General features: G+C 61.1%; 53 protein-coding genes (1 of these 53 running past the window's edge). 36 read left to right on the forward strand and 17 right to left on the reverse strand.

What is annotated here, in order from left to right:
• Positions 1-36 precede the first annotated feature (36 nt).
• Together aroE and hemF are read right to left on the reverse strand one after the other, a co-directional pair.
• On the reverse strand, positions 37-858 hold the full coding sequence (gene aroE, locus B3397_RS14685; protein WP_296251329.1) for a shikimate dehydrogenase: 822 nt from the start codon (positions 856-858) through the stop codon (positions 37-39).
• Positions 859-883: 25 nt separating this feature from the next.
• Positions 884-1,798: an oxygen-dependent coproporphyrinogen oxidase gene (gene hemF, locus B3397_RS14690; RefSeq protein ID WP_296251330.1), complete on the reverse strand. Its 915-nt coding sequence runs from the start codon at positions 1,796-1,798 to the stop codon at positions 884-886.
• A 166-nt stretch (positions 1,799-1,964) separates the two neighbouring features.
• Between hemF and B3397_RS14695 the strand changes: the two genes are divergently transcribed.
• Positions 1,965-2,936: an NADPH:quinone reductase gene (locus B3397_RS14695; protein ID WP_296251332.1), complete on the forward strand. Its 972-nt coding sequence runs from the start codon at positions 1,965-1,967 to the stop codon at positions 2,934-2,936.
• Positions 2,937-3,290: 354 nt separating this feature from the next.
• Here the strand turns inward: B3397_RS14695 and B3397_RS14700 are convergent, their stop codons facing one another.
• From B3397_RS14700 to B3397_RS14710, 3 genes are all read right to left on the reverse strand, one after another.
• Positions 3,291-3,845, reverse strand: coding sequence for an L-threonylcarbamoyladenylate synthase (locus B3397_RS14700; RefSeq protein WP_296251333.1), 555 nt, complete (start codon positions 3,843-3,845; stop codon positions 3,291-3,293).
• Positions 3,846-3,882: 37 nt separating this feature from the next.
• Positions 3,883-4,989, reverse strand: a complete 1,107-nt coding sequence (gene dprA, locus B3397_RS14705; protein WP_296251335.1) for a DNA-processing protein DprA — start codon at positions 4,987-4,989, stop codon at positions 3,883-3,885.
• Positions 4,990-5,176: 187 nt separating this feature from the next.
• Positions 5,177-6,202: a LysM peptidoglycan-binding domain-containing protein gene (locus B3397_RS14710; RefSeq protein WP_296251338.1), complete on the reverse strand. Its 1,026-nt coding sequence runs from the start codon at positions 6,200-6,202 to the stop codon at positions 5,177-5,179.
• Positions 6,203-6,273: 71 nt separating this feature from the next.
• On the opposite strand from B3397_RS14710, the gene def reads away from it, so the two are divergent.
• The 5 genes from def (at position 6,274) to B3397_RS14735 (ending at position 10,862) form a co-directional block, all read left to right on the forward strand.
• Entirely contained in the window at positions 6,274-6,780 is a 507-nt protein-coding gene (gene def / locus B3397_RS14715) for a peptide deformylase (protein ID WP_296251340.1), read from the forward strand.
• Positions 6,781-6,917: 137 nt separating this feature from the next.
• Complete coding sequence (gene fmt, locus B3397_RS14720; protein ID WP_296251343.1) at positions 6,918-7,850, forward strand: methionyl-tRNA formyltransferase; 933 nt, start codon at positions 6,918-6,920, stop codon at positions 7,848-7,850.
• The gene (gene rsmB / locus B3397_RS14725) at positions 7,847-9,160 is read left to right on the forward strand and encodes a 16S rRNA (cytosine(967)-C(5))-methyltransferase RsmB (protein ID WP_296251345.1); all 1,314 of its coding nucleotides are present in this window, start codon (positions 7,847-7,849) and stop codon (positions 9,158-9,160) included. Before fmt ends, rsmB begins: the two co-directional genes overlap by 4 nt.
• Before the next feature lie 10 nt (positions 9,161-9,170).
• The gene (trkA, locus tag B3397_RS14730; protein ID WP_296251347.1) at positions 9,171-10,544 is read left to right on the forward strand and encodes a Trk system potassium transporter TrkA; all 1,374 of its coding nucleotides are present in this window, start codon (positions 9,171-9,173) and stop codon (positions 10,542-10,544) included.
• A 12-nt stretch (positions 10,545-10,556) separates the two neighbouring features.
• Positions 10,557-10,862 carry a tetratricopeptide repeat protein gene (locus B3397_RS14735; protein WP_296251348.1) on the forward strand — a complete coding sequence of 102 codons (306 nt, stop codon included), beginning with the start codon at positions 10,557-10,559 and terminating at the stop codon, positions 10,860-10,862.
• Between the two features lie 75 nt (positions 10,863-10,937).
• Here B3397_RS14735 and B3397_RS14740 read toward each other — a convergent pair whose 3' ends face one another.
• Both B3397_RS14740 and B3397_RS14745 read right to left on the reverse strand, forming a co-directional pair.
• Positions 10,938-11,825, reverse strand: a complete 888-nt coding sequence (locus tag B3397_RS14740; protein WP_296251350.1) for a lysophospholipid acyltransferase — start codon at positions 11,823-11,825, stop codon at positions 10,938-10,940.
• Positions 11,826-11,873: 48 nt separating this feature from the next.
• Complete coding sequence (locus tag B3397_RS14745) at positions 11,874-12,425, reverse strand: DNA-3-methyladenine glycosylase I (RefSeq protein WP_296251352.1); 552 nt, start codon at positions 12,423-12,425, stop codon at positions 11,874-11,876.
• A gap of 83 nt (positions 12,426-12,508) precedes the next feature.
• Between B3397_RS14745 and glyQ the strand changes: the two genes are divergently transcribed.
• The 4 genes from glyQ to B3397_RS14765 are packed head-to-tail and all read left to right on the forward strand — an operon-like array spanning position 12,509 to position 16,835.
• Positions 12,509-13,462 (forward strand): glycine--tRNA ligase subunit alpha, encoded by a 954-nt coding sequence (glyQ, locus tag B3397_RS14750; RefSeq protein WP_296251354.1) that lies wholly within the window; start codon positions 12,509-12,511, stop codon positions 13,460-13,462.
• Positions 13,459-15,513, forward strand: coding sequence for a glycine--tRNA ligase subunit beta (gene glyS / locus B3397_RS14755; RefSeq protein WP_296251356.1), 2,055 nt, complete (start codon positions 13,459-13,461; stop codon positions 15,511-15,513). Before glyQ ends, glyS begins: the two co-directional genes overlap by 4 nt.
• A 3-nt stretch (positions 15,514-15,516) precedes the next feature.
• Positions 15,517-16,050, forward strand: coding sequence for a D-glycero-beta-D-manno-heptose 1,7-bisphosphate 7-phosphatase (gene gmhB, locus B3397_RS14760; protein ID WP_296251358.1), 534 nt, complete (start codon positions 15,517-15,519; stop codon positions 16,048-16,050).
• Between the two features lie 14 nt (positions 16,051-16,064).
• Positions 16,065-16,835, forward strand: a complete 771-nt coding sequence (locus B3397_RS14765; RefSeq protein ID WP_296251360.1) for a lysophospholipid acyltransferase family protein — start codon at positions 16,065-16,067, stop codon at positions 16,833-16,835.
• A gap of 221 nt (positions 16,836-17,056) precedes the next feature.
• Here B3397_RS14765 and B3397_RS14770 read toward each other — a convergent pair whose 3' ends face one another.
• Complete coding sequence (locus B3397_RS14770; RefSeq protein ID WP_296251361.1) at positions 17,057-18,679, reverse strand: MFS transporter; 1,623 nt, start codon at positions 18,677-18,679, stop codon at positions 17,057-17,059.
• 59 nt (positions 18,680-18,738) lie between these two features.
• On the opposite strand from B3397_RS14770, the gene B3397_RS14775 reads away from it, so the two are divergent.
• Complete coding sequence (locus tag B3397_RS14775) at positions 18,739-18,879, forward strand: hypothetical protein (protein ID WP_296251362.1); 141 nt, start codon at positions 18,739-18,741, stop codon at positions 18,877-18,879.
• A gap of 6 nt (positions 18,880-18,885) precedes the next feature.
• Here B3397_RS14775 and B3397_RS14780 read toward each other — a convergent pair whose 3' ends face one another.
• On the reverse strand, positions 18,886-20,535 hold the full coding sequence (locus B3397_RS14780; RefSeq protein WP_296251364.1) for a GMC family oxidoreductase: 1,650 nt from the start codon (positions 20,533-20,535) through the stop codon (positions 18,886-18,888).
• Positions 20,536-20,673: 138 nt separating this feature from the next.
• Here B3397_RS14780 and B3397_RS14785 point away from each other — a divergent pair, with 138 nt between their 5' ends.
• Positions 20,674-21,561, forward strand: a complete 888-nt coding sequence (locus tag B3397_RS14785; protein WP_296251366.1) for a LysR family transcriptional regulator — start codon at positions 20,674-20,676, stop codon at positions 21,559-21,561.
• 19 nt (positions 21,562-21,580) lie between these two features.
• On the opposite strand, the gene B3397_RS14790 is transcribed toward B3397_RS14785, so the two are convergent.
• The 5 genes from B3397_RS14790 to dnaA form a co-directional block, all read right to left on the reverse strand.
• Positions 21,581-22,921 carry an MFS transporter gene (locus B3397_RS14790; protein WP_296251368.1) on the reverse strand — a complete coding sequence of 447 codons (1,341 nt, stop codon included), beginning with the start codon at positions 22,919-22,921 and terminating at the stop codon, positions 21,581-21,583.
• Positions 22,922-23,132: 211 nt separating this feature from the next.
• Entirely contained in the window at positions 23,133-25,550 is a 2,418-nt protein-coding gene (gene gyrB / locus B3397_RS14795) for a DNA topoisomerase (ATP-hydrolyzing) subunit B (RefSeq protein WP_296251370.1), read from the reverse strand.
• A 4-nt stretch (positions 25,551-25,554) separates the two neighbouring features.
• The gene (gene recF / locus B3397_RS14800; protein WP_296251371.1) at positions 25,555-26,658 is read right to left on the reverse strand and encodes a DNA replication/repair protein RecF; all 1,104 of its coding nucleotides are present in this window, start codon (positions 26,656-26,658) and stop codon (positions 25,555-25,557) included.
• A 12-nt stretch (positions 26,659-26,670) separates the two neighbouring features.
• Positions 26,671-27,774 carry a DNA polymerase III subunit beta gene (gene dnaN, locus B3397_RS14805; protein ID WP_296251373.1) on the reverse strand — a complete coding sequence of 368 codons (1,104 nt, stop codon included), beginning with the start codon at positions 27,772-27,774 and terminating at the stop codon, positions 26,671-26,673.
• Between the two features lie 38 nt (positions 27,775-27,812).
• The gene (gene dnaA / locus B3397_RS14810) at positions 27,813-29,336 is read right to left on the reverse strand and encodes a chromosomal replication initiator protein DnaA (protein ID WP_296251375.1); all 1,524 of its coding nucleotides are present in this window, start codon (positions 29,334-29,336) and stop codon (positions 27,813-27,815) included.
• 630 nt (positions 29,337-29,966) lie between these two features.
• Here dnaA and rpmH point away from each other — a divergent pair.
• The 24 genes from rpmH to B3397_RS14930 all read left to right on the forward strand — a co-directional run bounded on the left by rpmH (position 29,967) and on the right by B3397_RS14930 (position 53,035).
• Positions 29,967-30,101, forward strand: coding sequence for a 50S ribosomal protein L34 (rpmH, locus tag B3397_RS14815; RefSeq protein WP_043192020.1), 135 nt, complete (start codon positions 29,967-29,969; stop codon positions 30,099-30,101).
• 13 nt (positions 30,102-30,114) lie between these two features.
• On the forward strand, positions 30,115-30,519 hold the full coding sequence (rnpA, locus tag B3397_RS14820; RefSeq protein ID WP_296251379.1) for a ribonuclease P protein component: 405 nt from the start codon (positions 30,115-30,117) through the stop codon (positions 30,517-30,519).
• Complete coding sequence (gene yidD, locus B3397_RS14825) at positions 30,512-30,757, forward strand: membrane protein insertion efficiency factor YidD (RefSeq protein WP_296251381.1); 246 nt, start codon at positions 30,512-30,514, stop codon at positions 30,755-30,757. Before rnpA ends, yidD begins: the two co-directional genes overlap by 8 nt.
• 2 nt (positions 30,758-30,759) lie before the next feature.
• Positions 30,760-32,442 carry a membrane protein insertase YidC gene (yidC, locus tag B3397_RS14830; protein ID WP_296251384.1) on the forward strand — a complete coding sequence of 561 codons (1,683 nt, stop codon included), beginning with the start codon at positions 30,760-30,762 and terminating at the stop codon, positions 32,440-32,442.
• Between the two features lie 170 nt (positions 32,443-32,612).
• A complete protein-coding gene (gene mnmE, locus B3397_RS14835; protein ID WP_296251387.1) occupies positions 32,613-33,983 on the forward strand; it encodes a tRNA uridine-5-carboxymethylaminomethyl(34) synthesis GTPase MnmE in 1,371 nt (456 codons plus the stop codon).
• A gap of 463 nt (positions 33,984-34,446) precedes the next feature.
• Complete coding sequence (gene mnmG, locus B3397_RS14840) at positions 34,447-36,345, forward strand: tRNA uridine-5-carboxymethylaminomethyl(34) synthesis enzyme MnmG (protein WP_296251390.1); 1,899 nt, start codon at positions 34,447-34,449, stop codon at positions 36,343-36,345.
• A 5-nt stretch (positions 36,346-36,350) separates the two neighbouring features.
• A complete protein-coding gene (gene rsmG / locus B3397_RS14845; RefSeq protein WP_296251506.1) occupies positions 36,351-36,989 on the forward strand; it encodes a 16S rRNA (guanine(527)-N(7))-methyltransferase RsmG in 639 nt (212 codons plus the stop codon).
• A gap of 18 nt (positions 36,990-37,007) precedes the next feature.
• The gene (locus tag B3397_RS14850; protein WP_296251393.1) at positions 37,008-37,805 is read left to right on the forward strand and encodes a ParA family protein; all 798 of its coding nucleotides are present in this window, start codon (positions 37,008-37,010) and stop codon (positions 37,803-37,805) included.
• Positions 37,806-37,814: 9 nt separating this feature from the next.
• A complete protein-coding gene (locus B3397_RS14855; RefSeq protein WP_296251396.1) occupies positions 37,815-38,687 on the forward strand; it encodes a ParB/RepB/Spo0J family partition protein in 873 nt (290 codons plus the stop codon).
• Positions 38,688-38,835: 148 nt separating this feature from the next.
• Positions 38,836-39,243 carry a F0F1 ATP synthase subunit I gene (locus tag B3397_RS14860; RefSeq protein ID WP_296251397.1) on the forward strand — a complete coding sequence of 136 codons (408 nt, stop codon included), beginning with the start codon at positions 38,836-38,838 and terminating at the stop codon, positions 39,241-39,243.
• A gap of 16 nt (positions 39,244-39,259) precedes the next feature.
• Positions 39,260-40,129 carry a F0F1 ATP synthase subunit A gene (atpB, locus tag B3397_RS14865; protein WP_296251398.1) on the forward strand — a complete coding sequence of 290 codons (870 nt, stop codon included), beginning with the start codon at positions 39,260-39,262 and terminating at the stop codon, positions 40,127-40,129.
• 133 nt (positions 40,130-40,262) lie between these two features.
• The gene (gene atpE / locus B3397_RS14870; RefSeq protein ID WP_002555987.1) at positions 40,263-40,520 is read left to right on the forward strand and encodes a F0F1 ATP synthase subunit C; all 258 of its coding nucleotides are present in this window, start codon (positions 40,263-40,265) and stop codon (positions 40,518-40,520) included.
• A 57-nt stretch (positions 40,521-40,577) separates the two neighbouring features.
• A complete protein-coding gene (locus B3397_RS14875) occupies positions 40,578-41,048 on the forward strand; it encodes a F0F1 ATP synthase subunit B (protein WP_296251400.1) in 471 nt (156 codons plus the stop codon).
• Positions 41,049-41,060: 12 nt separating this feature from the next.
• The gene (locus tag B3397_RS14880; protein ID WP_296251402.1) at positions 41,061-41,597 is read left to right on the forward strand and encodes a F0F1 ATP synthase subunit delta; all 537 of its coding nucleotides are present in this window, start codon (positions 41,061-41,063) and stop codon (positions 41,595-41,597) included.
• Positions 41,598-41,618: 21 nt separating this feature from the next.
• On the forward strand, positions 41,619-43,163 hold the full coding sequence (gene atpA, locus B3397_RS14885; RefSeq protein ID WP_296251405.1) for a F0F1 ATP synthase subunit alpha: 1,545 nt from the start codon (positions 41,619-41,621) through the stop codon (positions 43,161-43,163).
• Positions 43,164-43,213: 50 nt separating this feature from the next.
• A complete protein-coding gene (atpG, locus tag B3397_RS14890; protein WP_296251407.1) occupies positions 43,214-44,074 on the forward strand; it encodes a F0F1 ATP synthase subunit gamma in 861 nt (286 codons plus the stop codon).
• A 27-nt stretch (positions 44,075-44,101) separates the two neighbouring features.
• On the forward strand, positions 44,102-45,478 hold the full coding sequence (atpD, locus tag B3397_RS14895) for a F0F1 ATP synthase subunit beta (protein ID WP_296251408.1): 1,377 nt from the start codon (positions 44,102-44,104) through the stop codon (positions 45,476-45,478).
• A 44-nt stretch (positions 45,479-45,522) separates the two neighbouring features.
• Positions 45,523-45,948 carry a F0F1 ATP synthase subunit epsilon gene (locus tag B3397_RS14900; RefSeq protein WP_043192055.1) on the forward strand — a complete coding sequence of 142 codons (426 nt, stop codon included), beginning with the start codon at positions 45,523-45,525 and terminating at the stop codon, positions 45,946-45,948.
• A 113-nt stretch (positions 45,949-46,061) separates the two neighbouring features.
• Positions 46,062-47,429, forward strand: coding sequence for a bifunctional UDP-N-acetylglucosamine diphosphorylase/glucosamine-1-phosphate N-acetyltransferase GlmU (gene glmU / locus B3397_RS14905; protein ID WP_296251411.1), 1,368 nt, complete (start codon positions 46,062-46,064; stop codon positions 47,427-47,429).
• Between the two features lie 195 nt (positions 47,430-47,624).
• Positions 47,625-48,392: a DeoR/GlpR family DNA-binding transcription regulator gene (locus tag B3397_RS14910; RefSeq protein ID WP_296251413.1), complete on the forward strand. Its 768-nt coding sequence runs from the start codon at positions 47,625-47,627 to the stop codon at positions 48,390-48,392.
• An 11-nt stretch (positions 48,393-48,403) separates the two neighbouring features.
• Positions 48,404-50,239 carry a glutamine--fructose-6-phosphate transaminase (isomerizing) gene (glmS, locus tag B3397_RS14915; RefSeq protein ID WP_296251417.1) on the forward strand — a complete coding sequence of 612 codons (1,836 nt, stop codon included), beginning with the start codon at positions 48,404-48,406 and terminating at the stop codon, positions 50,237-50,239.
• 94 nt (positions 50,240-50,333) lie between these two features.
• On the forward strand, positions 50,334-50,936 hold the full coding sequence (locus B3397_RS14920; RefSeq protein WP_296251420.1) for a TetR/AcrR family transcriptional regulator: 603 nt from the start codon (positions 50,334-50,336) through the stop codon (positions 50,934-50,936).
• Between the two features lie 230 nt (positions 50,937-51,166).
• Positions 51,167-51,850 (forward strand): type 1 glutamine amidotransferase domain-containing protein, encoded by a 684-nt coding sequence (locus B3397_RS14925; protein WP_296251422.1) that lies wholly within the window; start codon positions 51,167-51,169, stop codon positions 51,848-51,850.
• Positions 51,851-51,907: 57 nt separating this feature from the next.
• Positions 51,908-53,035, forward strand: a complete 1,128-nt coding sequence (locus B3397_RS14930) for an alkene reductase (protein WP_296251424.1) — start codon at positions 51,908-51,910, stop codon at positions 53,033-53,035.
• Positions 53,036-53,071: 36 nt separating this feature from the next.
• Here B3397_RS14930 and B3397_RS14935 read toward each other — a convergent pair whose 3' ends face one another.
• The 3 genes from B3397_RS14935 to B3397_RS14945 form a co-directional block, all read right to left on the reverse strand.
• Positions 53,072-55,309 (reverse strand): TonB-dependent receptor, encoded by a 2,238-nt coding sequence (locus B3397_RS14935; RefSeq protein ID WP_296251426.1) that lies wholly within the window; start codon positions 55,307-55,309, stop codon positions 53,072-53,074.
• Between the two features lie 152 nt (positions 55,310-55,461).
• Positions 55,462-56,463, reverse strand: coding sequence for a siderophore ABC transporter substrate-binding protein (locus B3397_RS14940; RefSeq protein ID WP_296251427.1), 1,002 nt, complete (start codon positions 56,461-56,463; stop codon positions 55,462-55,464).
• Positions 56,460-56,645, reverse strand: the 3' end of a protein-coding gene (locus tag B3397_RS14945; protein ID WP_296251429.1) for an ABC transporter ATP-binding protein. The gene runs 597 nt beyond the window's last position; 186 of the gene's 783 nt are visible here — the last part of the coding sequence; its start codon lies off the right edge, out of view; its stop codon occupies positions 56,460-56,462. Before B3397_RS14945 ends, B3397_RS14940 begins: the two co-directional genes overlap by 4 nt.

Raw genomic sequence — 56,645 nt, forward strand, 5'->3', positions numbered from 1 at the left:
GGACCATTCACCACCGATCTCGAACCAGACCCTCACCTACCGCGCCATCTCCTCGCGCAACCTGCGCAACACCGGCCCGGTGTCCACCGCGACGCCGCGCCAGTAGGTGAACGCCTCCGCGGCCTGTTCCACCAGCATGCCGAACCCATCCAGCGACAACCTCGCCCCATGCTGGCTGGCCCAGCGGCAGAACGGCGTTGGCTCCTTGCCGTACATCATGTCGTAACACACCGTCACACCCGGCTCGATCAAGCTGCCGGCAATCGGCGGCAGATCACCCGCCAGGCTCGCCGAGGTGGCGTTGATGATGATATCCACAGGCTCTTCCAGCCAGTCGAAACCACTGGCCGCCACCGGCCCCAGGTCAGCGAAGATCTGCGCCAGATGCTCGGCCTTCTCCACCGTGCGATTGGCAATCACCAACGACACCGGCTGTTCCTGCAGCAACGATTCGATCACCCCGCGCACCGCGCCGCCGGCACCCAGCAGCAGCACACGCTTGCCGGTGAGACTGACCCCGGCATTGACCGTAAGGTCGCGCACCAGGCCCACACCGTCGGTGTTGTCGCCGCGCAGGCTGCCATCGGGCAGCAGGGTCAGCATGTTCACGGCGCCGGCACGCTCGGCGCGAGGGGTCAACACGCTGCACAGGCGGAAGGCCTCTTCCTTGAACGGCACAGTGACATTGGCGCCCAGACCTTCCTTGAAGAAGCCCAGCGCGCAGCTGGCGAAATCGTCGATCGGTGCCAGCAGAGTGCTGTAGTCCAACACCTGGTCGGTTTGCTCGGCGAACAGGCGGTGGATCGCCGGCGATTTGCTGTGGCCGACCGGGTTGCCGAACACGACGTAGCTGTCCATGGGGAAATTCCTGAATCCAGAGAAGTTAGTGAGCGCCGAGCCAGTCGCGGTCCTGCAGGAAGTACTCGGTCAGCCGAGCCTCTTCGGTGCCGGGCAGGGCTTTCCAATCGTAGCCCCAGCGTACTTGCGGCGGCAGCGACATGAGGATCGACTCGGTGCGACCGCCCGATTGCAGCCCGAACAGAGTGCCGCGGTCGTAGACCAGGTTGAACTCGACGTAGCGGCCGCGGCGAAACGCCTGAAACTCACGCTGCTGCTCCGTGTAGGGCTGCGCCTTGCGCCGTTGCACGATGGGCAGGTAGGCGTCGATGAAGGCGTCGCCGATGACCCGCATGAAAGCGAAGCTGGTATCGAAGTCCCATTCATTCAGATCGTCGAAGAACAAGCCGCCCACGCCACGGGGTTCGTTGCGGTGCTTGATGTGGAAGTAGCGATCGCACCAGGCCTTGTAACGTGGGTAGACGTCCGCCCCGAACGGGCGGCAGGCCTGTTCGGCGATGCGGTGCCAGTGCACGCAGTCTTCTTCGTTGCCGTAGTACGGGGTCAGGTCGAAACCGCCGCCGAACCACCATACCGGCTCCTCGCCTTCTTTTTCAGCGATGAAGAAGCGCACATTGGCGTGGGAAGTCGGTACGTGCGGATTACGCGGGTGGATCACCAGAGAGACGCCGAGCGCCTCGAATCCGCGCCCGGCCAATTCCGGCCGATGGGCGCTGGCCGATGGCGGCAGGCCGGTACCGTGCACGTGAGAGAAATTCACCCCGCCTTTCTCGATCAGCTCGCCGTTCTCGATCACCCGGGTGCGGCCACCCCCTCCGGCCGCACGGGTCCAGGCATCTTCGACGAAGCGAGCGCTGCCGTCCTCAGCCTGCATCGCACTGCAAATGCGGTCTTGCAGGTCCAGTAGATAGGCTTTGACGGCCTCGGTGCGGGTATTCATGGCATCACCTTGGATAGGGGCGAGCGCCGGCCAGCCTGTGGATAACGGCGGTCGGCGGCGAAGTCGGCGCGTAGCATAGCATTGCCATCCACGCGAGACAGTTGACGGCGATCACGCAAAAGCGTCCGATGGTGGCTTTCAGCCGAACGACAGCAGGAGAAAGCAGATGGCAAAGCGTATCCAGTTCAGCTCCAACGGCGGGCCCGAGGTCCTCGAGTTCGTCGACTACGAACCCAAGGACCCAGGTCCACAGGAAATTCGCGTGCGTAACCATGCGATCGGCCTGAACTACATCGACACCTATTTTCGCAGTGGCCTGTACCCCGCGCCTCTGCCGTCGGGGCTCGGCACCGAGGCCGCTGGCGTGGTCGATGCAGTAGGCAGCGAGGTGACCCAGTTCAAGGTGGGTGACCGCGTGGCTCACGCTGGAGGGCCGCTGGGGGCCTACAGCGAACTGCACGTGTTGCCCGCCGCCGCGGTCGTCAAGCTGCCCGACAGCATTACCTTCGAACAGGCCGCGGCCGTGATGCTCAAGGGCCTGACCGTGCAGTACCTGTTGCGCCAGACGTACCGAGTGGAAGCCGGCGAGACCATTCTGTTCCATGCCGCTGCCGGAGGCGTGGGCTCACTGGCCTGTCAGTGGGCCGCCGCTTTGGGCGTCAAGCTCATCGGCACCGTGAGTTCGGCGGCTAAGGCGCAACGTGCCAAGGCGCTGGGTGCCTGGGAAACCATCGACTACAGCCATGAAGACGTGGCCGCCAGGGTGCTGGAGCTGACCGGGGGCAAGAAATGCCCGGTGGTGTATGACGGCGTTGGCAAGGACACCTGGGAAACCTCGCTCGATTGTGTCGAACCACGAGGTTTGCTGGTGAGCTTCGGCAATGCGTCCGGGGCGGTGAGCGGAGTGAATCTGGGCGTGCTGTCGCAGAAGGGCTCGCTGTACGTGACCCGTCCGACGCTAGCGACCTACGCAGTGCCGGGCGCGCTGCAGGGCATGGCCGATGAGCTGTTCGAGATGATCGCCAGTGGCAAGCTGAAAGTGGAAATCAGCCAGCAGTATGCGTTGAAGGATGCGGCGCAGGCGCAGACGGCGTTGGCGGCGCGGGAAACGGTCGGGTCCACTATTCTGGTGCCTTGAGGGCATCGGGGGTTGACTGGGGGGCGGGGGTGAATGGTCCCCTCACCCCAGCCCTCTCCCTGAGGGAGAGGGAGCCGATCACCGCCAGCCGATCCGCCGCAGTCTGCCTTTAGCTCCCTCTCCGTGAGGCAGGGGGCCGATCACCGCCAGCCGATCCGCCGCAGTCTGCCTTTAGCTCCCTCTCCCTGAGGGAGGGGGCCGATCACCGCCAGCCGATCCACCGCAGTCTGCCTTTAGCTCTCTCTCCCCCAGGGAGAGGGGGCCTATCACCGTCAGCCGATCCACCGCAGTTTGCCTTTAGCTCCCCCTCCCCCAGGGAGAGGGCTGGGGTGAGGGGACCATTCACCACAACACTCAAGGCCGAATCACTTCGCCCGTCACCAGATCCCTGATCACACTCGGGCTCTTCCTGCCGCCCAAGGCACCCCCCAGCACCCAATCCACCTCCCCGCGAAAATACTGCTCCACCCGCAGCCGTGAGCGCGCCGCAGGGCGGCCGCTGCGGTTGGCCGAGGTCGACACCAGAGGCCCCACCAGGGCGCACAATTCCCGCACCTGGGGGTGATCACTTACCCGCAGCGCCACACTGTCATGCTGACCGGTGATCCACTCGGGCAGCAAATCCTGATGCGGCACCAGCCAGGTGTTCGGTCCGGGCCAGGTGGCCGCCATGCGGTCGATCCAATCTTCGGGGAAGTCTTCGAAGAGGAAGTCGAACTGACGGATATTATCGGCAATCAGGATCAAACCCTTGTCCACCGAGCGTTCCTTGATCGCCAGCAAGCGATAGACCGCTTCTTCGTCCCACGGATCGCAACCCAAGCCCCAGACAGCCTCGGTGGGATAGGCAATCACTGCGCCCGCTCGAATCTCGCGCGCTGCTTGCTGCACACGCCAACTGCTCACCATCTGCTGTCACTCCGCTAGGAAACTTGCGCCAGTGTACTTAGCTGACACGCGCAAACCAACGACCTGCCTGATTGATCACACGGCCTTCGAGCTCAAGTTCAGTCAGTTGCGTCATGACCTGGGGCAGCGACCAGCCAGAGGCCTGCACCAGCGCCTCTGTCGTGTGCGCCGCAGCGATCAACAGCTTCAACAACGGGTCGTCGTTGTACAACGGTGCCACCGGGACCTCCACCGGCACGTGTTTCCAGCCCTGCAGGCCTTCGAGGATGTGCTCGATGGTTTCCACCAGCTGGGCGCCATCGCGAATCAACTGATGACAGCCACGTGCGCCGGGATGATGAATGGAGCCGGGCAGGGCCCACACTTCCCGACCATGCTCGGCCGCCAGGCGTGCGGTAATCAGCGAGCCGCTGGCCGGGCTGGCCTCGATAACCAACACACCCAGGGACAGGCCGCTGATGATTCGGTTGCGCCGAGGAAAGTTGCCGGGTTGGGCTGAAGCGGTCAGGGGAAACTCGGAAACCAGCGCGCTGCCGTGGTCGAGCATGGCTTGCGCGAGTGCGCGGTGCTTCTGTGGATAAAATTTTTCAAGCCCTGTGCCAAGCACACCGATGGTTCGCCCATCCACGTCCAGAGCCGCCTGATGAGCCGCGCCGTCGATCCCCAACGCCAGCCCGCTGGTGATGACGAATCCGGCCTTGGCCAGGCTCCTGGCAAAGCTTCGGGCGTTGTCCAGGCCCGGCGGCGACGCCCGCCGGCTGCCGACGATGGCCAACTGAGGTTTGTCCAACAGGGCAGGCTCGCCGGCGACCCAGAGCAGCGGTGGAGGGTCGGCAATTTCCGCCAACAGTGCCGGGTACTCAGGCTGGTCCCACATCAGCAAATGCTGGCCGGAACGCTCTAGCCAGGCCATGGCAGCGGTGGCAGCACGGATGATTTCGGGATCGCTACGGGCGTTGGTCGCGCTGTTCGGCAGGCCAAGCGCGCGCCAGCCCGAAGCCGGCGCCTGGAGGGCATCGACCGCAGTGCCGAAGGCGGCGATCAGTTTATGAAAGCGCTGCGAGCCGATGTCCGGCACATGGTGCAGGCGCAGGCGGGCTTCAATTTCCGTGCAGCGGGTGAGGGCGGTATCGAAAAGCGGCATCCGATCATCCTTGAGTCGGCAGGCTCGCAAGCAGCAGGACAAGCTGTGGATAACTCTGTGCAAAAGTAGCAGCGGCGTGAGCCGCGTCGGCGTTTTCCCGTGGTTGAGATCGGGACCCGTTGGGATCAAGATCAAGATCAAGATCAAGATCAAGATCAAGGGCGACGCGGCTTACGCCGCTGCTACGTTAGGGGTTGCGTACTTTGTCCATTACTGCCAACGAGCGGTTGGCGTTGAGGATCAAACCATAGCTGAGCTTTTCATAAGTGCGGAACACCATGAGCAACCCGGAGCGCTCATCGGGGACTTTGATCTGCTCGCCAGTGATGCGATCACGCACCGTTTCGCCGGTCTTGTACACCGCCAGAACGTTGCCCTCGTTGAGTCCGTCGCGTTTTCCTCGGTTCAGGGTGACCACGTCGTACTTGCCGATCTGTGTAACACCCCGTGGCACATCTATGATCACGCCGTTGATGTCGGTGCTCGGTGGACTGGGGAAAAACGTCGAGTTCACCGCGCGCTGCTCGTCGCTGAACAGTCGGTCGCCCAACCGCACTTCTTCGCTGGAGCGCTGCAGCACCAGGGTGGAGATGTCGCCTTCGCTGGCAACGATCTCGCCCCCGCCGATATTGTCCGCGTTGATGCCCAGAAACTCCTGGGTGACCGGGTCGGTGTAGGTCTTGGCCTGACGGAAGATGCCGTACACCGACTGGCTCGGGTCGAAGGTGCCGCGTGCATAGATGCGATCGCCCATGCCACTGAGCACGCGCTCGGCATTGCCGGCGACGATGTACGGCGCCTGCTCGAAGTCTTCGGGTTTGTCCATGATGCGATTGCTGAGCAGGAAACTGTTGATCGACTCCAGCGGAATGCTCGGAATCGCATCGGCCACCGGCGTGCTGCGTACCCGTGGCGAGAGTTTGATGGTGCCGCGCGAGGCCCCGCGTTCGAGCATGAGCTGAGGCTGACCATCGACGAAGCTGAGCACCAGCGAGTCGCCCGGGTAGATCAGGTCGGGGTCGGCGATCTGCGGATTGGCGTGCCACAGATGCGGCCACTGCCAGGGCTGGCTGAGAAATTTTCCGGAAATGTCCCAGAGTGTGTCACCGCGAACCACCGTGTAACGCTGCGGGTAGCCATCCTTGAGCTGCACCTGCGCCTGCACCACGCTGGCGAACGCCACCAGTAGCAGGGCGAGTAGTGATTTCCTCATGCCGTGAATCCCTTTATCATGTGTGCTCACGCGAAATACCGACTTTACCTCACAGTGCAGCAAATACGCATATGGCTATTTTAAACATCCTCGAATTTCCAGACCCGCGTCTGCGCACCCTCGCCAAACCGGTGACGGTGGTGGACGACGAAGTTCGCCGGTTGATCGATGACATGTTTGAAACCATGTACGAAGCCCCTGGCATCGGTCTGGCCGCCACCCAGATCAACGTGCACAAGCGCATCGTGGTCATGGACCTGTCCGAAGATCGCAGCGAACCGCGGGTGTTCATCAACCCCGAATTCGAATCGCTGACCGACGAGATGGACCAGTACCAGGAAGGCTGCCTGTCGGTGCCCGGCTTCTACGAGAACGTCGATCGCCCGCAGAAGGTCAAGGTCAAGGCCCTGGACCGTGACGGCAAGCCCTACGAGCTGATCGCCGAAGGCCTGCTGGCGGTGTGCATCCAGCACGAGTGCGACCACCTCAACGGCAAGCTGTTCGTCGACTACCTGTCCACGCTCAAGCGCGACCGAATCAAGAAGAAGCTGGAAAAACTGCACAAGCAGCAGGCGTGATCCGCGCCTGCGGCACTCCATGCGCAAGCAGGCGGTAGCGGTGAAGGGGCTCGACCTGTAACACCGAGTCGCCTCTTTCACGGCTGTACGCCGCCCTTGCAGGTTTTGCGTTCGTCCCCTCTATCAGCGAGAACTCCATGCGCATCGTCTTCGCGGGCACTCCCGAGTTTGCCGCCGAACACCTCAAGGCCCTGCTGGCCAGCCCCCACGACATCGTTGCCGTGTACACCCAACCTGACCGTCCGGCAGGCCGTGGCCAGAAGCTCATGCCCAGCCCGGTGAAACAACTGGCCCTGGAGCACGGCATCCCGGTACTGCAACCCCCGAGCCTGCGTGCCCCAGAGGCCCAGGCTGAACTCGCGGCGCTGGCGCCTGAGTTGATGGTGGTGGTGGCTTATGGCTTGATCCTGCCTCAGGGGGTGCTGGACATACCCCGCCTGGGCTGCATCAACAGCCACGCTTCGCTGCTGCCACGCTGGCGCGGTGCCGCGCCGATCCAGCGCGCCGTGCAGGCTGGCGACGCCGAGAGCGGCGTGACCGTGATGCGCATGGAGGCAGGCCTGGACACGGGCCCCATGCTGCTCAAGGTCAGCACGCCGATCAGTGCCCAGGACACCGGCGGCAGCCTGCACGATCGCCTGGCGCAGATGGGCCCGGCCGCGGTGCTCGAAGCTATCGATGGGTTGGCCCAAGGTACGTTGGTAGGTGAGGTGCAGGATGACAGCCTGGCCAACTACGCTCACAAGCTGAACAAAGACGAAGCCCGCATCGACTGGACCCGCCCGGCCATCGAGCTGGAGCGCCTGGTGCGTGCGTTCTTCCCCTGGCCGATCTGCCACAGCACCTTGCACGGTGAAGCCGTCAAGGTGCTGGCCGCGCAGTTGGACGAGGGCACCGGCCAGCCGGGTGAAATCATTGCAGCCAGCAAGGAGGGCTTGACGGTGGCGTGCGGCGCCCAGGCCCTGCGCCTGACCCGCCTGCAATTGCCCGGTGGCAAGGCGCTCAACTTCAGCGACCTGTTCAACAGCCGTCGCGAGAAATTCCTGGTCGGCACGGTGCTGGGTCAATGAACCCGCGTCTAGCGGCGGCCCGCGCCCTGGCCGCAGTGTTGAATGGCAAGGCCTCGCTCAACAGCTCTCTGCCCAAAGAACTGGACAAGGTCGAGGCGCGTGATCGCGGCCTGACCCAGGACCTTGCCTTCGGCACCGCGCGCTGGCAACCGCGCCTCGACGCTTTGGCCGAGCGCTTGCTGCAAAAGCCTTTCAAAGCCGCCGATGCCGATGTGCATGCCCTGTTGCTGGTGGGCTTGTATCAACTGCTGTACAGCCGCATCCCGGCTCACGCCGCCATTGGCGAAACGGTCGGCTGCGCTGACAAGCTGAAAAAGCCGTGGGCCAAGGCATTGCTCAACGCGGTCCTGCGTCGCGCCCAGCGCGAAAGCGCCGAGATCCTGGCTGAGCTGGAGCGGGACCCGGTGGTGCGCACCGCTCATCCGCGCTGGTTACAGAAGGCACTCAAGGCATTCTGGCCCGAGCAGTGGGAAGCCATCTGTGCCGCCAACAATGCCCATCCGCCGATGATTCTGCGGGTCAATCGTCGCCACCATAGCCGTGATGCCTATCTGGGGCTGCTCGCCGAACAGAACATCGCCGCCCAGGCCAGCCACTACAGCCGCGATGGCATCGTTCTGGAGCAAGCCTGCGATGTGCACGGCCTGCCAGGGTTCATCGAGGGCTGGGTGAGCGTGCAGGACGAGGCAGCCCAACTGGCGGCCGACCTGCTCGACCTTGCGCCCGGCCAGCGCGTATTGGACGCCTGCTGCGCGCCCGGCGGCAAGACCTGCCACATCCTCGAAGCCGAGCCGCAGCTGGCGGGCGTGGTGGCGGTGGACCTGGAGGAGAAACGCCTGGTACGCGTGCGCGAAAACCTCCAGCGCCTGGGCCTGGACGCGCAGCTGATCGCCGCCGATGGTCGCGATACTCCCGCCTGGTGGGACGGCAAGCCGTTCCAGCGCATTCTGCTCGACGCCCCCTGCTCTGCCACGGGAGTGATCCGCCGCCATCCGGACATCAAGCTGACGCGTCAGCCGGACGATATTGCGGCCCTGGCCACCCTGCAGGGCGAATTGCTCGACGCGCTCTGGCCCACCCTCGACGTGGGCGGCGTACTGCTCTACGCCACCTGCTCGACGCTGCCGACCGAGAACACCGAGGTGATCGAAGCGTTCCTGGCGCGTACCTCCGGCGCACGCGAACTGGACCTGGCGACGACGGCCGGCGTCAAGCAGCCCCACGGTCGACAGCTGCTGGCGCAACAAGGCGGTCACGACGGCTTCTATTATGCCAAGCTGATCAAGATCGCCGCCGCACGCGGCCACTGAGGAGTAGCGGATGAAGATCATCATCCTGGGCGCCGGGCAGGTTGGCGGCACGCTGGCCGAGCACCTGGCCGGCGAAGCCAATGACATCACCGTGGTCGATACCGACCCGGATCGCCTGCGGGCGCTGGGCGACCGCCTGGATATCCGCACGGTGCAGGGTCGTGGCTCGTTTCCCACGGTGCTGCGCCAGGCGGGCGCCGATGATGCCGACATGCTGGTGGCGGTGACCAACAGCGACGAGACCAATATGGTCGCCTGCCAGGTCGCCTACACCCTGTTTCACACCCCGACCAAGATCGCCCGGGTCCGCGAATCCGCTTACCTGACCCGCTCCGGCCTGTTCGACAACGATGCCATTCCGGTTGACGTGCTGATCAGTCCCGAGCAGGTGGTGACCAACTACATCAAGCGCCTGATCGAATACCCCGGCGCCCTGCAGGTGATCGATTTTGCCGGCGGCAAGGCCCAGCTGGTGGCGGTCAAGGCCTACTACGGCGGCCCGCTGGTGGGCCAGCAGCTGCGCCAGATTCGTCAGCACATGCCCAAGGTCGATACCCGGGTGGCGGCGATCTTTCGTCGCGACCGACCGATCCTGCCCCGCGGCGACACAGTGATCGAAGCGGATGACGAAGTGTTCTTCATCGCCGCCAAGGAAGACATCCGCGCGGTGATGAGCGAACTGCGCCGGGTCGACCAGAGCAACAAGCGCGTAGTGATTGCCGGTGGCGGCCAGATCGGCGAGCGTCTGGCCGAGGCCATCGAGAGCCGCTACCAGGTCAAGATCATCGAGATGAATCCGGCTCGTTGTCGCTACCTGTCCGATACCCTGGACAGCACCGTGGTGCTGCAAGGCAGTGCCTCGGACCGCGACCTCATGCTGGAAGAAAACATTGCCCAGGCGGATATCTTCCTGGCCCTGACCAACGACGACGAAGCCAACATCATGTCGTCGCTGCTGGCCAAGCGTCTTGGGGCGCGCAAGGTCATGACCATCATCAACAACCCTGCCTATGTGGACCTGGTCCAGGGCGGCGAGATCGACATCGCCCTGAGCCCGCAGCTGGCCACCATCGGCACCTTGCTGGCGCATGTGCGCCGCGGCGATATCGTCAGCGTTCACTCTCTGCGCCGCGGCGCGGCGGAGGCCATCGAGGCGATTGCCCACGGCGATGCCAAGTCCAGCAAGGTGATCGGCAAGCCCATCGAGACCATCGCGCTGCCGCCAGGCACCACCATCGGCGCGATCATCCGCGACGATCAGGTGATCATCGCCCACGACGATACGGTGATCGAGGCAGGTGACCATGTGATCCTTTTCGTTGTGGATAAAAAATACATCCGCGACGTGGAAAAGCTGTTCCACGTGGGCCTGAGCTTTTTCTAAGGAGTCGACACCATGCTTGAGTCACTGGAAAAGATGCTCGCCAAGGGTGTGGATAACTCGCTGCTGCGCTTTGGTCTGGGCAAGGGCTACCTGGACCTGGGCGAGCACGCCAGGGCGGCGGAACACCTGGCGCGCTGCGTCGAGCTGGACCCTAAATATTCGGCAGCATGGAAGCTGCTGGGCAAGGCGCATGTCGGGGCAGGTGCGCCCGCACTGGCCCGTGGCGCCTGGGAGCAGGGTATCGCGGCTGCGCAGGCCCAGGGTGACAAGCAGGCGGAGAAGGAGATGGTGGTGTTCTTGCGCAAGTTGGATCGCTAGGCGTCACGGCGATCCGGGAAGGGAGGCCTGGCGGGTGTCCTGCACCGCCCAGCCAGGGCGCGAACACCCCTCACTTCAATACCACTTGGCCTCGCCAGCCGGACGCTTCTTGAACCGCTTCATGCTCCACATGTACTGGCTCGGGTACGCCCGCACATATTTCTCGATCACCCCGCTCATCGCGGCCACCGACGTCTCGGTATCGGTGCTGTACATCGCCTCGGGCGCTGCTTCCAGGATAACCTTGTAGCCCGAGCCGTCGGGCAGGCGCAGCGCATGCAGAAACACCCCCACCGCCTTGCCACCGGCCAGCATGTTGGGCACGAACTTGCTGGTCAGCGCCACGGTGCCCAGGAAGGGCACGAAGATACCGGCCGATTCCGCCGGTTCCGGGTCGGCCGGAATGCCCACCTGCCCGCCTTTGCGCACTTCCTTGATGACACTGAGGATGCCTTCCTTGGTGGAAGCGGCCACTCGATTGCCCAACTGCACACGCTGCTTCTGCAGCAGTTCGTCGACCGCCTTGAGCTTGGGCGGACGGTAGAAGATGATCGGCTTGCACTGGTTGCAATAGAAGTGGTTGAGCACCTCCCAGTTGCCCAGGTGGCTGGTGATGCCGACCACGCCCTTGCCCGATGCCAGCGCATCCTTGAGCACGTCCAGCCCCTCGACCTCGCGCACCAGATCGAGTGAGCGCTGAGCGGGCCAGATCCACGCGCAGGCACTTTCGGTCAGTGTCTTGCCGATGTCCATCAGGCTGCGGCCCACCAGCTTCTCGCGCTCGACCGGGTCCATGTCGGGAAAACACTTGGCCAGGTTGATGCGCACCACCTCGCGGGAGCGGTTGGGCAGCTTCCACATCAGCCAGCCGATGCCCGCGCCCACGCGCTGCACGGTGCGCCACGGCAACAACGCGAACAACCGCAAGGCCCCGACCATCAAGGCCCCTTTGAACTTATCCACAGATCACTCCTTATTGCGCCCCGAATAGCCAAGGCCGCCATTCTAGCCTCAGTGGGACAATTCGGCGTAACGGTCGCAGTCCTGGGTGTGGTCCATGACCATGCCCGACGCCTGCATGAAGGCATAACAGATGGTGGGGCCGACGAAGGTAAAGCCGGCTTTTTTCAAGGCTTTGCTCATGGCCCTGGCTTCTTCGGTTTCAGTGGGGATCTCGCTGCGATCTCGCAGGTGGTTGATCTTTGGTTGCCCACCGACGAACGACCAGAGAAACGCCACCGGGTCTTCGAGCTGCAGCCACGCGCGAGCATTCTTGCGCACGCCATTGAGCTTGAGCCGATTGCGCACGATACCGGGGTCCTGCATCAAGACTTCGATCTCCTCGTCGCCGAGCTGCGCCAGCCGCTGGGGGTCGAAGCCGAACAGCACCTGGCGGTAGCGCTCGCGCTTGCGCAACACGGTTATCCACGACAGGCCGGCCTGGAACCCTTCGAGCAAAAGCAACTCGAACAGGGCGCCCGCCTCGCGCAGCGGCACGCCCCATTCCTGGTCGTGATAAGCCTGGTACAACGGGTCTTGGGTACACCAAAAGCAGCGAGGCATTAGGGCTCCATGGGTAGAGGCGCCGCGGATTCGCGGTATACTCCCGCTCTTTATATTCGCAGCCCTAGAAACAGGTGAATTTCGTGAGCCAGCCTACGCCAGCCGTGCGTACCTTCCAAGACTTGATCCTCGCCCTGCAACAATACTGGGCCGAGCAAGGTTGTGTGGTGCTTCAGCCCTACGATATGGAAGTGGGCGCCGGCACTTTTCATACCGCCACGTTCCTGCGCGCCGTGGGCCCGGAAACCTGGAACGCCGCCTACGTACAGCCCAGCCGCCGCCCGACTGACGGCCGCTACGGCGAGAACCCCAACCGCCTGCAGCACTACTACCAGTTCCAGGTGGTTCTCAAGCCCAATCCGGACAACTTCCAGGAGCTGTACCTGGGCTCGCTCAAGCACATCGGCCTGGACCCGCTGGTCCACGACGTGCGCTTCGTCGAAGACAACTGGGAATCGCCGACGCTGGGCGCCTGGGGTCTGGGCTGGGAAGTGTGGCTCAACGGTATGGAAGTCACCCAGTTCACCTATTTCCAGCAGGCCGGTGGCATCGAGTGCTACCCGGTCACCGGTGAAATCACCTACGGCCTGGAACGTCTGGCGATGTACCTGCAGGGCGTGGATTCGGTCTATGACCTGGTGTGGGCCGACGGCCCGTTCGGCAAGGTGACCTACGGCGACGTGTTCCACCAGAACGAAGTGGAGCAATCCACTTATAACTTCGAACACGCCAATGTCGACAAGCTGTTCGAACTGTTCGATTTCTACGAGAGCGAGGCCAAGCGCCTGCTCGAACTGGATCAGCCATTGCCGCTGCCAAGCTACGAGATGGTTCTGAAGGCTTCCCATACCTTCAACCTGCTTGATGCCCGCCGCGCCATCTCGGTCACTGCACGCCAGCAGTACATCCTGCGGGTACGCACCCTGGCTCGCGCCGTGGCCCAGGCCTACCTGATGGCCCGCGCCAAGCTGGGCTTCCCCATGGCGTCACCCGATCTGCGAGATGAAGTATTGGCCAAGCTGGAGGCTGCGCAATGAGTGCTCAAGATTTCCTGGTTGAACTGGGCACCGAAGAGCTGCCACCCAAGGCCCTGAACACCCTGGCCGACGCCTTCCTGGCGGGTATCGAGAAAGGCCTGCACGCTGCCGGCCTGAACTTTGCCGCCAAGAACGTCTACGCCGCACCCCGTCGCCTCGCCGTACTGATCACCGGCCTGGACATCCAGCAGCCGGACCGCAGCATCAACCTCGACGGACCGCCCTTGCAGGCCGCGTTCAACGCCGAAGGCGAGCCGACCCAGGCGGCGCTGGGCTTCGCCAAGAAATGCGGTGTGGACCTCAGCGAAATCGACCAGAGCGGTCCCAAGCTGCGTTTCAGCCAGAACATCGTCGGCAAGCCCACGGCCAGCCTGCTGCCGACCATCGTCGAAGACTCGCTCAACGACCTGCCGATTCCCAAGCGCATGCGCTGGGGCGCGCGCAAGGAAGAATTCGTACGGCCAACCCAATGGCTGGTGATGCTGCTGGGTGACGATGTCATCGACTGCACGATCCTGGCGCAGAAAGCCGGTCGTCATTCCCGTGGCCACCGCTTCCATCACCCCCAGGACGTGCGTATCGGCTCCCCCGCCAGCTACCGCGAGGACCTGCGTCAGGCCTACGTTCTGGCCGACGCCCATGAACGCCGCGAACTGATCGCCCGCCGCACCACGGAACTGGCCACTCAGCAGGAGGGCAGCGCCATTGTGCCGCCAGCCTTGCTGGAAGAAGTCACCGCGTTGGTCGAATGGCCGGTGCCGCTGGTGTGCTCCTTCGAGGAACGCTTCCTGGAAGTGCCTCAGGAAGCACTGATCACCACCATGCAGGACAACCAGAAATACTTCTGCCTGCTGGACGCCGACGGCAAGCTGCTGCCGCGCTTCATCACCGTGGCCAACATCGAGAGCAAGGATCCGCGCCAGATCGTCGAGGGCAACGAGAAAGTCGTTCGCCCACGCCTGACCGACGCCGAGTTCTTCTTCAACCAGGACAAGAAGCAGCCGCTGGAAACCTTCAACAACCGCCTCGAGAACGTGGTGTTCCAGGCGCAGTTGGGCAGTGTCTACGACAAGGCCGTAAGGGTTTCCAAACTGGCCGCCTTCATTGCCCCGCGTATCGGTGGCGACGCCCAGCGTGCGGCCCGCGCTGGCGTGTTGTCCAAGTGCGATCTGGCCACCGAGATGGTCGGCGAGTTCCCTGAAATGCAAGGCGTGGCGGGCTACTACTACGCCCTCAACGACGGCGAGCCGGAAGATGTGGCCCTGGCCCTCAACGAGCAGTACATGCCCCGTGGTGCAGGCGCTGAGCTGCCCAGCACCCTGACAGGTGCGGCCGTGGCCATCGCCGACAAGCTCGATACCCTGGTCGGCATCTTCGGTATCGGCATGCTGCCCACCGGTAGCAAGGACCCTTACGCCTTGCGCCGCGCAGCGCTGGGCATCCTGCGTATCCTGATCGACAAGCAGCTGGACCTGAACCTGAACGATGCCGTGGCCTTCGCCGTGTCGGCGCTCGGCACCCAGGTCAAGTCCGCCGGCCTGGCCGACCAGGTGCTGGAATTCATCTTCGACCGCCTGCGTGCACGCTACGAAGACGAAGGCACCGATGTCGCGACCTATCTGTCGGTACGCGCCCTGAAGCCAGGTTCGGCGCTGGACTTCGACCAGCGCGTGCAAGCCGTGCAGGCTTTCCGCCAGTTGCCGGAAGCGGCAGCTCTGGCGGCGGTGAACAAGCGTGTGTCGAACCTGCTGAGCAAGGCGGATGGCAAGATCGCCAGCACCGTGGAACCGAAGTACTTCGACAACGCCAATGAGTTCTCCCTGTATTCGGCCATCACCCAGGCCGACCAGGCCGTGGGCCCGATGGCGGCCGAGCGTCGCTATAACGAAGCGCTGACCCGTCTGGCTGCCCTGCGCGAGCCGGTCGATGCGTTCTTCGAAGCGGTGATGGTCAATGCCGAGGACGCCAACGTACGGGCCAACCGGTATGCCTTGCTGGCACGGCTGCGCGGTCTGTTCCTGGGCGTTGCCGACATTTCGTTGCTGGGGTAAGCCTTGAAACTGCTGATACTCGATCGCGATGGGGTCATCAATGAGGATTCCGACGCCTACATCAAGTCGGTTGCCGAGTGGTTGCCACTGCCCGGCGCGATCGAGGCCATCGCGCAGTTGAGCCGAGCCGGCTGGACGGTGGCCGTGGCCACCAACCAGTCCGGCATCGCGCGCGGATACTACGACCTGGCTACCCTGGACGCCATGCACGAGCGCTTGCGCGCGCTGGTGGCGGAGCAGGGCGGCGAGGTCGGCTTGATCGTCTATTGCCCCCACGGGCCAGACGATGCCTGCACCTGCCGCAAGCCGCGGCCAGGCATGCTGGAGACCATCGGCCAGCACTATGGCCAGCCCCTGACCGATATATGGTTCGTGGGCGACAGCCTGACCGATCTGCAAACCGCGCTGTCCGTGGGCGCCCAGCCGGTGCTGGTGAAAACCGGCAAAGGCCTGCGCACACTGGCCAAGGATCTGCCGACGAACACGTTGATCTTCGACGACCTGGCCGCAGTCGCCAGCCAACTTATCCACCCCTAACGGTATTAGCCGCCATGTCGACCTTGCGGGCGATCAGAATCTTTCTTTTTTACCTGCTGCTGGGCAGTACCGCGTTGCTGTGGTGCACCCTGAGCTTTTTCATTGCGCCGTTTCTGTCGTTCAAGGCGCGCTATCGCTTCATCAACGTCTACTGGTGTCGCTGTGCACTGTGGCTTACGCGGGTCATGCTGGGCATCGATGTGCAGGTCAAAGGCGCCGAGCACATCCCGACAACCCCTTGTGTGATCGTCTCCAATCACCAGAGCACCTGGGAAACCTTCTTCCTTTCCGCCTATTTCCAGCCACTGAGCCAAGTGCTCAAGCGCGAGCTGCTGTTCGTGCCGTTCTTCGGCTGGGCCATGGCCATGCTGAGGCCCATCGCCATTGACCGCGACAATCCCAAGGCGGCGCTCAAGGAAGTGGCAAGCAAGGGCGACGCCCTGCTCAAGGACGGTGTGTGGGTGTTGATCTTCCCTGAGGGGACCCGTGTGCCTTACGGCAAGATTGGCAAATTCACCCGCAGCGGCAGCGCGCTGGCGGTGAATGCCGAGCTACCGGTATTGCCCATCGCTCACAACGCCGGCAAGTACTGGCCCAAGGAAGGCTGGGGCAAGCACGCAGGCACGATCAAGGTGGTCATTGGCCAGCCGATGTATGCCGAAGGCACGGGGCCGCGCGCCATTGCGGCGCTCAATGATCGGGTTCAGGAGTGGAACGAGCAGACCCAGAAGGCCATGGGCGCATTGCCGGAAAACCCGGAAATAGAGCCCACGCCGGTGGTCTGATTTCTGTGGATAACTTGTGTATTGTTTTTCCAGTGGATTATTCAAAAGTCGTGTAAGTCATTGGATTAACGGCTTATTTTCTTTTGTGACGTTTTTGTGATTCTGGTGCATAAGTTTTTCAGGACCGGCGGTGGATGGTTCCCTTTCCCCTAGGGTAGATACGGCGGCCCAAGAGGGGCTGGGGTAGGGAGACCATCCATCGCAACGCTGATCCTCAAGCCTCACACTTTATCCAGATCCACGTTCTTGGTTTCCTTCAAACACAACATCCCCACCACGAAGCTCACCCCTGTCACCAGCACGGGGTACCAGAGCCCGTAGAAAATATCCCCCGTATACACCACCAGCGCGAACGACACTGTCGGCAGGAACCCCCCGAACCAGCCGTTACCAATGTGATAGGGCAGTGACAACGAGGTGTAGCGAATACGCGTGGGGAAAAGTTCGACCATCACCGCCGCCAGTGGCCCATAGGTCATGGTCGCAATCAGGATCATCGCGACGATGATCACCACCACCATGGTCTTGTTCACCAAAGTGGCATCGGCCTTCGCGGGGTAACCCGCCTGAGCGATCGCGGCACGCAGCGCGGCCTCGTCGTAGCCATTGATACGCTGCTCACCGACCGTCACTGCCACATCAGTGCCATCGCTTGGCGCCGCCGAGCTGTACGGCACGCCTGACTTGACCAGCAAGGTTTTGACCTTGTCGCAGGGGCTGTCGAATTTGGCTTTGCCCACTGGGTCGAACTGGAAGGTACAGGTGGCCGGGTCCGCCATCACGGTGACCGGGGCAGTGCGCGTGGCCTGGTCGATCTGTGGGTTGGCGTAGTGGCTCAGCGCTTTGAACAGCGGGAAGTAGGCGAACGTCGCCAGCAGCAACCCCAGCATCAGGATCGGCTTGCGGCCGATTCGATCCGATAGCCAGCCAAAGAACACGAAGAAGGGAGCGCCAATGACCACGCTGATGATCAGCAGCTGATTGGCCAGCGCCGGGTCCATCTTGAGCATCTGCGTCAGGAAGAACAACACGTAGAACTGCGCGCAGTAGAAGGTGACGGCCTGCCCGGCGTTGATGCTGAACAGCGCAGTCAGCACGATCTTCAGGTTCTGCCACGACCCAAAGGACTCGCGGATCGGCGATTTACTGGTCTTGCCTTCGGACTTCATCTTGGTGAAAGTCGGCGACTCGCTCAGGCTCATGCGGATCCAGGTGGAAATACCCAGCAGAACGATGGAAAGCAGGAACGGCAGGCGCCAGCCCCAGACTTCGAACTGATCACCACTGATGTAGCGGCAACCCAACACCACCAGCAGCGACAGCAGCAGGCCCAGGGTGGCGGTGGACTGAATCCAGCCGGTATGGAACCCGCGCTTGCCCGGTGGTGCATGCTCGGCCACATAGGTGGCGGCGCCGCCGTATTCTCCGCCCAGGGCCAGCCCCTGCAGCATGCGCAGGATCACCAGAATGATAGGGGCGGCAATACCAATGCTTGCGTACGTGGGCAGCAATCCCACGGCGAAGGTCGAAATACCCATCAGGATGATGGTCATGAGGAAGGTGTATTTGCGTCCGATCATGTCGCCCAGACGGCCAAACACCAGGGCCCCGAATGGCCGGACGAGGAAGCCGGCGGCAAAGGCCATCAACGCGAAGATGAACGCCGTGGTGTCGTTGACCCCGGCAAAGAACTGCTTGCTGATCACTGCGGCGAGGGCGCCGTACAGAAAGAAGTCGTACCACTCGAACACTGTGCCCAGCGAAGACGCGAAGATGATCTTCTTCTCATCGCTACGCGCCGCCGGTGCCGCTGCCGCGCCCTGCCGTTCCAGATAATCCGCCATGCTATCGTCCTTTGGCCCCGGTGGGGCACAGTGATTATTGTTGTTATCCGTAACAGGGCGTGAGCCGCGTCGCCTTTGATCCTGATCTTGCTTTTGAATGTCCTGCGCGAGATCAAGGGCAAGATCAAGATCAAGATCAAGATCAAGATCAAGATCAAGATCAAGATCAAGATCAAGATCAAGATCAAGATCAAGGGTGACGCGGCTTACGCCGCTGCTACAGTGGTGCGGGGGGTTGTGGTGGGTGTTGCGGGATCTCCTTCGAGGATCATCTGTGAAGCTTTTTCGGCAATCATCACCGTCGGGGAGCAGGTGTTGCCCGAGACGATCTGCGGCATGATCGAGGCATCTGCCACGCGCAGCCCGTCTATGCCATGGACCTTGAGTTTGGCGTCCACCACCGCGAGCGGATCGGCGCCCATGCGACACGTGCCCACCGGATGAAAGATAGTCGTTCCTATGCGTCTTGCCGCATCGCGTAGCTGATCATCGCTTTGCAGGTCGACGCCGGGCAGGTATTCCTCCGGTGCGAAACCCTGCAACGCCGAGCTCTGTACGATACGCCGGGTCAGGCGAATGGCATCGGCGGCCACTTGCAGATCTTCAGGATCACTGAGGTAGTTGGGATCGATCAGCGGTGCCACGTCCGGGTCGGCAGAGCGGATGTCTACCCGGCCACGGCTTTTCGGACGCAGGTTGCACACCGATGCGGTGAAGGCGGGGAAACTGTGCAGCGGCTCGCCGAAACGCTCCAGCGACAAGGGCTGCACGTGATACTCGAGGTTGGCCGTCGCCTGCGAAGGATCGGATTTGACGAACGCACCCAACTGGCTTGGAGCCATGGCCAAGGGTCCACTGCGGTCATAGAGATAGCGCACGCCCATGCCGAATTTTCCCCACAGGCTGTTGGCGACCTGGTTCAAGGTCCGGGTCTTGCTGACCTTGTAGACCAGGCGCAGCTGCAAGTGATCCTGCAAGTTGCCGCCCACGCCCGGAAGCTCATGCTGCACCTGGATACCGAGGCGCTCCAGCAGCGGCCGTGGGCCAATACCGGAGCGCTGTAGAATGCTCGGCGAGCCGATGGCGCCGGCACACAGGATCACTTCCCGGCGCGCGCGGAACTGATGTTCCACGTTTTGCCAGCGTCCCAGCACCGCCGTGGCCCGACCAGCCTCCAGCACCAATCGGTCGACTCGCACGCCGGTGTGGACGGTCAGGTTGGGGCGCTTGAGGGCAGGGCGCAGAAAGGCCTTTGCCGAATTCCAGCGAATACCTGCCTTCTGGTTGACCTGAAAGTATCCACAACCTTGATTGTCACCCGTGTTGAAGTCGTCCACGCTGGCAATTCCGCTCTGCTCTGCAGCGTCGCGGAAAGCCTCGAGGATCGGCCAGCGGTAGCGCTGCTGCTCCACGCGCCACTCACCCTTGGCGCTGTGATGCTCCGTATCGCCGGCGTAGTGGTTCTCGCTCTTGCGAAACAGTGGCAATACATCCTTCCAGGCCCAGCCCGGGTTGCCCAACGCTGCCCAATGGTCGTAGTCCGCCGCTTGGCCGCGCATGTAGATCATGCCATTGATCGACGAGCATCCGCCCAGCACCTTGCCGCGAGGATAGCTCAGGCTGCGGCCATCCAACCCGGGTTGAGGTTCGGTCTTGAAGCACCAGTCGGTGCGCGGATTGCCAATGCAGAACAGATAACCGACGGGAATGTGTATCCAGGCATAGTTGTCCTGCCCACCGGCTTCAAGCAGCAGCACGCTCACGCTGGGGTCGGCAGACAGACGATTGGCTAACAGACAGCCAGCGGGGCCAGCGCCGACAATGACGTAGTCATAGGAGGGTAGGGCTGATGGCATGGGGACCTCGCGCCGTTTTATTGTTCTTGTCCCGACCCATGTTATTGATTAGCTTCGTGTTGAAAACAACAAATTTCGCCCACCTGCTGTGCGTTTTCGAGCAACGGGCATGAGCGCTTGATTCCCAAGGGAAAAACCATGTTCGACTGGAACGACCTGCGTTTCTTTCTGGAGCTTCAGCGCAGCGGGCGATTGCTCACCGCTGCCAAACGCCTGAATACAACCCATAGCACGGTGGCCCGGCACATCGAAAGCATCGAGAAACACCTGGGCACACCGTTGTTCGTTCAGCACGCCCAAGGCTATGAATTGACGCCCGCCGGGCACTCCTTGCTCAAGCACGCCGAGGCCATGGAGAACCTTGCATTGCTGGCTCAGGAGGACATTACCCAGTCCTTCAACCCCTTGGGCAAGATCCGTTTGGGCGTCACAGAAGGCATTGGCATCGCCTTCATTACCCCGCGCATCGGCCAATTGTTCGACCGCTACCCTGGCCTTGAAGTGGAACTGGTAGCGGTGCCGCGCTTCGTCAGCATTCTCAATCGCGAGGCCGAGATCAGCGTACACCTGGAACGTCCCAGTGCGGACCTGCTCATCACCCGCAAGCTCACCGATTACCGTCTCGCCCTCTATGCCAGCCGCGATTACCTGGCCAGGAGCCCCGCGCTGGAAACCTGTGACGATCTGGCTCGGCACCAATGGATCGGCTACGTCGACGACCTGCTGTTCAGCCAGGAACTGCTGTTTCTCAACAGCTTCTGCCGGGCGCCCAGCGTCGCTTTTCGCAGCACCAGTGTGGTCGCCCAGCAGGAAGCGGCGAGGATAGGCCTGGGCATCGCCGTGCTGCCCATCTATATGGCGGGCAACGATCCCGGATTGGTCCGGGTGCTGCCCGGCGAAACCATACAGCGCAGTTACTGGATCAGCACGCGTCGTGAGCTGCACAAATCAGTACGGCTCAGAGTGGTCTGGGATTTCCTCCTCGAACTCTGCGCCAGCGAACAGGCCGTGCTGCTCGCCCCCTGACCCACAGCTACGATGACGTTCAGATCGCTACCGCGCGATGTCCCTCGTCACCCACACCTTCGTCGCCATGCAGCGAAATCTTCGACGTCTCCGGCAGCGCCAGACCGCCCGCCAACGCCAATACCGATACCGCCACCAGATAGAACGCCGGCGACAGGTTGCTCCCGGTCACCCCGATCAACCAGGTTGCCATCAGTGGGGCGGTACCACCGAAGATCGTATAGGCCAGGTTGTAGGTGATCGCCGAAGCGGTATACCGCGTGCGCGTTGGGAACGTCTCGGATAACAGCGCCGCCGTGACCACGCCACTGAGCACGGCACCGATCGCCAGCAGCATGACGCCAACTACCGATGCGGCGAACGATCCGGAACTGGCCATCAGGAACGATGGATACACCACTACGATCAACAGCACGCCCGTGGTCAGCACCGTCATGCGCCGCCCGACCTTGTCGGAGAACGCACCCGCCACCGGGCACATCAGCGCCGCAAACACCAAGGCAATAACCGAAATCAACAAGGCTGTGGCGCGACTCAAACCGCCCGCCACCTGAAGGTACGTCGCGAAGTAGGTGGTGAACATATAGAACGACAGCGCGGTCAGGGAGACGAACGCACCCAGGCACAGAATTGCCCGGCCATGGCTGCGCAGGGTTTCCTTGAGCGGGGAGTGGGCTACATCGTGCTCCTGGGTGACCGCCTGGAATGCCGGCGTTTCGTCCAGCCGCCAGCGCAGGTACAAGCCGACCAGCCCCAGGGGCGCGGCAATCAGGAAAGGCACCCGCCAGCCCCAACTCGCCATGGCTTCAGGCGACAGCGAGGCGTCAAGCGCGTAGGCCATGACGGCAGCACAGGCGAAGGCGCTGAACGTAGACACCGGAACGAAGCTGCCATACGAGGCGCGCTGGGTGCGTGGCGCATGCTCCATCAGGTAGGCACAGGCACCGGCATACTCGCCCCCGGCAGAGAAGCCTTGAGCACAGCGAATGATGGTCAGCATGATCGGCGCTGCGATACCGATGGCTGCATAGGTGGGCAGCAGACCGATCAATGTGGTTGCACCAGCCATGAGCAAAATTGTCATCGCCAGCACCCGCTTGCGCCCTATGCGATCACCCAACATGCCGAACACGATGCCACCCAAGGGTCGGAAAGCGAACGCCACGGCAAATACCGCAAAGGTTTTCAGCAAGCCGGTGGTGGCGTCGCCACTGGGGAAAAACTGCTGGGCAATGGCGGTGGCCAGGAAGCCATACACCGCAAAGTCGAACCATTCCACGAAGTTACCAATGGCCGCCGCGCAGATCACTTTCTTCAACGTCGCGGGGGAGACCCGCTGTTCCACTGTCCCGTTTGTCATGCTGACCTCACTGCACCGTTATCGATGATCGATTATCAGGCGGGTAGCAATACGCGAAGGCCGGAAAGCGGCATTCACATATTCCTGACCGCACCCAGGGTTGCGGTAGGAGGTCGCAGGAAGTGTGCCAGTGGGCTCTGGCGCCATGGCAGGCAAAAAAAAGCCCCGGGCATGGGTGCCCAGGGCTCGTTGCAGCTATCGCTTTCGAACGTCAGAAATCCAGGTTCGATACCGCCAATGCGTTGCTCTCGATGAACTCGCGACGCGGTTCCACCGCATCACCCATCAAGGTATTGAAGATCTGATCGGCACCGATCGCGTCCTCGATCGTCACTTTCAGCATGCGGCGCACGGTCGGGTCCATGGTGGTTTCCCAGAGCTGGTCCGGGTTCATTTCGCCCAGACCTTTGTAGCGCTGGATGGTGTGGCGCTTGGTACTCTCTGTCATCAACCAGTCGAGCGCTTCCTTGAATTCCACCACGGCTTTCTTGCGCTCACCGCGTTTGACGTACGCACCGTCGTCCAGCAGGGTCGCCAACTGTGCGCCCAAGGCGGTCACAGTCTTGTAGTCGTTACTGCCGAAGAAATCGCGATTGAAGGTGATGTAGCTGGCCAAGCCATGAGAAGTGATTTCCACTTCCGGCAGCCAGACATTACGTTCGCGGTCCTCACGCAGGCTGGCCTTGTACACCAGACCGGACTTCTCGCTGGTGCGCAGGCGCACGTTCAACTTGGCCAGCCAGGCTTGCATGGCTTCATGGTCACCCAGTTGCTCCAGCGACACCGGCGGCAGGTACACGAAGTGCTCGGTGAGCTCTTGCGGGTACAACCGCGACAGACGCTTGAGGGTCTTCATCACCATGCGGAAATCGTTGACCAAGCGCTCCAGCGCCTCGCCCGAGATACCCGGCGCCGAGTCATTGAGGTGCAGGCTGGCGTCTTCCAGGGCCGACTGCGTCATGTACTCTTCCATGGCGTCGTCGTCCTTGATGTACTGCTCCTGCTTGCCTTTCTTGACCTTGTACAGCGGCGGCTGAGCGATGTAGATATAACCGCGCTCGATCAGCTCCGGCAGCTGACGGAAAAAGAATGTCAGCAGCAGGGTACGGATGTGCGAACCGTCGACGTCAGCATCGGTCATGATGATGATGTTGTGATAGCGCAGCTTGTCGATGTTGTACTCTTCGCGACCGATGCCACAGCCCAACGCAGTGATCAGCGTGCCCACTTCCTGAGAGCTGATCATCTTGTCGAAACGTGCTTTCTCGACGTTGAGGATCTTGCCCTTGAGCGGCAGGATCGCCTGGGTCTTGCGGTTGCGACCTTGTTTGGCCGAGCCCCCTGCAGAGTCACCCTCCACCAGGTACAGTTCGGAAAGGGCAGGGTCTTTTTCCTGGCAGTCAGCCAGCTTGCCCGGCAAGCCTGCGATATCCAGCGCGCCTTTGCGGCGGGTCATCTCACGCGCTTTACGCGCGGCTTCACGGGCACGGGCTGCGTCGATCATCTTGCCGACCACGGCCTTGGCTTCGTTCGGGTTCTCCAGCAGGAAGTCGGAGAAGTACTTGCCCATTTCCTGTTCGACGGCAGTTTTCACTTCCGAGGAAACCAACTTGTCCTTGGTCTGGGAGCTGAACTTCGGATCCGGCACCTTCACCGAAATGATGGCGGTCAGGCCTTCGCGGGCATCGTCGCCAGTGGTGGAAACCTTGTTCTTCTTGGCCAGGCCTTCCTGCTCGATGTAATTGTTCAGGTTGCGCGTCAACGCCGAACGGAAACCTACCAGGTGCGTTCCGCCATCGCGTTGTGGAATGTTGTTGGTGAAGCAGAGCAGGTTCTCGTTGAAGCTGTCGTTCCACTGCAGGGCGACTTCAACGCCTACACCGTCATCACGCTGCACGTTGAAATGAAACACCTGGTTGACCGGGGTCTTGTTAGTGTTCAGGTATTCGACGAATGCACGCAGGCCACCTTCGTACTTGAACAGCTCTTCCTTACCACTGCGCTCATCCTTCAGCAGGATGCCCACACCAGAGTTGAGGAACGACAGTTCACGAATTCGCTTGGCCAGAATGTCCCAGCTGAAATGAATGTTCTTGAACGTGTCGGCCGATGGCTTGAAATGAATCTTGGTACCTGTGGTTTCGCTGTCGCCAACGATCTTCATGGGCTCCTGAGGAACACCATGAACGTAGGTTTGCTCCCACAGCTTGCCAGCGCGGCGCACGGTCAGCTGCAGATTTTCGGACAGGGCGTTAACCACGGACACCCCTACACCGTGCAAACCGCCGGAGACTTTGTAGGAGTTGTCATCGAACTTACCGCCAGCGTGCAGCACGGTCATGATGACTTCCGCTGCGGACACGCCTTCTTCTTTGTGCACGTCTACCGGGATGCCGCGGCCGTTGTCCGTGACGGAAATAGACTCGTCAGGATGGATGGTGACGGTGATCTCGTCACAATGGCCGGCGAGGGCTTCGTCGATGGAGTTATCCACCACCTCGAACACCATGTGGTGCAGACCGCTACCATCATCGGTGTCGCCAATATACATACCGGGACGTTTGCGTACGGCATCAAGCCCTTTCAGCACCTTGATGCTTGAGGAGTCGTACGTTTGGTTTTCGCTCATGCCTTCACTCCCGATGATCGTGGGTCTGGGTGATACGGCCCTGTTCCACGTGGAACAAAGCAACTGGCGTTTCCGTCTGCCAGCCTTCCCTCAACAATTCGTGATCTACACAGGTAATGAATACCTGGCAGTGTAAGTCTTCCAACAACCTGCATAACGCTCGCCGGTGCTGTTCGTCCAGTTCTGATGGCAGGTCGTCCACCAGATAAATGCATTGGCCTTTGCGCGCCTGGCTCACCAGATGTCCCTGGGCAATACGCAACGCACAAACGACCAGTTTCTGCTGGCCCCTTGAAAGGATGTCTGCAGCATTGTGAGCGCCAAGGCGCAAACGGAGATCCGCTCGTTGCGGGCCCGCTTGTGTGTGGCCCATCTGCTGGTCGCGGAACAACGAGCCGGCAAGAACTTCGCTGAGTTCCCGATCTTTATCCCAGCCTCGGTAGTAGCTCAGCGTCAGCCCGTCCAACTCAACCAGTTCACTCAGGGTCTGCTCGAAAACGGGTTTCAAGGCCTTGATGTAGGCGCGGCGATAATCGTCGATCTCGACGCTGGCAGAGCACAGCTCGCGATCCCAAGCAGCCTGAGAAGCGGCATCAAGTGTACCATGCCGAAGCCACGAGTTACGTTGCTTCAAGGCCTTCTGAAGGCGCTGCCACGTTCCCATGAATCGAGGTTCCACGTGGAACACTCCCCAGTCCAGGAACTGGCGACGAATCTTCGGCGCACCCTCCAGTAATCGGAAGCTGTCAGGATTGATCAGTTGCAGCGGCAGTATCTCTGCGAGTTGAGCCGCACTGCGCGCGTTCTGACCGTCGATACGAATAGTAAAATCGCCCTGGCGTTCTCTTGAGATACCCAGATTGCTGTGGCCGCCTTGATTCAGCTCCACCTGCCCGAACACGGTGGCCGCCGCCTGCTCGTACTGAATGACAGGCATCAGTCGGGTGCTGCGAAACGAACGTGCCAGCCCCAGCAAATGGATGGCTTCAAGCACGCTGGTCTTGCCGCTGCCGTTGGCACCGTAAAGGATGTTGATACGCGGGGAGGGGGAGAAGGTCACCGGGTGCAGGTTACGCACCGCGGTGACTGTGACGCGGCTGAGGGACATTGAGGTCTGCTGTTAGAGGCGCATCGGCATAACGACGTAGGCGGAGTCATCGTTGTCCGATTCCTGCACCAGGGCGCTGCTGTTCGAGTCGGACAGAATGAGGCGAACCTGTTCGGTCGTCATGACGCCCAATACGTCGAGCAGGTAGCTGACGTTGAAGCCGATCTCCAAGGAGCCGCCATCGTAGTCAACACCGACTTCCTCTTCAGCTTCCTCCTGCTCCGGGTTGTTGGCCTGGATCTTCAACTGGCCAGCGGCCAACTGCAGGCGAATGCCACGGTACTTCTCGTTGGACAGAATCGCGGTGCGGCTGAATGCTTCACGCAGGGCCTGGCGGTCGCCCAGCACGGTCTTGTCACCACCCTTGGGCAACACGCGCTCGTAGTCCGGGAACTTGCCGTCGACCAACTTGGACGTGAAGGTGAATTCGCCGGTGGTGGCGCGGATGTGATGCTGGCCCAGAACGATGCTGACGTTGCCGTCCGGCTCGGTCAGAAGACGCGCCAGTTCCAAGATACCCTTGCGCGGGACGATCACCTGGTGTCGGTCGGTCTGGCCGATATCCGCTTGCATCGAGCACATGGCCAGGCGATGACCGTCGGTGGCTACGGCTCTGATGACTCCTGCCGAAACTTCCAGCAGCATGCCGTTAAGGTAGTAACGGACATCCTGCTGGGCCATGGCAAAGCTGGTCCGCTCGATCAACCGGCGCAACTTGCTCTGGGAAAGGCTGCAGGTCAGAGAACCTGGGCCTTCCTCGACAGTGGGGAAGTCGTTGGCAGGCAGGGTCGAAAGCGTGAAGCGGCTGCGTCCGGCCTTGACCACCAACTTCTGCTCATCGACCTTGATGTCGATAAGGGCATCGTTGGGCAGGCTCTTGCAGATGTCCATCAGCTTGCGCGCCGGTACGGTGATTTCGCCTTGCTCGGCGGGCTCTTCAAGCTGCACTCGGCCCACCAGTTCCACTTCCAGGTCGGTACCGGTAAGGGACAGCTGCTGCCCCTCGACCACCAGCAGGACGTTGGAGAGCACTGGCAAGGTCTGGCGGCGCTCGACGACGCCGGCGACCAGCTGCAGAGGTTTCAACAGGGCTTCGCGTTGAATGGTGAAGTGCATGGTCTAGTCCCTTGCCTTAAAAGCTGCGCCGAAAGTCATCACGTTGTCAGCGTGCGCAGCAGGTTCTTGTAGTCCTCGCGGATATCCGCGTCGGATTCCTTGAGCTCATTGATCTTGCGGCAGGCGTGCAACACGGTGGTGTGGTCACGACCGCCAAATACATCACCGATTTCCGGCAAGCTGTGGTTGGTCAATTCCTTGGACAGCGCCATCGCCACCTGCCGCGGCCGTGCCACCGAACGCGAGCGGCGCTTTGACAGCAGATCGGAAATCTTGATCTTGTAGTACTCGGCCACCGTGCGCTGAATGTTATCCACACTTACCAGCTTGTCCTGCAGCGCCAGCAGATCCTTCAAGGATTCGCGAATCAACTCGATGGTGATCTCGCGACCCATGAAGTGCGAGTGGGCGATGACCCGCTTCAATGCACCTTCCAGCTCACGCACGTTGGAACGAATGCGCTGAGCGATGAAGAATGCAGCGTCGTGAGGCAGCTCCACCTTGGCCTGATCGGCCTTCTTCATCAAGATGGCGACCCGGGTTTCCAGCTCTGGCGGTTCCACCGCAACGGTCAGGCCCCAGCCGAAACGCGACTTGAGACGTTCCTCAAGCCCTTCGATTTCCTTGGGGTAGCGGTCACTGGTGAGAATGACTTGCTGCCCGCCTTCGAGCAAGGCATTGAAGGTGTGGAAAAACTCCTCCTGGGAGCGCTCCTTGCGAGCGAAGAACTGGATGTCATCGATGAGCAAGGCGTCTACCGAGCGGTAGAAGCGCTTGAATTCGTTGATCGCGTTCAGCTGCAGGGCCTTGACCATGTCTGCCACGAAACGCTCGGAGTGCAGGTACACCACTTTGGCATTCGGATTCTTCTTGAGCAGGTGGTTACCCACAGCGTGCATCAAGTGAGTCTTACCCAGGCCGACGCCACCATAAAGGAACAGCGGGTTGTAGCCGTGCTTGGGGTTGTCGGCCACCTGCCAGGCGGCGGCGCGCGCCAGCTGGTTGGACTTGCCCTCGACGAAGTTCTCGAAGGTAAACGTACGGTTCAGATAGCTGGTGTGCTTGAGCGCACCCTCGACCTGGACATTGCGCTGCTCGGCGCGCACTGGAGCGGGCTGCGAACTGGCGCCGGCCATCGAATCGAAACTGTCGCGAGACGGCTCGTTGCTGGCGGTCGCGGCGGCAGTGCTGGGTGGCGGTTCAGCAGCGGCAGCCGGCGCAGCGGTGGCAGCGACAGGCGCCGGCGCTGCAGAGGCTTGGCTGGCGGCTACAGAGGCCGCGAGCGGCGCATTGGGGGCCGCACGCGGTGCTGAGCTGCGACGGCTGCCTATTAATAAGGACAGCGCGGGCGCCAGCCCATTGCCATGTTCACCCAGCAGTTCGAGCAGCCGCGTCAGGTATTTCTCGTTGACCCAATCCAACACGAAACGATTGGGCGCGTAGACGCGCAGTTCGTCGCCTTCGGCTTCGACCTGTAACGGACGGATCCAGGTGTTGAATTGCTGGGCAGGCAGTTCATCGCGCAGGAGTTCCACGCACTGCTGCCAAAGTTCCACTGACACAGGTATCCCCTGAATTGAAAGCCGGTGAGGCAAAAACAGCCGCCATTGTACCGACGCGCCGCACACTTATCCACATGAAGGTCGCCCCAGGCCAGGAGATTTGCGTCATGCACGGGTAGAAAACGATCTGTCCACCGCTGGCTAAGCACTGTGGATAACCCGCCTTGAGATCTATGCACAAGTGGGGGTCGAGGTCTGTGCATAACTCTGCTGTGGATATCTACTCATTTCATGCACAGCCTGTACAGAGCAATGACACAGGCGCAGCACCGGATCTGGACAGACTTACCGATCGCTGCAAGGCGCGGCGGCTCTGGGCTGAAAGGGGTTATCCACAGAAAGGTGCCTAGCTAATATCTATAAGTTCTACAGAAAAGCTTTAAATAAGTCCCTTCTCTATTTTTATATTTGAGCGATGCCAGTGCAACCGTCTGCCTGGCCACTGCTCTCTCTCCATCCACCACTCAGGCGATACAGAGCAGCTCATTGCCAACCCCCTTCACCCACTCCATAAGATGAAAAAAGTAATAGCTGGTTGGAAATTGACCTTCTGCTGCGCTTTCACTAGAATCGCCGGTCTCTTAAAACGGGGTCCATTCCGGCCCGTTGTGGACGAACCAGGTAACAACCATGAAACGTACTTTCCAACCCAGCACCATCAAGCGCGCTCGCACCCACGGTTTCCGTGCACGCATGGCTACCAAGAACGGCCGTACCGTCCTGTCGCGTCGTCGCGCCAAGGGCCGCAAGCGTCTGGCAGTTTGATCCTTCGGCACTGGTGGTGAGTCAGGACTACGGTCGGGAAAAGCGTCTGCTGACAGCCCGGCATTTCAAAGCAGTCTTTGACTCTCCATCCGGCAAGGTGCCTGGCAAGAACCTGCTGCTCCTTGCGCGTGAGAACGGCCTTGAACATCCCCGTTTGGGGCTGGTCATCGGTAAAAAAAGCGTAAAGCTCGCCGTTCAGCGCAATCGCTTGAAACGCTTGATGCGTGATTCGTTTCGTCTGCACCAGGACATCCTGGCGGGATGGGACATCGTCATCGTCGCGCGAAAAGGTTTGGGCGATGTAGAAAACCCTGAATTGCATCAGCATTTTGGCAAGCTCTGGAAGCGCCTTGCACGTAACCGGCCCGCTCCAGTAGTGAATACCGAACCTGCAGGAGTCGACAGTCAAGATGCGTAAACTGGCAATCGTTCCGATCCAGTTCTACCGCTACGCCATCAGTCCCCTCATGGCGAATCATTGTCGTTTCCACCCCAGTTGCTCCTGTTATGCGCTTGAAGCCATCGAAAATCATGGCCTTTTGCGTGGAGGCTGGCTGACCGTTCGTCGCCTCGGTCGCTGTCATCCATGGAACGCCGGCGGTTACGACCCGGTTCCAGATGCCCCATCACCCCGTACTTCTTCGATAGCCGAGTAATCATGGATATTAAACGCACGATCCTGATCGTCGCCCTGGCAGTCGTGGCCTATGTCATGGTCCTGAAATGGAACCAGGACTATGGTCAAGCCGCTTTGCCGACTCAGAATGTGGCTACCCAGAACCCTTCGCCGGCATTGCCGGAAACGGTCCCGGGCACCAACACTCAAGCCAGTGCCGATGTACCCAGCGCCAATCCTGATGCAAATCTGCCTGTGCCGACCCCTGTCGTGGTCAGCAAGGATCTGATCTGGGTCAAGACCGACGTGCTCAATTTCGCTATCGACCCTACCGGGGGCGATATCGTCCAGCTGAATCTGCCTGAATATCCGCGTCGTCAGGACATGCCGAACATTCCGTTCCAGCTGTTCGACAACGGTGGCGAGCTGACCTACCTCGCGCAAAGCGGCCTGACTGGCGCCAACGGCCCCGATGCACGAGCGTCGGGTCGCCCCGTGTACGCTGCTGCGCAGAAAAGTTATCAACTGGCGGAAGGTCAGAACCAACTGGTTGTCGACCTGACCTACACCGATAACGGTGTGAACTACACCAAGCGCTTCACCGTTGACCGTGGCGAGTATGACCTCAAGGTCAGCTACCTTGTGGATAACCAGAGCGCGCAAGCGTGGAACGGCAACATGTTCGCGCAGCTCAAGCGCGACAACAGCTCCGATCCATCGTCGACAACTGCTACCGGCACCGCGACCTACCTGGGCGCCGCCCTGTGGACAAGTGGCGAGCCGTACAAGAAAGTGTCGATGAAAGACATGGACAAGGGCGGTTTGAAGGAGAGCGTTCAAGGCGGTTGGGTTGCCTGGTTGCAGCACTACTTCGTGACGGCGTGGATTCCAGCCCCGGGTGACAGCAACAATGTCATGACCCGCAAGGACAACCAGGGCAACTACATCATTGGCTACACCGGGCCGACCCTCACCGCGGCGCCAGGTGCCAAGGTGGAAACCACTGCGACGTTGTATGCCGGCCCCAAGGTTCAGGACAAACTCAAGGAGTTGTCCCCAGGCCTGGAACTGACCGTCGACTACGGCATCCTGTGGTTCATTGCCCAGCCGATCTTCTGGTTGCTCAAGCATATTCACGCGATCCTGGGTAACTGGGGCTTCTCGATCATCTGCCTGACTATCCTGATCAAGCTGCTGTTCTTCCCGCTGTCGGCCGCCAGCTACAAGTCGATGGCCCGTATGCGTGCGGTGGCGCCGAAATTGGCGGCCCTGAAAGAACAGCATGGCGATGACCGGCAGAAAATGTCCCAGGCCATGATGGAGCTGTACAAGAAAGAGAAGATCAACCCACTGGGTGGCTGCCTGCCGATCCTGGTGCAGATGCCGGTCTTCCTGTCCCTGTACTGGGTACTGCTCGAAAGCGTCGAGATGCGCCAGGCGCCTTGGCTGCTGTGGATTACCGACCTGTCGATCAAGGATCCGTTCTTCATCCTGCCGATCATCATGGGCGCGACCATGTTCATCCAGCAGCGGCTGAACCCGACACCTCCGGATCCGATGCAGGCGAAGGTCATGAAAATGATGCCGATCATCTTCACCTTCTTCTTCCTGTGGTTCCCGGCAGGTCTGGTGCTGTACTGGGTGACCAACAACACCTTGTCGATCGCCCAGCAGTGGTACATCACGCGCGGCATCGAAAAAGCGGCGGCGAAGTCTGCTGCGTAACGGGTTGATCCTCTGACCTGTGGATAAAACGCCCCCTCGTGGGGCGTTTTGCTATCTGCTTTCAGCACCTCACCCTCCGGGAGAGGGCTAGGGTCAAGGTATCCCTCGGCGCTAAGCTCCTCCAAACCAGATCGACGCCTACCTGAATCCATAGAGTCGGAACCCACACCATGAACGTGCCTCGCGAAACCATAGCCGCCATCGCCACTGCCCAGGGCCGCGGCGGCGTCGGTATTGTGCGTATATCCGGCCCCCTGGCCAGCGCCGCCGCTCAGGCGATCATCGGTCGCTTGCCAGCGCCGCGCTATGCCCATTACGGCCCAATGCTCGGTGGCGAAGCCGAGGTCATCGACGAAGGCCTGGCCCTCTGGTTCCCAGGTCCGAATTCGTTTACCGGCGAGGACGTGCTTGAGTTGCAGGGACACGGCGGGCCAGTGGTGATGGACATGCTGCTCAAACGCTGCCTGGAACTGGGTTGCCGTCTGGCCCGCCCGGGGGAATTCAGCGAAAGGGCGTTTCTCAACGACAAGCTCGACCTGGCTCAGGCAGAGGCCATCGCAGACTTGATCGAAGCCAGTTCTGCGCAAGCAGCCCGAAATGCCGTGCGCTCGTTGCAAGGGGCGTTTTCGCGTCGTGTGGATAACTTGACCGAGCAATTGATCAGTCTGCGCATCTACGTTGAAGCAGCCATCGACTTTCCTGAAGAGGAAATCGACTTTCTGGCTGACGGGCATGTGCTGGGCATGCTCGACAAGGTTCGTGCGCAGTTGTCCACAGTACTGCATGAGGCCGGGCAGGGCGCTCTGCTGCGCGATGGCATGACGGTAGTGATCGCCGGTCGCCCCAACGCCGGCAAATCCAGCCTGCTGAACCTGTTGGCGGGTCGTGAAGCCGCGATCGTTACCGATATCGCCGGTACGACCCGGGATATCCTGCGCGAACATATCCACATCGACGGCATGCCGCTGCACGTCGTCGATACGGCCGGCCTGCGCGACACCGAGGATCAGGTGGAAAAGATCGGCGTCGAACGGGCCCTCAAGGCCATTGCCGGCGCGGATCGCGTGCTGCTGGTGGTCGACGCCACTGCGCCAGAGGCGGCCGACCCGTTCGCCCTGTGGCCCGAGTTCCTCGAGCACCGTCCCGATCCAGGCAAGGTGACCCTGGTGCGCAACAAGGCAGACCTCAGTGGGGAGCCCGTGGGCGTGCAACACAGCGATGACGGCCACGTGACCATCAGTCTTACCGCCAAGGGCGCGGGAGAGGGCCTGGAGCTGCTGCGCGAGCACCTCAAGGCCTGCATGGGTTATGAACAGACCGCTGAAAGCAGCTTCAGTGCTCGTCGCCGGCATCTGGAAGCCCTGCGCCATGCGTGTGGATATCTTGACCATGGCCGCGATCAGCTGACGCTGGCGGGCGCCGGAGAGTTGCTGGCGGAGGACTTGCGACTGGCCCAGCAATCCTTGGGCGAGATCACCGGCGCATTCAGCTCGGACGATCTTCTGGGGCGGATCTTCTCCAGCTTCTGCATAGGCAAGTAGCCGATACCTGACCCTGTTCGCCCCTATCGACGCCGCCTGCCCAGGCGGCTTTTTTTCGCCCGTGAGTTATACAGTGCTTCCTGAGCTCTGTGGAAAACCCTACCTGAGGTCAGTTGATAAGCCGCCCTGAAAGCTGATGATAGATCCGCCTGTGCGTAAGCACCCCGGTTACCCACAGGTTAATTCGAGTTATCCAGAAAGCTCACAGGCACATAGGCACACCTTTTAATTTCTCCACAACGACCGTGATGCACGGCCTGCAGGATTCTATCCACAGAAAACAGGCTGTGTATAAATAAACATAAAAACAAAGCTTTAATAAATCTCTCTCTTTTAATTTCTATTACCGAAGCTTTTCCACAGCTGGTTATTTTTTGTGCAAAAGGTTTCCGTAGGCCGAGCAAATTCCCTATACTGCGCAGCTATCCCAATTACCCACATATGAACAGGCACGAGGTGCGTGGTGGATTTCCCTTCCCGTTTTGAAGTGATCGTCATCGGCGGCGGTCATGCCGGTACCGAGGCAGCACTGGCCTCAGCACGCATGGGTGCTAAAACCCTGCTGTTGACGCACAACGTGGAGACCCTCGGGGCCATGAGCTGCAACCCGGCCATCGGTGGCATCGGCAAGAGCCATCTGGTCAAAGAGATCGATGCGCTCGGTGGCGCCATGGCGCTGGCCACCGACAAGGGCGGCATCCAGTTCCGCGTACTGAACAACCGCAAAGGGCCTGCGGTGCGGGCTACCCGTGCCCAGGCCGATCGCATCCTGTACAAGGCGGCGATTCGCGAAACCCTGGAAAACCAGCCGAACCTGTGGATATTCCAACAGGCTGCCGACGATCTCATCGTCGATCAGGACGAAGTCAAAGGTGTCGTGACCCAGATGGGCCTGCGTTTCATGGCCGATTCCGTGGTACTGACCACCGGTACATTCCTGGGCGGTCTTATTCACATCGGCCTGCAGAACTATTCGGGTGGTCGCGCCGGCGATCCACCTTCGATCGCGCTGGCCCGACGTCTGCGCGAACTGCCGCTGCGCGTGGGCCGGTTGAAGACCGGAACGCCACCGCGGATCGATGGCAAATCGGTGGACTTCTCGGTGATGACAGAACAGCCCGGTGATACGCCGATTCCGGTGATGTCGTTCATGGGTTCCAAAGCCATGCACCCGCGTCAGGTCAGTTGCTGGATCACGCACACCAACGCGCGCACCCACGAAATCATCGCAGCCAACCTGGATCGCTCGCCGATGTACTCGGCAGCGGGCGAGATCGAAGGCGTGGGCCCGCGGTACTGCCCGTCGATCGAAGACAAGATCCACCGCTTCGCGGACAAGGAAAGCCATCAGGTGTTCATCGAGCCTGAAGGCCTGACCACCCATGAGCTGTACCCCAACGGTATTTCGACGTCGCTGCCGTTCGATGTGCAGTTGCAGATCGTGCGCTCGATCCGCGGCATGGAAAATGCCCACATCATGCGGCCGGGCTACGCCATCGAATACGACTACTTCGACCCGCGCGACCTCAAGTACAGCCTGGAAACCAAAGTGATTGCCGGTTTGTTCTTCGCTGGCCAGATCAATGGCACCACCGGCTACGAGGAAGCCGGCGCTCAAGGTTTGCTCGCCGGCGCCAACGCCGCCTTGCGTGCCCAGGGCAAGGACGCCTGGTGTCCGCGCCGCGACGAGGCTTACATCGGTGTGCTGGTCGACGACTTGATCACCCTGGGTACACAAGAACCGTACCGGATGTTCACGTCCCGGGCCGAATACCGCCTGATTCTGCGCGAAGACAATGCCGATCTGCGCCTGACCGAGAAGGGACGCGAGCTCGGCCTGGTCGACGACGCCCGCTGGGCCGCGTTCAGCACCAAGCGCGAAGCCATCGAAGTGGAAGAACAACGCCTGAAAAGCACGTGGGTGCGGCCCAACACCGCGCAAGGTGAAGCCGTGGCCGAGAAATTCGGCACCCCCTTGACCCACGAGTACAACTTGCTGAATCTGCTCAGCCGGCCGGAAATCGACTACGCCGGGCTGGTGGAGGTCACCGGTGGTGGGGCAAATGATCCACAGGTGGCCGAGCAGGTCGAGATCAAGACCAAGTACGCCGGGTACATCGATCGTCAGCAGGACGAAATTGCCCGTCTGCGCGCCAGCGAAGACACACGGCTGCCTGTGGATATCGATTACGCCACCATCTCCGGCCTTTCCAAAGAGATTCAGGGCAAGCTCGGCGCGACCCGTCCGGAAACGCTTGGACAGGCGTCGCGCATCCCGGGTGTGACCCCGGCGGCGATCTCGCTGTTGATGATTCATCTGAAAAAACGCGGCGCAGGCCGTGAGTTGGAGCAAAGCGCTTGAGTTCCATGGTGACCCCGCAACACCGCGAAGAGTTGTCCACAGGCGCACGCCAGCTGGGCATCGAATTATCCGAGCAGCAGCAGGAGCAGCTGCTGGGCTATCTGGCGCTGCTGATCAAGTGGAACAAGGCGTACAACCTGACTGCCGTGCGCAATCCGGACGAGATGGTTTCGCGTCATCTGCTCGACAGCCTCAGCATCCTTGCCCACCTCGGCGATGGCACGAGCTGGCTGGACGTGGGCAGCGGTGGCGGCATGCCGGGCATCCCGATGGCGATCATGTTTCCCCACAAGCAGATCACCACCCTGGACAGCAACGGCAAGAAAACCCGCTTCCAGACTCAGGTGAAGCTGGAGCTCAAGCTGGATAACCTGCAAGCTATCCACAGCCGGGTCGAAGCCTTTCGACCTGAGCAACCATTCGCTGGTATTGTTTCGCGGGCTTTCAGCAGCCTGGAAGACTTCACGCACTGGACGCGGCACCTGGGCAACGGCGAAACCCGCTGGCTGGCCATGAAGGGGCTGCATCCGGCCGACGAACTGGTAGCATTGCCGGCAGACTTCCACCTCGATAGCGAACACGCCTTGGCCGTACCCGGTTGCCAAGGCCAACGCCATCTGCTGATACTGCGCCGCACGGCATGATTGGGAACACAAGCAAGAATGGCTAAGGTATTCGCGATAGCGAACCAGAAAGGTGGCGTGGGCAAGACCACCACCTGCATCAACCTCGCAGCATCGCTGGTCGCTACCAAGCGGCGCGTGCTGCTGATCGATCTCGATCCACAGGGCAACGCCACCATGGGTAGCGGTGTGGATAAGCATGCCCTGGAAAACTCCGTCTACGACCTGCTGATTGGTGAGTGTGATCTGGCGCAAGCCATGCACTTTTCCGAGCACGGCGGTTACCAGTTGCTGCCGGCCAACCGCGACCTCACGGCGGCCGAAGTGGTACTGCTGGAGATGCAGATGAAGGAAAGCCGCTTGCGCACGGCGCTGGCGCCCGTCCGCGAGAATTACGACTACATCCTGATCGACTGCCCGCCTTCGCTGTCGATGCTGACGCTCAACGCCCTGGTGGCGTCCGACGGTGTGATCATCCCCATGCAGTGCGAGTATTTCGCCCTGGAAGGGTTGAGCGACCTTGTGGATAACATCAAGCGTATCGCCGAACTGCTCAACCCGGATCTGAAAGTCGAGGGTCTGTTGCGGACCATGTACGACCCCCGCCTGAGCCTGATGAACGATGTCTCGGCGCAGCTCAAGGAACACTTCGGCGATCAGCTCTACGACACCGTGATCCCGCGCAACATCCGGCTGGCCGAAGCGCCAAGCTACGGGATGCCGGCGCTGGCCTACGACAAATCATCGCGTGGGGCCATTGCCTACCTGGCCTTGGCCGGTGAGATGGTTCGCCGCCAGCGCCGCCAATCCCGCGTCGCTGCCGCCCAGCCAACTTAAGGAATCCCCATGGCCGTCAAGAAACGTGGTCTCGGACGTGGACTGGATGCACTGCTCAGCGGTCCGACCGTCAGCGCGCTGGAAGAACAGGCCGTCCAGGTCGATCAAAGCGAATTGCAGCACCTGCCGCTGGACGTCATCCAGCGCGGCAAGTACCAGCCGCGTCGGGATATGGATCCGCAGGCGCTGGAAGAACTGGCGCATTCGATAAAGACCCAGGGCGTGATGCAGCCCATCGTGGTCCGCCCGATAGGCAGCGGACGCTACGAGATCATCGCCGGTGAGCGCCGCTGGCGTGCCGCACAGCAGGCCGGCCTGGAAACCATTCCGTCGATGGTGCGTGACGTGCCGGACGAAGCGGCCATCGCCATGGCCCTGATCGAGAACATCCAGCGCGAAGACCTCAACCCCGTGGAGGAGGCCATCGCGTTGCAGCGTCTGCAGCAGGAGTTCCAACTGACGCAACAACAGGTCGCCGATGCTGTGGGTAAGTCTCGCGTCACCGTGGCCAACCTGCTGCGTCTGATTTCCTTGCCCGAAGTGATCAAGACCATGCTGTCCCATGGCGATCTGGAAATGGGTCACGCTCGCGCCTTGCTCGGTTTGCCGGATGAGCAGCAGGTCGAGGGGGCGCGACACGTTGTCGCACGAGGCCTCACGGTACGCCAGACCGAAGCCCTGGTTCGCCAGTGGTTGAGTGGCAAACCCGAGCCTGTGGAAGCGGCAAAACCGGACCCCGACATCACTCGGCTCGAGCAGCGTCTGGCAGAGCGGCTAGGCTCTGCGGTGCAGATCCGGCATGGCCAGAAGGGAAAAGGCCAGTTGGTCATCCGCTATAACTCGCTGGACGAGTTGCAAGGCGTGCTCGCACACATTCGCTGAAACAATTGCTTGTGTAGCGCGCAGTCGGAAATCACTACCCGGCAGTTGAATAGGGGCGGAACCGCCCCTATACTCTGCGCGCATTTTGTCGGCACAAATTATGCCAAGTTATTGATTTTGGCAGGCCGGCCATTGAGGAGCAGTCACGATGGAAACCCGCACGCCAAACCGCTTGCCGTTCCATCAGTGGGCCGTTTTCCCGGTGTTGTTGGCGCAATGTGTCGTCGTTTTGCTGGCAGCTTTGGCGCTGTGGCAATGGCGCGGGGCAGTCAGTGGATATTCAGCCCTCTGCGGAGGACTGATCGCCTGGTTGCCCAATGTGTATTTCGCCTGGAAGGCTTTTCGGTTTACCGGAGCCCGGGCCGCTCAAGCCATCGTCCGGTCATTCTATGCCGGCGAGGCAGGCAAGCTGATTTTGACGGCAGTGCTGTTCGCACTGACGTTCGCAGGGGTGAAACCACTGGCGCCGTTGGCAGTATTCGGCGTCTTCGTACTGACTCAGTTGGTCAGCTGGTTCGCACCGCTGCTGATGAAAACAAGACTTTCGAGACCTTAGGGCGTTTGAGGCAACCATGGCAGAAACAACCGCTTCGGGCTATATCCAGCACCACTTGCAGAACTTGACCTTCGGTCAGCTACCAGACGGCGGTTGGGGCTTTGCCCATTCCGCTGCAGAAGCCAAAGAGATGGGGTTTTGGGCGTTCCACGTCGATACCCTCGGCTGGTCGGTTGCCCTGGGTCTGATCTTCGTCCTGATTTTCCGCATGGCGGCGAAAAAGGCGACTTCCGGCCAACCTGGCGCCCTGCAGAACTTCGTCGAAGTGCTGGTGGAGTTCGTCGACGGCAGCGTCCGTGACAGCTTCCACGGTCGCAGCGCCGTCATCGCGCCCCTGGCCCTGACCATTTTCGTCTGGGTGTTCCTGATGAACGCCATCGACCTGATCCCGGTGGACTGGATCCCTATGGCCGCAGTCTGGATTTCCGGTGACTCGCACATCCCGTTCCGCGCCGTGTCGACCACCGACCCGAACGCGACCCTGGGCATGGCGCTGTCGGTCTTCGCCCTGATCATCTTCTACAGCATCAAGGTCAAGGGCATCGGCGGCTTCATCGGCGAGCTGACCCTGCACCCGTTCGGCAGCAAGAACATCTTCGTTCAGATCCTGCTGATCCCGGTGAACTTCCTGCTCGAATTCGTCACCCTGATCGCCAAGCCGATCTCGCTGGCACTGCGTCTGTTCGGCAACATGTATGCCGGCGAACTGGTGTTCATCCTGATCGCGGTGATGTTCGGCAGCGGCCTGCTGTGGCTGAGCGGCCTGGGCGTCGTTCTGCAATGGGCGTGGGCTGTGTTCCACATCCTGATCATCACCTTGCAGGCATTCATCTTCATGATGCTGACCATCGTCTACCTGTCGATGGCGCACGAAGAGAACCATTAAGGCTCGCCTGGCGTGCCTGATGCCCCCCGCGCTTCGGCGCGAGGGAGGCCCACACGGGCCGAAACAACGATTTGTTGCACCGCTTTAAAACCTAAAACCAAGCAAAAGACGACGTAAAAAGTCGGGAGGAAAGATGGAAACTGTAGTTGGTCTAACCGCTATCGCTGTTGCTCTGCTGATCGGCCTGGGTGCTCTGGGTACCGCCATTGGTTTCGGCCTGCTGGGCGGCAAGTTCCTGGAAGGCGCTGCTCGCCAACCAGAAATGGTCCCGATGCTGCAAGTCAAAATGTTCATCGTCGCCGGTCTGCTCGACGCCGTGACCATGATCGGTGTTGGTATCGCTCTGTTCTTCACCTTCGCGAACCCCTTCGTTGGTCAACTCGCTGGCTGATCTCTCGAACCTTCGAGTGGATTGGTGTGATGGACAAAGAACGAGCGAGGTGTTGGCGTGAACATTAATGCAACCCTGATTGGCCAGACCGTTGCGTTCTTCATTTTTGTGCTGTTCTGCATGAAGTTCGTGTGGCCTCCGGTCATCGCGGCTTTGCACGAACGTCAGAAGAAGATCGCTGATGGTTTGGACGCTGCCAGCCGAGCAGCTCGCGACCTGGAGTTGGCCCAAGAGAAAGCGGGTCAGCAACTGCGCGAAGCGAAAGCTCAGGCAGCCGAAATCATTGAGCAGGCGAAGAAACGCGGTAACCAGATCGTCGAAGAGGCCGTTGAAAAGGCCCGTATCGACGCTGAACGCGTTAAGTTGCAGGCTCAGGCCGAGATCGAGCAGGAACTGAACGGCGTCAAAGACGCGCTGCGTGCCCAACTGGGTGTGCTGGCCGTAGGCGGTGCCGAGAAGATCCTGGGTGCCACAATCGATCAAAACGCGCACGCGGAGCTGGTTAACAAACTGGCTGCTGAAATCTAAGCGAGGGCGATCATGGCAGAACTGACCACGTTGGCCCGACCTTACGCTAAGGCGGCCTTCGAGCACGCTCAGGCCCACCAGCAGCTGGCCAATTGGTCAGCCATGCTCGGCCTGGCTGCAGCGGTGTCGCAAGACGACACCATGCAGAGCCTGCTCAAGGCCCCGCGACTGACGAGCGCAGACAAGGCCGCCACGTTTATCGACGTGTGCGGCGACAAGTTCGATGCCAAGGCACAGAATTTCATTCACGTCGTTGCCGAAAACGACCGTCTCCTGCTTCTGCCGGAGATAGCCGCCCAGTTCGACCTGTACAAGGCCGAGCAGGAGAAATCGGTAGATGTGGAAGTCACCAGTGCTTTCGCGTTGAACCAAGAACAGCAAGACAAACTCGCCAAGGTTCTCAGTGCACGACTCGACCGGGAAGTGCGCCTGCAAGTTGCGGAGGATGCCAGCCTGATAGGTGGCGTCGTGATCCGCGCCGGCGACCTGGTTATCGATGGCTCGATTCGCGGAAAACTCGCGAAACTTGCCGAAGCATTGAAATCTTGAGTTTGAAGGGGCAGCAGAGCAATGCAGCAACTCAATCCTTCCGAAATAAGTGAAATCATCAAGGGTCGCATCGACAAGCTCGACGTGACCTCCCAAGCCCGTAACGAAGGCACCGTCGTCAGCGTTTCCGACGGTATCGTACGGATCCACGGTCTGGCCGACGTCATGTACGGCGAAATGATCGAGTTTCCTGGCGGCGTCTTCGGCATGGCGCTCAACCTGGAGCAAGACTCCGTAGGTGCCGTGGTACTGGGCGCCTACACCAGTCTGGCTGAAGGCATGAGCGCCAAGTGCACCGGCCGCATCCTGGAAGTTCCGGTTGGTAAGGAACTGCTGGGTCGCGTTGTCGACGCACTGGGCAACCCTGTCGATGGCAAGGGTCCACTGGGCAACACCGAGACCGACGCGGTCGAGAAAGTGGCTCCAGGCGTGATCTGGCGTAAGTCGGTAGACCAGCCTGTACAGACTGGCTACAAGGCTGTCGATGCCATGATCCCTGTCGGCCGTGGCCAGCGCGAGCTGATCATCGGCGACCGTCAGATCGGTAAAACCGCTCTGGCGATCGACGCGATCATCAACCAGAAGAACTCCGGTATCTTCTGCGTCTACGTGGCTGTTGGTCAGAAGCAATCGACCATCGCCAACGTGGTGCGCAAGCTGGAAGAAAACGGCGCCCTGGCCAACACCATCATCGTGGCGGCCAGTGCTTCGGAATCTCCTGCGCTGCAATTCCTGGCACCTTATGCCGGTTGCACCATGGGCGAATTCTTCCGCGACCGCGGTGAAGACGCGCTGATCGTCTACGACGATCTGTCCAAGCAAGCAGTGGCCTACCGCCAGATTTCCCTGCTGCTGCGTCGTCCACCAGGCCGTGAAGCCTACCCAGGTGACGTGTTCTATCTCCACTCCCGCTTGCTGGAGCGTGCGTCGCGCGTTTCCGAAGAGTACGTCGAGAAGTTCACCAACGGTGCAGTGACTGGCAAGACCGGTTCCCTGACCGCGCTGCCGATCATCGAAACCCAGGCTGGCGACGTTTCCGCGTTCGTTCCGACCAACGTGATTTCCATCACCGACGGTCAGATCTTCCTGGAATCGGCCATGTTCAACTCGGGCATCCGCCCTGCAGTGAACGCCGGTGTTTCGGTATCCCGTGTAGGTGGTGCCGCTCAGACCAAGATCATCAAGAAGCTGTCCGGTGGCATCCGTACCGCTCTGGCTCAGTACCGTGAACTGGCGGCATTCGCCCAGTTCGCTTCTGACCTGGACGAAGCCACCCGCAAGCAACTCGAGCACGGTCAGCGCGTTACCGAGCTGATGAAGCAGAAGCAGTATGCGCCGATGTCCATCGCCGACATGGCTCTGTCTCTGTACGCAGCCGAGCGTGGCTTCCTGACCGACGTCGAAATCGCCAAGGTTGGTAGCTTCGAGCAGGCACTGATTGCTTACTTCAACCGCGATCACGCCGATTTGATGGCGAAGATCAACGTGAAGGGTGACTTCAATGACGAAATCGACGCTGGCCTCAAAGCCGGTATCGAGAAGTTCAAGGCCACCCAAACCTGGTAAGCCGCAGCGGGGGCCGCAAGGTCCCCGCTTGCTAACCTGATAGGTGTTACATGGCAGGCGCAAAAGAGATTCGCAGTAAGATTGCGAGCATCAAAAGCACGCAAAAAATTACCAGCGCCATGGAAAAAGTGGCGGTCAGCAAAATGCGCAAGGCTCAAATGCGCATGGCAGCCAGCCGTCCCTACGCGGAGCGTATCCGCCAGGTGATTGGGCATTTGGCCAACGCCAACCCGGAATACCGCCACCCATTCATGATCGAGCGCGAAGTCAAACGCGCCGGCTATGTCGTGGTGAGCAGTGACCGTGGTCTGTGCGGCGGCTTGAATACCAACCTGTTCAAGGCTCTGGTCAAGGATATGGCAGCTAACCGTGAGCGCGGTGTCGAGATCGACCTGTGCGTGGTAGGCAGCAAGGGTGCGGCGTTTTTCCGCAACTTCGGCGGCAACGTCGTGGCCGCGATCAGCCATCTGGGCGAAGAGCCATCGATCAATGATCTGATCGGCAGCGTCAAGGTGATGCTGGACGCGTACCTGGAAGGTCGTATCGACCGCCTGTCCGTGGTGTCCAACAAGTTCATCAACACCATGACGCAACAACCAACGGTGGAGCAGTTGATCCCGTTGGAGGCAACCCCGGATCAAGAACTCAAGCACCACTGGGATTACCTGTACGAACCCGACGCCAAAGAGCTGCTGGACGGCCTGATGGTGCGCTACGTGGAGTCGCAGGTGTATCAGGCGGTGGTCGAGAACAACGCTGCTGAACAAGCGGCGCGGATGATCGCGATGAAGAATGCAACCGACAACGCCGGTGACCTGATCAGCGATTTGCAGCTGATCTACAACAAGGCGCGTCAGGCTGCGATCACCCAAGAGATCTCGGAAATCGTCGGCGGCGCTGCCGCGGTTTAACGGTTCAAATATTCAGAGGATCCAGCTATGAGTAGCGGACGTATCGTTCAAATCATCGGCGCCGTTATCGACGTGGAATTTCCACGCGACAGCGTACCGAGCATCTACAACGCGCTGAAGGTACAAGGCGCAGAAACCACCCTCGAAGTTCAGCAGCAGCTGGGCGACGGCGTGGTTCGTACCATTGCCATGGGTTCCACCGAAGGCCTGAAACGCGGCCTGAACGTGATCGACAGCGGCGCAGCCATCTCCGTACCGGTCGGTAAAGCGACCCTGGGCCGGATCATGGACGTGCTGGGCAACCCGATCGACGAAGCCGGTCCGATCGACACCGAAGAGCGCTGGGGTATCCACCGCGCCGCTCCTTCCTTCGCGGAACAAGCAGGCGGCAACGACCTGCTGGAAACCGGCATCAAGGTTATCGACCTGGTCTGCCCGTTCGCCAAGGGCGGTAAAGTCGGTCTGTTCGGTGGTGCCGGTGTCGGCAAGACCGTAAACATGATGGAGCTGATCCGTAACATCGCCATCGAGCACAGCGGTTATTCCGTGTTCGCCGGTGTGGGTGAGCGTACTCGTGAGGGTAACGACTTCTACCACGAGATGAAGGACTCCAACGTTCTGGACAAGGTAGCCCTTGTCTACGGTCAGATGAACGAGCCGCCGGGCAACCGTCTGCGCGTAGCCCTGACCGGTCTGACCATGGCCGAGAAGTTCCGTGACGAAGGTAACGACGTTCTGCTGTTCGTCGACAACATCTATCGTTACACCCTGGCCGGTACCGAAGTATCCGCACTGCTGGGCCGTATGCCTTCGGCAGTAGGTTACCAGCCGACCCTGGCTGAAGAGATGGGCGTTCTGCAGGAACGTATCACTTCGACCAAGGAAGGTTCGATCACCTCGATCCAAGCGGTATACGTACCTGCGGACGACTTGACCGACCCGTCGCCAGCCACCACCTTCGCCCACTTGGACGCCACCGTGGTTCTGTCCCGTGACATCGCTTCCCTGGGTATCTACCCGGCGGTCGATCCACTGGACTCCACTTCGCGCCAGCTGGACCCGAACGTGATCGGCCAGGAGCACTACGACACCGCTCGCGGCGTTCAGTACGTGCTGCAGCGCTACAAAGAGCTGAAGGACATTATTGCGATCCTGGGTATGGACGAGCTGTCGGAAACCGACAAGCAGTTGGTATCCCGCGCTCGTAAGATCCAGCGCTTCCTGTCGCAGCCGTTCTTCGTGGCTGAAGTCTTCACCGGTGCCTCGGGTAAATACGTTTCCCTGAAAGACACCATCGCAGGCTTCAAAGGCATCCTCAACGGTGACTACGACCACCTGCCAGAACAAGCGTTCTACATGGTCGGCGGCATCGAAGAAGCGATCGAGAAAGCCAAGAAACTGTAATCCCGGCGCCCGGCAACGGGCGCTAATCAGGTTGAGGCAAGCAGATGGCTATGACAGTCCATTGCGATATCGTCAGCGCGGAAGGAGAAATCTTTTCCGGTCTGGTCGAGATGGTGATTGCGCACGGTAACCTGGGTGATATCGGTATCGCTCCAGGCCACGCGCCGCTGATCACCGATCTCAAGCCAGGTCCGATCCGCCTGATCAAGCAGGGTGGCGAAGCCGAGGTGTTCTACATCTCTGGTGGTTTCCTCGAGGTTCAGCCCAACATGGTCAAGGTTCTTGCCGACACCGTGCAACGCGCTGCCGACCTGGATGAGGCCTCTGCTCAGGAAGCCGTGAAGGCTGCCGAGAAGGCCCTGAACGAAAAAGGCGCAGACTTCGATTACGGGTCCGCTGCCGCACGTCTGGCCGAGGCTGCAGCTCAGCTGCGCACCGTTCAGCAGATCCGCAAGAAGTTCGGCGGCTAGTCCGCCAGCTTTCTCGCGATTGAGTAAAAGGGTAGCCTCGGCTACCCTTTTTCTTTTTCCGCGATTCATTCTTTCGGTCACGTCGCTGACCGCCCAGGATTGGTAGCCAGTCAATGTCTCTCGATATCGTTATTCTTGCCGCCGGCCAAGGCACGCGCATGCGCTCGGCACTGCCAAAAGTTCTGCACCCGGTGGCCGGCAATTCCATGCTGGGTCATGTTATCCACAGCGCTCGCCAACTCAACCCACAGGGTATTCACGTGGTGATCGGCCACGGTGCCGATGTGGTACGTGAGCGCCTGGCGGCGGACGACCTGAGCTTCGTGCTGCAGGACAAGCAGCTGGGGACCGGTCACGCCGTGGCCCAGGCCGTCCCGAACCTGAGCGCCGAGAACGTGCTGATCCTGTACGGTGACGTGCCGCTGATCGAAGTCGCTACCGTGCAGCGTTTGTTAGAGAAGGTCAGCGCGGATCAGCTCGGCCTGTTGACCGTCAACCTGCCAGACCCGACGGGCTACGGGCGTATCGTGCGAAATACCGACGGTCAGGTCCAGGCCATCGTCGAACACAAGGATGCCACCGAGGCGCAGCGAGCGATCCAGGAGGGCAATACAGGCATTCTCGCAGTACCGGGCAAACGCCTGGCCGACTGGCTGGGGCGGCTGTCGAACAACAACGCCCAGGGCGAGTATTACCTGACCGACGTGATTGCCATGGCGGTGAGCGATGGCCTGGTGGTGGCCACCGAGACGGCTCAGGATCCGATGGAAGTGCAGGGCGCCAACGACCGCCGCCAACTGTCGGAGCTGGAGCGTCACTATCAGCTGCGCGAAGGTCGGCGCCTGATGGCCCAGGGTGTCACCCTGCGCGACCCGGCGCGCTTCGATGTTCGAGGTGAAGTCACTGTGGGCCGTGACGTACTGATCGATGTCAACGTAATCCTGGAAGGGCGCGTGGTGATCGAAGACGACGTGGTCATCGGACCGAACTGCTACATCAAGGACAGCACCCTGGGCAAAGGTGTGGTGGTCAAGGCCAACAGCCACCTGGATGGCGCCGTGCTGCACGAGGGCAGCGACGCTGGCCCGTTCGCTCGACTGCGCCCAGGCACGGTGCTGGAAGCGCGCGCCCATGTGGGTAACTTTGTCGAGCTCAAGAATGCCCGTATGGGCGAGGGCGCCAAGGCCGGTCACCTCACCTATCTGGGGGATGCGGACATCGGCGCCAGCAGTAACATCGGCGCCGGTACCATCACCTGCAACTACGATGGCGCGAACAAGTGGAAAACCACCATCGGTGAAGACGTGTTCATCGGTTCGAACAACTCCCTGGTGGCACCTGTGGATATCTTGGCAGGTTCTAATACCGCGGCAGGGTCAACCATTACGCAGGAAGTGCCGGCAGGCCAACTCGCCGTCGCCCGGGCGCGCCAGCGCAATATCGAAGGCTGGTCACGGCCGGTGAAGATCAAGAAGCCGTAACTTATCCACAGCCGTGTCGTTGTACTGACTGATCAATCGCGGGCAGAACCCGCTCCCACCGTGAGGCTGCCAATCGTGTGGGAGCGGGCTCTGCCCGCGAAGGCCATCGAAACCACAGCCCAAATCCCCTTGACGCACCTTTCAGTTTAGGTTTCCATTGCCTTCGTTATCTTTCGAATCGAAACTTAGGCCGTCATGTCGAAACGTAATACACCCCAGCGTCGTCACAGCATTCTTGCCTTGCTCCATGAGCAGGGCGAAGTGACTGTGGATAACCTGGCCAGGCATTTCGCTACTTCCGAAGTCACCATTCGCAAGGATCTGGCGGCCCTCGAAAGCCATGGCCTGCTGTTACGTCGCTACGGCGGCGCGGTGACCATGCCCCAGGAACTGATCGGCGAGCCCAGTCAGCCGGTCTCCGCGTACAAGCAGGCCATCGCGCGCGCTGCGGTCACGCGGATCAAGGAGCACGCGCGGATCATCATCGACAGTGGCAGCACCACCGCTGCCATGATCCCGGAACTCGGCAAGCAGCCTGGCCTGGTGGTGATGACCAATTCCCTGCACGTGGCCAACGCCCTGGGCGCACTGGAGCACGAGCCGGTGCTGTTGATGACCGGCGGCACCTGGGACCCGCATTCCGAATCCTTTCAGGGGCAGGTCGCCGAACAGGTGCTGCGCTCCTACGACTTCGACCAGCTGTTCATCGGTGCCGACGGCATCGACCTTGCGCGCGGCACCACCACGTTCAATGAGTTGCTGGGCCTGAGCCGGGTCATGGCCGAGGTGGCCCGGGAGGTCATCGTCATGGTCGAGTCCGACAAGGTCGGCCGCCGCATCCCCAATCTGGAGCTGCCGTGGAGCAGCTTCAACACCCTCATCACCGATGATCGCCTGCCCCTCGAGGCACGCGAACAGATTCAGGCACACGGGATCGATCTCGTGCTCGCCACTATCAGCTAGGAGAACCGATCATGTGTGGAATCGTCGGCGCCATCGCAGAGCGCAACATCACCGCCATTCTCGTCGAAGGCTTGAAGCGCCTGGAATATCGCGGTTATGACAGCGCCGGCGTGGCCGTGCTCACCGCTGATGGCAGCATTCAGCGCTGCCGTCGCGTGGGTAAGGTCAGCGAACTGGAGCCAGCCCTGGCGGCCGATCCGCTGGTGGGCAAGCTGGGCATTGCCCACACCCGCTGGGCCACCCACGGCGCGCCGACCGAACACAATGCGCATCCGCATTTTTCCAGCGATGAAGTGGCAGTGGTGCACAACGGCATCATCGAAAACCACGAGCCGCTGCGCGAGCGCCTCAAGGAACTGGGCTATGTGTTCACCTCGCAGACCGACACTGAGGTCATCGCCCATCTGCTGCACCACACCCTCAAGAGCGTACCGGACATCGCCGACGCGCTGAAGGCGACCGTCCAGCAACTGCACGGCGCCTACGGCCTGGCGGCCATCAGCGTGCAGCAACCGGATCGCCTGGTCGCAGCCCGCAGCGGCAGCCCGCTGGTGATCGGTCTGGGCCTGGGCGAGAACTTCCTCGCTTCCGACCAGTTGGCGCTGCGTCAGGTCACCGACCGTTTCATGTACCTGGAAGAAGGCGACATAGCCGAAATCCGTCGCGACAACGTGCAGATCTGGGACGCCAGCGGCGCCCCCGTGCAGCGCGAAACCGTGCAATACCATGAGGGTGCCGAGGCGGCCGACAAGGGCGAATATCGTCACTTCATGATGAAAGAGATCCACGAGCAACCCAAGGTGGTGCAGCGCACCCTGGAAGGGCGCCTGGGCCAGAACCAGGTGCTGGTGCAAGCCTTCGGCCCGCAGGCGGCCGAATTGTTCGGCAAGGTGCGCAATGTTCAGATCGTCGCCTGCGGCACCAGCTATCACGCCGGCATGGTTGCCCGTTACTGGCTCGAAGGCCTGGCCGGCATTCCTTGCCAGGTCGAAGTGGCCAGCGAGTTCCGCTATCGCAAGGTGGTCGTGCAGCCCGACACATTGTTCGTCTCGATTTCCCAGTCCGGCGAAACCGCCGATACCCTGGCCGCACTGCGCAACGCCAAGCAACTTGGCTTCCTGGGAAGCCTGGCGATCTGCAACGTGGGCATCAGCTCGCTGGTGCGCGAATCGGACCTGACCCTGCTGACCCAGGCCGGCCCAGAGATCGGCGTAGCCTCCACCAAAGCCTTCACCACCCAGTTGGTCGCCCTGATGCTGCTGACCCTGTCGCTGGGTCAGGTACGCGGCACGCTGGCACAAGGTGTGGAAGCCGAACTGGTGGAAGAATTGCGTCGCCTGCCCACCCGCCTGGGCGAGGCGTTGGCCATGGACACCACCATCGAGAAAATCGCCGAGCTGTTCGCCGAGAAGCACCACACCCTGTTCCTGGGCCGTGGCGCACAATTCCCGGTGGCCATGGAAGGCGCTCTCAAGCTCAAGGAAATCTCCTACATCCACGCCGAAGCCTACCCGGCAGGCGAACTCAAGCACGGCCCGCTGGCGCTTGTGGATAAAGATATGCCGGTGGTCACCGTGGCACCGAACAACGAGCTGCTGGAAAAGCTCAAATCGAACCTGCAGGAAGTCCGCGCCCGTGGCGGTGAGCTGGTGGTGTTCGCCGACGCCCGGGCCAACCTGAGCAACGGCCCTGGCACCCACGTGGTGGCGATGCCGCACATCATCGATGCCCTGGCACCGATTCTGTACACCATTCCTTTGCAACTGCTTTCGTACTACGTGGCAGTGCTCAAGGGGACGGATGTGGATCAGCCGCGCAATCTGGCGAAGTCGGTGACGGTGGAGTAGGGGGGTGGGGACAGGCTTCGTGGTGCCCTACCGCGCAGCCTGTCACCCACACCACTAATAGACCGATCGACTAGCACCCGCTACCATACCCCCCATGACCACTCCCAAAACACGCGAATCCTCCGACGTCCGCCAAGGCATCCTTGATGTAGGCCAACGCATCATGGCTGCCAAAGGCTATTCCGCCGTGGGCTTGAATGAGATCCTGGCCACCGCGGGGGTACCGAAAGGGTCCTTCTACCACTACTTTGGTTCCAAGAACGCGTTCGGCGAAGCGATGCTGGAAAGCTATTTCGTGGCGTATCTGGCTGAACTCGACCACGTGCTGGCGTTGCCCGGCCTCACCATGGCGCAGCGGCTGATGAAGTATTGGGCCATCTGGCAAGACACCCAGTCCTTCGAAGACTGCCAGGGCAAATGCCTGGCCGTGAAGCTGGGGGTGGAGGTGGCGGATCTGTCGGAGACCATGCGTGCGGTGCTCAAGCGCGGCACCTCTGGCGTCATCGATCGGTTGGCTTACGCCATCGAAGGTGGGGTTGCGGACGGGTCGCTCACGATTGCCGGCGAGCCGTATGCGGTGGCGCAGAGCCTGTATCAGCTGTGGGTCGGTGCGAGCGTGTTGGTCAAGATCAGCAAGAGTGTCCAGCCGTTCGAAACTGCCATGTTTACCACCCGCCAGATTCTCAGCCTGCGATAAGCCCTCAGCAGCGCTGCTGCCGTTTGGCTCCTTCCCGGTGTTTATCCCACGTACAACCCTGAAGCTAGAATGTCGAAAAAATCCTAGACGACTGGTCTAATTGGGGCTAAGGTAACTCCATCGGCGCTCGGGAGCCTGGCTGGGCAGCCTGTTCACCAGTCAATTCGCTCGCGGCCTAGACGACCGGTCTAATCAGAATCTCATTTCAACTGTGCAAAGGAAGAATCTCGATGAAAGTTCTCATGGTACTGACCTCACACGACACCCTTGGCGACACCGGCCGCAAGACCGGTTTCTGGCTGGAAGAACTGGCGGCGCCTTACTACGCGTTCCTGGATGCCAAGGCCGAGATCGTCCTGGCATCGCCCAACGGTGGCCAGCCGCCGCTGGACCCTAAAAGCAACGAGCCGGACTTTCAGACCGATCTGACTCGCCGCTTCGAAACCGATGCGGTGGCCACCGCACTGCTTGCCAACACCGTACGGCTGGACAGCGTCTCGGCCGCCGACTTCGATGCTGTGTTCTATCCCGGTGGCCACGGCCCGCTCTGGGATCTGGCGCAGGATCGGCATTCGATCCAGTTGATCGAGGCGTTCCTGGCGGCGGGCAAGCCGACGGCACTGGTCTGCCACGCCCCGGGTGTGCTGCGCGACGTGAAGAAAGCAGATGGCACGCCTCTGGTACAAGGCAAGAAGGTCACTGGCTTCACCAACAGTGAAGAAGAAGCCGTGGGCCTGACCGATGTCGTGCCGTTTCTGGTCGAAGACATGCTCAAGGGCAATGGCGGCCTGTACTCCAAAGGCGCGGACTGGTCTTCCTACGTGGTGACTGACGGCCTGCTGATCACCGGCCAGAACCCTGGTTCGTCCAGCGAGACCGCGAAGGTCCTGATCGATCAGCTGAACGAAGCCTGATGATGCGCCCGGCGGCTCCGGCCGCCGGATACCCTGAAGTACCCAAGGAATCACCCCATGGAACACCGTTCATTGTTCGAGCCTGTCTCGCTGGGCTCCATCGTCCTGAAAAATCGCATCGTCATGCCGCCGCTCACGCGCCAGCGTGCCGCGCAACCGGACGATATACCCACCGCCCTCATGGCGACCTATTACCAGCAACGCGCCAGCGCCGGGTTGATCATCAGCGAGGGCACGCAGATCGAACCCAGAGGCCAGGGTTATGCCTGGACCCCAGGGATCTACAGCCAGGCGCAACTTGACGGCTGGCGCACGGTGACTGATGCAGTGCACGCGGAGGGTGGAGTGATCTTTGCCCAGCTGTGGCACGTTGGTCGCGTTTCCCACACCGCTTTGCAACCAGATAACGCGGCACCGGTGGCGCCTTCGGCGATCCAGGCCAGCAAGGTCAAAGCCTTCATCGAAACCGCACCGGGCAGCGGCACCCTGGTTGAACCCTCCACCCCGCGGGAACTGAGCGTTGCCGAAATCAAGGCGCTGGTAGAGCTGTACGCCCAGGCGGCACGCAATGCCCTGAGCGCCGGCTTCGACGGCATCGAGATCCACTCGGCCAACGGCTATCTGGTCAACCAGTTCATTTCTGCGCACGCCAACCAGCGCACCGATGAATACGGCGGCTCGCTGCACAACCGGCTGCGTTTCTTGCGCGAGATCGTGCAGGCGGTCTGCGCGGTGGTAGGGCCTGACCGCGTGGGCGTGCGGTTCTCGCCGCTGTTCAGCAGCACCGATGAAGATCGGGTGTACATCGGCTTCGTCGAAGACGATCCGCATCAGACCTACATCGAAGCCATCAAGGTGCTGGAGGAGGCGGGGGTGGCCTATCTGTCGATCGCTGAAGCCGACTGGGCCAATGCGCCGGAGCTGCCTGAAGCGTTTCGCCGTGAGGTGCGCAGCACTTTCAGCGGCCGCATTCTGTATGCCGGGCTGTACGACGCCGCCCGGGCGACGCGGTTGCTGGAGGCTGGTCTGGCCGATCTGGTGGCGTTCGGTCGTCCCTTCGTGGCCAACCCGGATCTACCGGAGCGGATCGCCAATGGCTGGCCGCTCAATGCCCTGAACGCCACCGCGCTGTATGGCGGTGGCGAGCAAGGTTTCACGGACTACCCGCGGTATCGCACGTCCTGATCGAAGCGGGCCACTAACGTTTCGGCCGATCGCGACTCAGAAATCGATGGTAGCCGACAGTTCATAGGTACGCGGCGCGCCAAGGCCCAGGCTCGAGGTCAACGGCAGGCCCCAGTAGTCCTTGTCGGTCAGGTTGCTGATATTGGCGCGCAGCGTCACCGGACGGCTGGCGACGCGGGTGGTGTAGCGGGCACCGGCGTCGAAGATCGTATAGCCGGGGATCGACAGGCTGTTGTCGGCATTGATGTACTGCTTGGACACGGAGGAAGCGTTGGCGGTCAGCGTCAGCCCGTTGACCACGGGGGTGTCCCATTCCACGCCCAGCTTGCCTTGCAGCTTGGGATAGCCGGTGGCGGTCTTGCCGTCGTTGACGCCGCCGGCGCTCTTGGTGACTTCAGGATCGACGTAGGCCACACCGCCCATCAGGCGCACATCCAGCATGGGCGAGCCGAAGAAGCCCCATTCCACACCGCGATTGCGCTGCTCGCCGCCGAAGGAGTAGATGTTGGTGGCAGGGTCCGTGTAACTGCCCGGACGCTTGATCTCGAACACTGCCAGGGTGTGGGTGAAGGTGCCCAGGTCGAGCTTGAGCCCGACTTCCTTCTGCTTGGACTTGTAGGGTGCGAACACGTCCCCCGCGTTAGCCGCGGTGGCAGGTGCTGTGGCGCCTTTGCTCAGGCCCTCGATGTAGTTGGCGTACAGCGACAGGTTGTCGGTGAGCTTGAACAGGATAGCGCCGGCCGGGGACGTCGCGTGGGTGTCGTAGTTGGGTCTGTTGCGGGCGCCGGTCACGACGCTGAAGGTGTCGGTGACCACTTCCTGGCGACGCACGCCCAGGGTCAGTTGCACGCGGTCGTCGAACACGGACAGGGTGTCGGCGATACCGTAGCTCTTCAGGTCGTTTTCGGTATGCACGATGAGCGGCCAGGACTCCGGCGCCTTGGGTCCCCAGACCGGGCGGTAGATGTTGGTGATCCAGTTCGCGCCAGGTACGGAGCGCCGGCCCCAGTCCTTTTCCTTGTCGCTGTACTGGGTGGCGTTCACCGACCACTGGTGGTTGATGCCGAAGGTATCGAAGTGACCGCGCAGCCCGACCTCTGCCGAAGTTTTCTCGATCTCGAATTTCAGCTGGCCCATGGTGGTGTTGAAGTCGCCCGCTTCGTTGATGATCTGCGACGAAATTGCACCGTTGTATTTGTAGTTCGTCTTGCTGGTGCCGACCGCGCCGTAGGCCATCACGTAATCGTTCAGGTCGTATTCGCCCCGCAGGATCACGCCCTTGTCTTCGGTTTCAACGTAGGCCCAGTCGGGGTTGAGCAAGGTGTCCGACTTGGGTGGCTTGGGTATGCCAACACCGGGGGCCAGTCCCAGGCCGCGGTTCTGGCCGTTGACCCGGTCGTCGCTGCTGAACAGATCGACCGAGAGACGGGCGCGCTCGCCGCGCCAGTCCAGGGCCAGTGAGGACAGCACGTTACGGCTGGATTGATCCTCGGTGGCGGTATCGCCGTCGCGGTAAACACCGTTGAACCGCACGCCGAACTGATTGCCTTCACCGAAACGTCGGCCGATGTCCAGATGGCCGCCGAACTGGGCGTCTGACTCATAAGTACCGGTCAGCCGCGTCAGCGGCGTGTCACCCGCGCGCTTGGGAATGAGGTTGACGATGCCCCCCACCGAACCGCCCGGCGGCATGCCGTTGAGCAGGGCCGACGGACCCTTGAGGACCTCGATGCGCTCATACATTTCCGGCGATGCCCGGTAGAACGGTGCCATGCCGTATAAGCCATCGACGGTCATGTCGCTGACACTGGTGGCAAAGCCTCGGATCGAATAGTTCTCGCTGTAGGTGCCCTTGATGCCGTTGTTGAACACCGAGGGATCGGTGGCCGCGATGACGTCGGTGATGTCCTTGGCCTGCAGGTCCTGGATGTATTTTTCGGTGTAGCTGACGGTGCTGAACGGCGTCTCCATGATGTCTTTGTTGCCCAGCAGACCGACCCGGCCGCCGGTCGCCACCTGGCCACCGGCGTATTCGGGGGGCAGGTTTGCGGTGGCGTCCCGGGTGCCTTCGATGCTGGTCTCGGACAGCACCAGGGTGTCTTTGTCCGAGCGGTTGGTTTCGACCGGCTCCGGGGACTCGGCCAGCGCGGTCATCGAGACGCTGCCGAGGCTGAACAGCAAGGCCATGTGGACGGCGGTGCAGGTGCGGTTCAAGGCAAATGTTGGCCGCTTCGTGCCTGGGCTCACGTGCCGCGAGTGACTGCGTTCCGACATGCTGGATTCCTTTCGATTCGGGAGAGTAGTGGGGGTTTACTAGGGTTCCGAATCAGCAACGAAAATCCTCAATGAAAATCATTAGCATTTGATACAAATGCCACTACGGGAGTGGCATCCTCTCCCGCGCTGGCCGGCTCTACTGCTCTGGCTCAGCCGTTGTAGCCCCGCACGACCTCATCGGCCATGCGCTCCAGGCAGGTGACACTGGCGGTACACAGGTACCAAGTTGACGCATCGACGAAGATCACCCGTCCTTGCGTCCAGGCTTTGGTCTTGCGCAGCAGCGGGTTGTCCAGGCTGTCGAGGTTCAGTGCCGGACGGCGCTCCATCACGGCGGTTCGGTCGATGACATAGAGGATGTCCGGGTCTGCCTGCTGGATGAATTCGTTGGAAATCGGCTGGCCGTGCAGTCCGGCTTCGATGTCGGTGCTGGCGGGCTTCACCCCCAGCGTGTCGAAGATGAAACCGTAACGTGATTTCACCCCGTACGAGGTGAACGCGCCGTTGTTATGCAGAACGATCAGCGCTTTCTCGGGGCGCCCTTGGGTGACCTTGCGCGTCTGCTCGACCTTGGCGTCGATCTGCGCGACTTTTTCCTGGGCCAGCTGTTGCTTGTCGAGGATTCGGCCGAGCAGGGTCAGGTGTTCCTTTGCCGTTTCGATGACGTTGCCGTGCTGGTTGCCGAGGTCGATATCGTCATACACGGTGGGCGCGATCTGGCTGAGCTCGGCATAGCTCTGCGCCTGCAATGGCGAAATCAGGATCAGGTCCGGCTTGAGCCCGTGCAGGCGCTCCAGGTTGGGCTGGATGGTAGTGCCGACATCGGCCACGCTGGGGTCGTCGCGGTAGCGGGTCAGGAAATCGGCGACGTAATCCTTGGCAATCCCCACCACCGGGGCGCCCAATTGATCGAGGGTGTCCAGTTCGCTCATATCGAACGCGACTACACGCTCCGGCAGCTTTTCGATCAGTGTTTTGCCCAGGGGGTGGACAACCTCTATCGGCGCGTAAGCGGCAGGCGCCGTAGCGGCAGTCTCGGCGGTTGGCGACGGCTTGGCCGTGCCTGCCGGTTGGTCACAGCCCTGCAGCGTAGCGGTGAGGGTCAGTGCCAGCACCGCGGCGGCGATGGGGTTCAGGTTTGCAGCGCTCATGTCGGTTCCCTTGCTGTGGATGGCTTGAAGTAGTTACAGACGAATCCCTGTTCGCTGCGCAGAATCTCGAAATCCAGATCGAACAGATCGCGCAGGCCGTGCTCGCTGACTACCTGCGCCACCGGGCCCTGGCTGTGCACCGCACCCGTTTTCATGGCCACGATGTGGTCCGAATAGTTGGC

The sequence above is a fragment of the Pseudomonas sp. UBA4194 genome (genome assembly GCF_002379585.1).
In the GTDB taxonomy this organism is placed as follows: domain Bacteria; phylum Pseudomonadota; class Gammaproteobacteria; order Pseudomonadales; family Pseudomonadaceae; genus Aquipseudomonas.

What these genes read in the sequence shown, in the direction of transcription:
- B3397_RS14920 (WP_296251420.1), top strand. Translation starts at nt 50,334, where the DNA reads ATGACCACTCCCAAAACACGCGAATCCTCCGACGTCCGCCAAGGCATC.
- atpE (WP_002555987.1), top strand. Translation starts at nt 40,263, where the DNA reads ATGGAAACTGTAGTTGGTCTAACCGCTATCGCTGTTGCTCTGCTGATC.
- B3397_RS14935 (WP_296251426.1), bottom strand. Translation starts at nt 55,309, where the DNA reads ATGTCGGAACGCAGTCACTCGCGGCACGTGAGCCCAGGCACGAAGCGG.
- atpB (WP_296251398.1), top strand. Translation starts at nt 39,260, where the DNA reads ATGGCAGAAACAACCGCTTCGGGCTATATCCAGCACCACTTGCAGAAC.
- yidC (WP_296251384.1), top strand. Translation starts at nt 30,760, where the DNA reads ATGGATATTAAACGCACGATCCTGATCGTCGCCCTGGCAGTCGTGGCC.
- B3397_RS14880 (WP_296251402.1), top strand. Translation starts at nt 41,061, where the DNA reads ATGGCAGAACTGACCACGTTGGCCCGACCTTACGCTAAGGCGGCCTTC.
- B3397_RS14710 (WP_296251338.1), bottom strand. Translation starts at nt 6,202, where the DNA reads ATGAGGAAATCACTACTCGCCCTGCTACTGGTGGCGTTCGCCAGCGTG.
- glyS (WP_296251356.1), top strand. Translation starts at nt 13,459, where the DNA reads ATGAGTGCTCAAGATTTCCTGGTTGAACTGGGCACCGAAGAGCTGCCA.
- B3397_RS14765 (WP_296251360.1), top strand. Translation starts at nt 16,065, where the DNA reads ATGTCGACCTTGCGGGCGATCAGAATCTTTCTTTTTTACCTGCTGCTG.
- B3397_RS14850 (WP_296251393.1), top strand. Translation starts at nt 37,008, where the DNA reads ATGGCTAAGGTATTCGCGATAGCGAACCAGAAAGGTGGCGTGGGCAAG.
- B3397_RS14695 (WP_296251332.1), top strand. Translation starts at nt 1,965, where the DNA reads ATGGCAAAGCGTATCCAGTTCAGCTCCAACGGCGGGCCCGAGGTCCTC.
- glmU (WP_296251411.1), top strand. Translation starts at nt 46,062, where the DNA reads ATGTCTCTCGATATCGTTATTCTTGCCGCCGGCCAAGGCACGCGCATG.
- B3397_RS14785 (WP_296251366.1), top strand. Translation starts at nt 20,674, where the DNA reads ATGTTCGACTGGAACGACCTGCGTTTCTTTCTGGAGCTTCAGCGCAGC.
- B3397_RS14900 (WP_043192055.1), top strand. Translation starts at nt 45,523, where the DNA reads ATGGCTATGACAGTCCATTGCGATATCGTCAGCGCGGAAGGAGAAATC.
- rpmH (WP_043192020.1), top strand. Translation starts at nt 29,967, where the DNA reads ATGAAACGTACTTTCCAACCCAGCACCATCAAGCGCGCTCGCACCCAC.
- atpG (WP_296251407.1), top strand. Translation starts at nt 43,214, where the DNA reads ATGGCAGGCGCAAAAGAGATTCGCAGTAAGATTGCGAGCATCAAAAGC.
- B3397_RS14780 (WP_296251364.1), bottom strand. Translation starts at nt 20,535, where the DNA reads ATGCCATCAGCCCTACCCTCCTATGACTACGTCATTGTCGGCGCTGGC.
- B3397_RS14940 (WP_296251427.1), bottom strand. Translation starts at nt 56,463, where the DNA reads ATGAGCGCTGCAAACCTGAACCCCATCGCCGCCGCGGTGCTGGCACTG.
- dnaN (WP_296251373.1), bottom strand. Translation starts at nt 27,774, where the DNA reads ATGCACTTCACCATTCAACGCGAAGCCCTGTTGAAACCTCTGCAGCTG.
- B3397_RS14745 (WP_296251352.1), bottom strand. Translation starts at nt 12,425, where the DNA reads ATGCCTCGCTGCTTTTGGTGTACCCAAGACCCGTTGTACCAGGCTTAT.
- recF (WP_296251371.1), bottom strand. Translation starts at nt 26,658, where the DNA reads ATGTCCCTCAGCCGCGTCACAGTCACCGCGGTGCGTAACCTGCACCCG.
- B3397_RS14860 (WP_296251397.1), top strand. Translation starts at nt 38,836, where the DNA reads ATGGAAACCCGCACGCCAAACCGCTTGCCGTTCCATCAGTGGGCCGTT.
- glmS (WP_296251417.1), top strand. Translation starts at nt 48,404, where the DNA reads ATGTGTGGAATCGTCGGCGCCATCGCAGAGCGCAACATCACCGCCATT.
- aroE (WP_296251329.1), bottom strand. Translation starts at nt 858, where the DNA reads ATGGACAGCTACGTCGTGTTCGGCAACCCGGTCGGCCACAGCAAATCG.
- atpD (WP_296251408.1), top strand. Translation starts at nt 44,102, where the DNA reads ATGAGTAGCGGACGTATCGTTCAAATCATCGGCGCCGTTATCGACGTG.
- mnmE (WP_296251387.1), top strand. Translation starts at nt 32,613, where the DNA reads ATGAACGTGCCTCGCGAAACCATAGCCGCCATCGCCACTGCCCAGGGC.
- B3397_RS14790 (WP_296251368.1), bottom strand. Translation starts at nt 22,921, where the DNA reads ATGACAAACGGGACAGTGGAACAGCGGGTCTCCCCCGCGACGTTGAAG.
- fmt (WP_296251343.1), top strand. Translation starts at nt 6,918, where the DNA reads ATGCGCATCGTCTTCGCGGGCACTCCCGAGTTTGCCGCCGAACACCTC.
- trkA (WP_296251347.1), top strand. Translation starts at nt 9,171, where the DNA reads ATGAAGATCATCATCCTGGGCGCCGGGCAGGTTGGCGGCACGCTGGCC.
- hemF (WP_296251330.1), bottom strand. Translation starts at nt 1,798, where the DNA reads ATGAATACCCGCACCGAGGCCGTCAAAGCCTATCTACTGGACCTGCAA.
- B3397_RS14700 (WP_296251333.1), bottom strand. Translation starts at nt 3,845, where the DNA reads ATGGTGAGCAGTTGGCGTGTGCAGCAAGCAGCGCGCGAGATTCGAGCG.
- atpA (WP_296251405.1), top strand. Translation starts at nt 41,619, where the DNA reads ATGCAGCAACTCAATCCTTCCGAAATAAGTGAAATCATCAAGGGTCGC.
- B3397_RS14855 (WP_296251396.1), top strand. Translation starts at nt 37,815, where the DNA reads ATGGCCGTCAAGAAACGTGGTCTCGGACGTGGACTGGATGCACTGCTC.
- yidD (WP_296251381.1), top strand. Translation starts at nt 30,512, where the DNA reads ATGCGTAAACTGGCAATCGTTCCGATCCAGTTCTACCGCTACGCCATC.
- B3397_RS14930 (WP_296251424.1), top strand. Translation starts at nt 51,908, where the DNA reads ATGGAACACCGTTCATTGTTCGAGCCTGTCTCGCTGGGCTCCATCGTC.
- B3397_RS14910 (WP_296251413.1), top strand. Translation starts at nt 47,625, where the DNA reads ATGTCGAAACGTAATACACCCCAGCGTCGTCACAGCATTCTTGCCTTG.
- B3397_RS14770 (WP_296251361.1), bottom strand. Translation starts at nt 18,679, where the DNA reads ATGGCGGATTATCTGGAACGGCAGGGCGCGGCAGCGGCACCGGCGGCG.
- dprA (WP_296251335.1), bottom strand. Translation starts at nt 4,989, where the DNA reads ATGCCGCTTTTCGATACCGCCCTCACCCGCTGCACGGAAATTGAAGCC.
- rsmG (WP_296251506.1), top strand. Translation starts at nt 36,351, where the DNA reads ATGGTGACCCCGCAACACCGCGAAGAGTTGTCCACAGGCGCACGCCAG.
- B3397_RS14735 (WP_296251348.1), top strand. Translation starts at nt 10,557, where the DNA reads ATGCTTGAGTCACTGGAAAAGATGCTCGCCAAGGGTGTGGATAACTCG.
- gyrB (WP_296251370.1), bottom strand. Translation starts at nt 25,550, where the DNA reads ATGAGCGAAAACCAAACGTACGACTCCTCAAGCATCAAGGTGCTGAAA.
- B3397_RS14925 (WP_296251422.1), top strand. Translation starts at nt 51,167, where the DNA reads ATGAAAGTTCTCATGGTACTGACCTCACACGACACCCTTGGCGACACC.
- def (WP_296251340.1), top strand. Translation starts at nt 6,274, where the DNA reads ATGGCTATTTTAAACATCCTCGAATTTCCAGACCCGCGTCTGCGCACC.
- rsmB (WP_296251345.1), top strand. Translation starts at nt 7,847, where the DNA reads ATGAACCCGCGTCTAGCGGCGGCCCGCGCCCTGGCCGCAGTGTTGAAT.